Origin of the sequence: Bacteroides sp. RTP21281st1_H5_RTP21281_210402, assembly GCF_040918965.1 — a bacterium.
In the GTDB taxonomy this organism is placed as follows: Bacteria; Bacteroidota; Bacteroidia; order Bacteroidales; family Bacteroidaceae; genus Bacteroides; species Bacteroides congonensis.
Genome location: NZ_JBCOWR010000009.1, coordinates 122,861 through 180,531 on the forward strand (window position 1 = coordinate 122,861; position 57,671 = coordinate 180,531).

At 41.1% G+C, this 57,671-nt stretch carries 50 protein-coding genes and 1 pseudogene (1 of these 51 cut by a window edge); 26 read left to right on the forward strand and 25 right to left on the reverse strand.

What is annotated here, in order from left to right; genetic code table 11:
* The 9 genes from AB5443_RS14505 to AB5443_RS14545 form a co-directional block, all read left to right on the forward strand.
* Positions 1-1,353, forward strand: a 1,353-nt coding sequence (locus AB5443_RS14505; protein ID WP_368119614.1) for a VapE domain-containing protein, incomplete at its 5' end; no start/stop codon positions are given.
* 1,070 nt (positions 1,354-2,423) lie between these two features.
* On the forward strand, positions 2,424-3,287 hold the full coding sequence (locus AB5443_RS14510) for a helix-turn-helix transcriptional regulator (RefSeq protein WP_277134737.1): 864 nt from the start codon (positions 2,424-2,426) through the stop codon (positions 3,285-3,287).
* 39 nt (positions 3,288-3,326) lie between these two features.
* Positions 3,327-3,974 carry a hypothetical protein gene (locus AB5443_RS14515; protein WP_073344786.1) on the forward strand — a complete coding sequence of 216 codons (648 nt, stop codon included), beginning with the start codon at positions 3,327-3,329 and terminating at the stop codon, positions 3,972-3,974.
* A 130-nt stretch (positions 3,975-4,104) separates the two neighbouring features.
* Positions 4,105-4,719, forward strand: a complete 615-nt coding sequence (locus AB5443_RS14520; protein WP_277134738.1) for a DUF3575 domain-containing protein — start codon at positions 4,105-4,107, stop codon at positions 4,717-4,719.
* A gap of 59 nt (positions 4,720-4,778) precedes the next feature.
* Positions 4,779-6,257: a DUF3868 domain-containing protein gene (locus AB5443_RS14525; protein WP_022139087.1), complete on the forward strand. Its 1,479-nt coding sequence runs from the start codon at positions 4,779-4,781 to the stop codon at positions 6,255-6,257.
* 50 nt (positions 6,258-6,307) lie between these two features.
* Entirely contained in the window at positions 6,308-7,702 is a 1,395-nt protein-coding gene (locus AB5443_RS14530; protein WP_022139086.1) for a hypothetical protein, read from the forward strand.
* A 195-nt stretch (positions 7,703-7,897) separates the two neighbouring features.
* A complete protein-coding gene (locus AB5443_RS14535) occupies positions 7,898-8,815 on the forward strand; it encodes a FimB/Mfa2 family fimbrial subunit (RefSeq protein ID WP_277134739.1) in 918 nt (305 codons plus the stop codon).
* Between the two features lie 20 nt (positions 8,816-8,835).
* Positions 8,836-10,227 carry a DUF5042 domain-containing protein gene (locus AB5443_RS14540; protein ID WP_368113358.1) on the forward strand — a complete coding sequence of 464 codons (1,392 nt, stop codon included), beginning with the start codon at positions 8,836-8,838 and terminating at the stop codon, positions 10,225-10,227.
* A 37-nt stretch (positions 10,228-10,264) separates the two neighbouring features.
* A complete protein-coding gene (locus AB5443_RS14545) occupies positions 10,265-13,522 on the forward strand; it encodes a DUF4906 domain-containing protein (RefSeq protein WP_368113357.1) in 3,258 nt (1,085 codons plus the stop codon).
* Positions 13,523-13,662: 140 nt separating this feature from the next.
* On the opposite strand, the gene AB5443_RS14550 is transcribed toward AB5443_RS14545, so the two are convergent.
* The 6 genes and pseudogenes from AB5443_RS14550 to AB5443_RS14575 form a co-directional block, all read right to left on the reverse strand.
* Positions 13,663-14,226, reverse strand: a complete 564-nt coding sequence (locus AB5443_RS14550; protein WP_277134741.1) for a YdeI family protein — start codon at positions 14,224-14,226, stop codon at positions 13,663-13,665.
* A 61-nt stretch (positions 14,227-14,287) separates the two neighbouring features.
* A complete protein-coding gene (locus tag AB5443_RS14555) occupies positions 14,288-14,647 on the reverse strand; it encodes a DUF6463 family protein (protein ID WP_277134742.1) in 360 nt (119 codons plus the stop codon).
* A 34-nt stretch (positions 14,648-14,681) separates the two neighbouring features.
* Positions 14,682-15,137, reverse strand: a complete 456-nt coding sequence (locus AB5443_RS14560) for a GNAT family N-acetyltransferase (RefSeq protein ID WP_022139080.1) — start codon at positions 15,135-15,137, stop codon at positions 14,682-14,684.
* Between the two features lie 149 nt (positions 15,138-15,286).
* Positions 15,287-15,628: pseudogene (locus AB5443_RS14565) on the reverse strand (RagB/SusD family nutrient uptake outer membrane protein); the annotation flags it as partial.
* A 404-nt stretch (positions 15,629-16,032) separates the two neighbouring features.
* A complete protein-coding gene (locus tag AB5443_RS14570; RefSeq protein WP_237470316.1) occupies positions 16,033-16,326 on the reverse strand; it encodes a helix-turn-helix domain-containing protein in 294 nt (97 codons plus the stop codon).
* On the reverse strand, positions 16,323-16,604 hold the full coding sequence (locus tag AB5443_RS14575) for a helix-turn-helix domain-containing protein (RefSeq protein ID WP_237470315.1): 282 nt from the start codon (positions 16,602-16,604) through the stop codon (positions 16,323-16,325). The genes AB5443_RS14570 and AB5443_RS14575 overlap by 4 nt, the downstream gene beginning before the upstream one ends.
* Positions 16,605-16,922: 318 nt before the next feature.
* On the opposite strand from AB5443_RS14575, the gene AB5443_RS14580 reads away from it, so the two are divergent.
* Positions 16,923-17,216, forward strand: a complete 294-nt coding sequence (locus tag AB5443_RS14580) for a helix-turn-helix domain-containing protein (RefSeq protein ID WP_009127021.1) — start codon at positions 16,923-16,925, stop codon at positions 17,214-17,216.
* Positions 17,217-17,307: 91 nt separating this feature from the next.
* Here AB5443_RS14580 and AB5443_RS14585 read toward each other — a convergent pair whose 3' ends face one another.
* The 19 genes from AB5443_RS14585 to AB5443_RS14675 all read right to left on the reverse strand — a co-directional run bounded on the left by AB5443_RS14585 (position 17,308) and on the right by AB5443_RS14675 (position 36,808).
* Entirely contained in the window at positions 17,308-18,093 is a 786-nt protein-coding gene (locus AB5443_RS14585; protein WP_221647692.1) for a PRTRC system ThiF family protein, read from the reverse strand.
* Positions 18,090-18,791, reverse strand: a complete 702-nt coding sequence (locus AB5443_RS14590) for a PRTRC system protein B (protein WP_368113356.1) — start codon at positions 18,789-18,791, stop codon at positions 18,090-18,092. Before AB5443_RS14590 ends, AB5443_RS14585 begins: the two co-directional genes overlap by 4 nt.
* Positions 18,792-18,794: 3 nt before the next feature.
* Positions 18,795-19,907, reverse strand: coding sequence for a peptidase (locus AB5443_RS14595; RefSeq protein WP_368113355.1), 1,113 nt, complete (start codon positions 19,905-19,907; stop codon positions 18,795-18,797).
* 35 nt (positions 19,908-19,942) lie between these two features.
* On the reverse strand, positions 19,943-20,164 hold the full coding sequence (locus AB5443_RS14600) for a PRTRC system protein C (RefSeq protein ID WP_009127025.1): 222 nt from the start codon (positions 20,162-20,164) through the stop codon (positions 19,943-19,945).
* A 30-nt stretch (positions 20,165-20,194) separates the two neighbouring features.
* Positions 20,195-21,211 (reverse strand): PRTRC system protein E, encoded by a 1,017-nt coding sequence (locus AB5443_RS14605; protein WP_368113354.1) that lies wholly within the window; start codon positions 21,209-21,211, stop codon positions 20,195-20,197.
* A 20-nt stretch (positions 21,212-21,231) separates the two neighbouring features.
* Positions 21,232-21,441, reverse strand: coding sequence for a hypothetical protein (locus tag AB5443_RS14610; protein WP_270399456.1), 210 nt, complete (start codon positions 21,439-21,441; stop codon positions 21,232-21,234).
* An 18-nt stretch (positions 21,442-21,459) separates the two neighbouring features.
* Positions 21,460-21,675, reverse strand: a complete 216-nt coding sequence (locus tag AB5443_RS14615) for a hypothetical protein (protein ID WP_039969919.1) — start codon at positions 21,673-21,675, stop codon at positions 21,460-21,462.
* A gap of 280 nt (positions 21,676-21,955) precedes the next feature.
* Positions 21,956-23,722, reverse strand: coding sequence for a DNA topoisomerase (locus AB5443_RS14620; RefSeq protein WP_333493027.1), 1,767 nt, complete (start codon positions 23,720-23,722; stop codon positions 21,956-21,958).
* Positions 23,723-23,795: 73 nt separating this feature from the next.
* Positions 23,796-24,056, reverse strand: coding sequence for a DUF4099 domain-containing protein (locus AB5443_RS14625; protein ID WP_039969954.1), 261 nt, complete (start codon positions 24,054-24,056; stop codon positions 23,796-23,798).
* 51 nt (positions 24,057-24,107) lie between these two features.
* The gene (locus AB5443_RS14630) at positions 24,108-25,919 is read right to left on the reverse strand and encodes a DUF3945 domain-containing protein (RefSeq protein ID WP_270243325.1); all 1,812 of its coding nucleotides are present in this window, start codon (positions 25,917-25,919) and stop codon (positions 24,108-24,110) included.
* A 662-nt stretch (positions 25,920-26,581) separates the two neighbouring features.
* Positions 26,582-27,259, reverse strand: coding sequence for a hypothetical protein (locus AB5443_RS14635; RefSeq protein WP_118292337.1), 678 nt, complete (start codon positions 27,257-27,259; stop codon positions 26,582-26,584).
* Positions 27,260-27,279: 20 nt separating this feature from the next.
* Positions 27,280-29,757: a type VI secretion system protein TssR domain-containing protein gene (tssR, locus tag AB5443_RS14640; protein WP_368113353.1), complete on the reverse strand. Its 2,478-nt coding sequence runs from the start codon at positions 29,755-29,757 to the stop codon at positions 27,280-27,282.
* 10 nt (positions 29,758-29,767) lie between these two features.
* Positions 29,768-30,667 carry a PKD domain-containing protein gene (locus tag AB5443_RS14645; protein WP_270592064.1) on the reverse strand — a complete coding sequence of 300 codons (900 nt, stop codon included), beginning with the start codon at positions 30,665-30,667 and terminating at the stop codon, positions 29,768-29,770.
* A gap of 4 nt (positions 30,668-30,671) precedes the next feature.
* On the reverse strand, positions 30,672-31,205 hold the full coding sequence (locus AB5443_RS14650; RefSeq protein ID WP_368113352.1) for a type VI secretion system transmembrane protein TssO: 534 nt from the start codon (positions 31,203-31,205) through the stop codon (positions 30,672-30,674).
* Positions 31,192-31,698 carry a type VI secretion system transmembrane protein TssQ gene (locus AB5443_RS14655; protein WP_368113351.1) on the reverse strand — a complete coding sequence of 169 codons (507 nt, stop codon included), beginning with the start codon at positions 31,696-31,698 and terminating at the stop codon, positions 31,192-31,194. The genes AB5443_RS14650 and AB5443_RS14655 overlap by 14 nt, the downstream gene beginning before the upstream one ends.
* A gap of 16 nt (positions 31,699-31,714) precedes the next feature.
* A complete protein-coding gene (locus AB5443_RS14660) occupies positions 31,715-32,884 on the reverse strand; it encodes a hypothetical protein (RefSeq protein ID WP_118292332.1) in 1,170 nt (389 codons plus the stop codon).
* A gap of 11 nt (positions 32,885-32,895) precedes the next feature.
* Complete coding sequence (locus tag AB5443_RS14665; protein WP_270243322.1) at positions 32,896-33,786, reverse strand: TssN family type VI secretion system protein; 891 nt, start codon at positions 33,784-33,786, stop codon at positions 32,896-32,898.
* Positions 33,787-33,808: 22 nt separating this feature from the next.
* A complete protein-coding gene (locus tag AB5443_RS14670; protein ID WP_237470303.1) occupies positions 33,809-34,249 on the reverse strand; it encodes a GPW/gp25 family protein in 441 nt (146 codons plus the stop codon).
* A gap of 75 nt (positions 34,250-34,324) precedes the next feature.
* The gene (locus AB5443_RS14675) at positions 34,325-36,808 is read right to left on the reverse strand and encodes an ATP-dependent Clp protease ATP-binding subunit (protein ID WP_368113350.1); all 2,484 of its coding nucleotides are present in this window, start codon (positions 36,806-36,808) and stop codon (positions 34,325-34,327) included.
* A 351-nt stretch (positions 36,809-37,159) separates the two neighbouring features.
* On the opposite strand from AB5443_RS14675, the gene tssD (AB5443_RS14680) reads away from it, so the two are divergent.
* From tssD (AB5443_RS14680) to AB5443_RS14755, 16 genes are all read left to right on the forward strand, one after another.
* Complete coding sequence (tssD, locus tag AB5443_RS14680; RefSeq protein ID WP_368113349.1) at positions 37,160-37,558, forward strand: type VI secretion system tube protein TssD; 399 nt, start codon at positions 37,160-37,162, stop codon at positions 37,556-37,558.
* Between the two features lie 69 nt (positions 37,559-37,627).
* On the forward strand, positions 37,628-39,472 hold the full coding sequence (locus AB5443_RS14685) for a type VI secretion system Vgr family protein (protein WP_368113348.1): 1,845 nt from the start codon (positions 37,628-37,630) through the stop codon (positions 39,470-39,472).
* Between the two features lie 61 nt (positions 39,473-39,533).
* Complete coding sequence (locus tag AB5443_RS14690; protein ID WP_368113347.1) at positions 39,534-40,187, forward strand: PAAR domain-containing protein; 654 nt, start codon at positions 39,534-39,536, stop codon at positions 40,185-40,187.
* Positions 40,184-43,273: a toxin VasX gene (locus AB5443_RS14695; RefSeq protein ID WP_368113346.1), complete on the forward strand. Its 3,090-nt coding sequence runs from the start codon at positions 40,184-40,186 to the stop codon at positions 43,271-43,273. Before AB5443_RS14690 ends, AB5443_RS14695 begins: the two co-directional genes overlap by 4 nt.
* A 14-nt stretch (positions 43,274-43,287) precedes the next feature.
* Positions 43,288-44,475, forward strand: a complete 1,188-nt coding sequence (locus AB5443_RS14700) for a hypothetical protein (RefSeq protein WP_368113345.1) — start codon at positions 43,288-43,290, stop codon at positions 44,473-44,475.
* 327 nt (positions 44,476-44,802) lie between these two features.
* Positions 44,803-45,192: a type VI secretion system tube protein TssD gene (tssD, locus tag AB5443_RS14705; protein WP_118292604.1), complete on the forward strand. Its 390-nt coding sequence runs from the start codon at positions 44,803-44,805 to the stop codon at positions 45,190-45,192.
* Positions 45,193-45,344: 152 nt separating this feature from the next.
* A complete protein-coding gene (locus AB5443_RS14710) occupies positions 45,345-45,797 on the forward strand; it encodes a hypothetical protein (RefSeq protein ID WP_237470297.1) in 453 nt (150 codons plus the stop codon).
* A gap of 32 nt (positions 45,798-45,829) precedes the next feature.
* Positions 45,830-47,206: a type VI secretion system contractile sheath protein TssC gene (locus tag AB5443_RS14715; protein ID WP_368113344.1), complete on the forward strand. Its 1,377-nt coding sequence runs from the start codon at positions 45,830-45,832 to the stop codon at positions 47,204-47,206.
* 124 nt (positions 47,207-47,330) lie between these two features.
* Complete coding sequence (locus AB5443_RS14720) at positions 47,331-49,130, forward strand: type VI secretion system Vgr family protein (protein WP_368113343.1); 1,800 nt, start codon at positions 47,331-47,333, stop codon at positions 49,128-49,130.
* Positions 49,131-49,141: 11 nt separating this feature from the next.
* On the forward strand, positions 49,142-51,490 hold the full coding sequence (locus AB5443_RS14725) for a hypothetical protein (RefSeq protein ID WP_368113342.1): 2,349 nt from the start codon (positions 49,142-49,144) through the stop codon (positions 51,488-51,490).
* A 12-nt stretch (positions 51,491-51,502) separates the two neighbouring features.
* On the forward strand, positions 51,503-52,474 hold the full coding sequence (locus AB5443_RS14730) for a hypothetical protein (RefSeq protein WP_368113341.1): 972 nt from the start codon (positions 51,503-51,505) through the stop codon (positions 52,472-52,474).
* Between the two features lie 52 nt (positions 52,475-52,526).
* A complete protein-coding gene (locus AB5443_RS14735; RefSeq protein ID WP_368113340.1) occupies positions 52,527-53,468 on the forward strand; it encodes a hypothetical protein in 942 nt (313 codons plus the stop codon).
* A gap of 12 nt (positions 53,469-53,480) precedes the next feature.
* On the forward strand, positions 53,481-54,203 hold the full coding sequence (locus AB5443_RS14740; protein ID WP_368113339.1) for a DUF4280 domain-containing protein: 723 nt from the start codon (positions 53,481-53,483) through the stop codon (positions 54,201-54,203).
* A gap of 7 nt (positions 54,204-54,210) precedes the next feature.
* Positions 54,211-55,731: a hypothetical protein gene (locus AB5443_RS14745; RefSeq protein WP_368113338.1), complete on the forward strand. Its 1,521-nt coding sequence runs from the start codon at positions 54,211-54,213 to the stop codon at positions 55,729-55,731.
* Entirely contained in the window at positions 55,728-56,489 is a 762-nt protein-coding gene (locus tag AB5443_RS14750) for a tetratricopeptide repeat protein (RefSeq protein ID WP_368113337.1), read from the forward strand. Before AB5443_RS14745 ends, AB5443_RS14750 begins: the two co-directional genes overlap by 4 nt.
* Positions 56,490-56,609: 120 nt before the next feature.
* A protein-coding gene (locus AB5443_RS14755; RefSeq protein WP_368113336.1) for a hypothetical protein crosses the window boundary here: on the forward strand, positions 56,610-57,671 show its 5' portion. The gene runs 768 nt beyond the window's last position; the window shows 1,062 of its 1,830 coding nt (coding positions 1-1,062); its start codon is at positions 56,610-56,612; its stop codon lies off the right edge, out of view.

The following is a 57,671-nucleotide window of genomic DNA, read 5'->3' on the forward strand; positions in this document are numbered from 1 at the left end:
CAGGAAATGGAGGACTGGAAACGCGGGGATGACCTTCAACCCTTGCTCGTGCATCTTGCCGAACATTGTTTCAAAGCGGGTATCCCCGAAGAGGAAGCCGTGCGGCAGACACTTATCCACTATTATCGTGAGGAAGATGAGCAGGTCATCCGCCTCGAATTGCATAATCTCTATCAGGAATGTAAGGGTTTCGGCAAGAAGAGCAGTATCAGCAGGGAGCAGGAGACAGCTTTCCTGTTGGAAGAATTTATGAACCGGCGTTACGAACTTCGTTACAACACCGTGTTGGATGATTTGGAGTACCGTCAGCGTGATTCCATTCATTTTCATTTCAAGCCCGTGGACAAGCGTGTGCGCAACAGTATTTCTATCTGTGCGTTAAAAGAGGGTATCAGCGCATGGGATCGCGATGTAGACCGCTTCCTGAACTCGGAATATGTTCCTTTGTACAATCCAGTAGAGGAATATCTTTATGAAGTGGGGCGTTGGGACGGCAAAGACCGTATCCGTGCGTTGGCAGGTCTGGTTCCCTGTGACAATCCGCATTGGCAGGAGTTGTTCTACCGTTGGTTTCTTAGCATGGTGGCTCATTGGAGAGGGGTAGACCGGCAGCATGGAAACAATACTTCGCCTTTGCTTGTCGGCCCGCAAGGGTTTCGCAAGTCAACGTTCTGCCGCATTATCCTGCCGCCGGAACTGCGTTTCGGCTATACGGACAGCATCGACTTCAAAAGCAAGCAGGAAGCGGAGCGTTATCTGGGGCGTTTTTTCCTGATAAATATTGATGAGTTCGACCAGATAAATGTCAGTCAGCAGGGATTCCTGAAGCATCTGTTGCAGAAACCGGTCGCTAATCTGCGGAAACCTTACGGCAACACTATCCGCGAAATGCGTCGTTATGCTTCCTTTATCGGCACGAGCAATCAGAAGGATTTGCTGACCGATCCCAGCGGAAGCCGCCGTTTCATCTGTATAGAGGTGACAGGTCCTATCAACACGAATGTCACCATCAATTATAAACAGCTTTATGCACAGGCGATGGATGCTATTTATAAAGGTGAACGGTACTGGCTGAACGAGGACGATGAGCAGATTCTGAAAGAAACAAACCGTGAATTTGAACAGGTAAGTCCGTTGGAGCAGTTGTTTCATTGTTATTTTAGTCCGGTGGCGGAAGAAGAGGATGGCGAATGGCTGACGTCCATGCAAATTTTGAGTTATTTACAGACAAAGACACGTGATAAGTTGGCTATCAATAAGGTAGCGCAATTCGGTCGCACGCTCCAAAAATTGAATATACCTTGCCGGAAGTCTTATCGGGGGACGCTTTATCATTTGGTGAGGATGGAGTGATGGGGATGGCACATCTGTGATGTCGTTACAATATAAGTAGGTGTCCTGAGGGTAAAACTTACCCTCAGGGGGTAAATGTGTTTTGCTCTCATAGCTGAAAGGCCGATGAATAAGGGAATGTAGAAGAATTATGAGGGTATGAGGGTAAAGTATGCATGAAAAATATTTGTAGAGTAAATTAGGAATTACTCTATAAGTGTATGTGCAATTGTCTGTTTCTTAAAAATTAATGTCTGTTTAATATAATGTTTGTTTTGTCATATCAAACTAATTTTGCCCCCAAATAATAGTGGTAGCTTTTTGTGATATTGTTGTTATGAATAAAGGAGAGAATATGATAATATGTAATAGTCGGTTGGCAAAGATTTTATTAACCGGACAGGAGTCTTGTTTTATGATTTTCGGATGTGTGCTTACATTTATAAGTTATCATTTGTTTTATTGGTTGGAAAAATGGTTCGGTTTTGTTGTTTATATATAGTTATATGATATAGCTGCTGTGAAGCACCTTGTTTCCCTAAAAAAATCCATGCCCTTACCATTTTTTATTTGTGGTAATATAAGAAAATGGAGTAATGGAGTTTTGCTGCCTGGGAAGGTGGCTATTGTTTGTTTTGTTTGTATGATGCATCCTTTTTTCAGTGGAAAAAAGGATGCTTTTTTTTAATACAAATCTTGGCTTATATCTTGCTTATAAATAAACTACTGTCAATTTGTTAGAATGAGGAAATAGTCTTTCATGTATAAAAAATAGTCATTTATGTATAATCGAGAAAAAATGAATTGGTTTTTCTTTGTAGAACATTGTGTAGGATCAATTTGATTATGGAAGCTTTTGTGCCCTTATGCTCGATTCGAATATTTGCGATGCTAATTGGTTGGGGGAAAGTAAAAGGAAGACGAAATATTAATTGTTCCAGAATAGTGTTTTGTGTTGATTATATTTACTATTAAGTAGGCTTCTTGTATAATCATCGTTTTTTGTCTGTAATCTAAAAATAGATGTCTTTTTTGTGAAAAACAAATATGTAAAATGGATTGTTTTTTTTTAAAACTACTTGTATTATAACATGAAATTACTTTATTTATCAGAACATCATTCCTGTTTTAATTATCAGCTAAAATTTGACAGTGGGTTTGCTCGATACAAATTGGCGTCACAAGAATCCGGCCAAATTGATAATAGCAGTTGTTTTTGTATTTTGTTTCTTTTAGAAGGAGAGTTGTCTGTTAGTATAGGTCGAGAATGTCACATTCCCCTTCTTAAAAATAACATGCTGCTTATACCGCAGAATGAAAGAAACCGGATTGATAGTATTGTATCGGCAGAAGGTCTTTTATTGTTTTGGGATAAACAAATAACAGCTTGTGACAAAATGTTTCTTGAATCAATTTCGCATGACAAAATAGAAAATGAGAATTGTCGTGTTTTGCCAATCAGAAAACCGCTATTGTACGTTTTGAGGCAGTTGCTTTTTTATTTGGGAGAGGGGATGTTGTGCAGGCATATGCATATTCTTAAACAGCAGGAAATAAACCTTATATTAAGAGGCTTTTATACAAAGTCTGAGCTTGCTACTTTTTTTTCTGGAACAACCGAAATAGGACGGAAGTTTGAAAATTTTGTATTGGATAATTATCAGAAAGTGAGAACAGTGAAGGAGTTCGCGAGTTTATGTTGTGTTTCGGAACGTTCTTTTAACCGTAAGTTTCAAGAGTATTTTAACCAAAGCCCTTATCAATGGATGCAGGAGAGAAGGGCTGAACTGATCCGTGAGAAAATTAGCGAACCGGATATTGCTTTTCGGGAAATAGCTATGGATTTCGGGTTCAGTTCTCCTGCTCATCTGACTTGCTATTGCAAAAAGTTGTTTGGTGCAACGCCGACTGAACTACGAAGCAGCTGTGAAAAAGAAAATAAAACTAAACTATAATACGTTTTTTCTGATATGGTGAGTGGTGAATTGAATAATATGGAATTTGGAGACGGTAATGAGGGAGAGAACAAATACCTTTTATGTAGTTCAAGAGAGCATTGCTCCGACCTTTTTAAAGAGCTTGTCGGAAAGATGTCCATGTGTTTGAAAGACAAAATAATGCAGGATATCTTTTACTCCATGTTGGCAGGAGGAGGTATGGTTGAGCTGTCTGGTAAGTATAACCTTTCCAGGAAAGCGTTGATTTTTATGTATGAAAAAGCTATGAGGGAAGTGAGTGATAGTTGGGAGGATATAATCCAAGGAAAACAAAAACTTCAATTAGCCGATCTCCGGTATAGAAATTGTAAAACAGTCTTGTCTCGGAACAATTTTATTTGTGAAGAAACCAAAGTTGCTGTTCCTGTTAAAGAGTGTGATATACCGGTTGAGTATCTGGAAACACTGTCCACTCCTTTGTCTAATTTTGGAATATCTCCGAGGATATTACGAAACCTTAGAAAATATAATATCTATTTATTGGAAGACCTGTTGCGGTTTATTAAAAGGAATGGTTTTGACGGAATTGGCAGATTGCATGGTGTGGGGGCTAGATCTTGTGATCAGTTGTTTGTAATACTGAAAGATAAGAGTGTTTTGGAGGATAAAGATACCTGTTATTTGTTCCGTTATATTTTTGTATAGATAAGGACGTGTGCATTATTGATAAATAGGCGTATATTTATTAATTTATGTCTTTTTTGTATAACATCATTCCCGCGCTTCTGCACTAATTTTGCATCAATAAAAATTGATGTGAAAAGTTTTAATAAAAATGACAAAAATCTTTAGTGTGAAGAGATCGGTTTTTCTCTTATTTTTAATTGTTTGTACCCATTCTTTTGCTCAAAAGGTGGCGCTAAAAAACAATTTGGCATATGATGCCTTGAAGACTCCTAATCTTTCTGTTGAATTGTCAATGGGTAGAAAATGGACTCTGGACACGCAGGTGGGGATGAATTTCTTTTTATTCACGAAAAATGCTACCTCTCCCCGATACAAAAATAAGAAGTTTAGCCATTGGCTGGTGCAGCCGGAGCTTCGTTATTGGACTTGTGATGTGTTTAATGGTTGGTTTTTCGGGTTGCATGCCCATGGAGGACAGATGAATATCGGCGGGGTTGATGTGCCTTTTGTTCTTCAAAGAAAGGATGACAGTATGAAAGAACACCGCTACGAGGGCTACTTTTGGGGAGGCGGTTTGAGCGCTGGGTATCAGTGGGTTGTTTCCAATCGTTTTAATGTGGAGGTTTCTTTGGGAGTTGGTTATGTACATGCTGAGTATGATAAGTATAATTGTACTACATGTGGTAAAAAAATGGGTAAGGGAAATGCTGATTACATCGGCCCCACTAAAGCGGCAATTTCCCTTATCTATATGTTAAAGTAGACTTTTAATAAGTTGGGGTTCGTTTTATTGTTTTTCTATTTTGCTAAAAAAGTATATTAATGAAACTGTTACAATATTATAAGCAACTGTCTTTTATGGTGGGCTGGTGCGGATTACTACCGTTGTGTACTTATGCTCAGGATGCTGTGTTGCCTGCTGGCAACTTACGTTGGGATTATTCAGATAGCCGTGTGGCGAGGAGTGTGGATGGACGTGATTTGAATATCGAGTTTGCGATAAAACCTGTCGTAAAACTGAAAACTCAAGAAGTTGTGTGTATTTCTCCCCGTTACATTTCGGCAGACGGGAAAGAAAGCATAGAGTTGGAACAGGTGTGCATATCCGGAAAAAGAAGATATAAGGTGATTAAGCGCCGTAAGGCTTTACGTAATCAAAAGCCCGGACAAGCTGGTTTTGGTGAAGTGCATTCTGTTAAGGAGTTGAAAGATGCTCCTATGGTATTTAAGAGTACTTTTCCTTTTAAAAGTTGGATGGCAGATGGGCATATTATAGTGGAGGAAGTGTCGTATGGCTGTGCCGAGTGTGGAGTAAGTTTGAATGAGGGTATGGCACTGGAAGCTGGTATTCCATTTTTTGGAGCAAAAGATTATGTCTATGATTTTATCGAACCGGAAAAGGTTTTGGTTAAGTGTTACAAGGATTCTTTTGATTGTAAAGTGACTTTTCCTGTGGCACAGTATGGGCTTCGTGAGACCTTTGCCGATAATAGTCAGGAACTTGCCAAGCTTGGACAATTTGTTTCTGAAAGTTTGAAAATCAAAGGAGCGGAACTCAAGAGTGTATATATAAAAGGCTATGCCTCGCCCGAAGGAGATTTTGATTATAATAGGTCTCTTGCGCAAAGACGTACTAAAACCCTTTCGGACTATATCGCCAACCGATATCCTGCCTTGAAGAAAGCAGTGGTCTATAGTGCTGAAGGTATCGGGGAAGACTGGGAAGGTCTTAAGGCGGCAGTCAGTGGCTCCAATCTTGCCAATAAGGACGAAATCCTTTTTATTATCGAACATAACCAAAATGATATGGAACGCGAGTCTGCTATCCGTGAGTTGGATAATGGCAGAATCTATCACATTCTCCTGAAGGAGTTCTATCCAAAGCTACGGCGTACGACATTCAGTCTCAGTTTTGATGTAAGGCCTTATGAACTAGAGGAACTTTCGGGAGTTTTTGAGACGACCCCGGAATGTCTTAGCCAGTATGAAATGTACTTGTTGGCCGAATTATATGCTTCCCGAAGTGAGAATCCTTTTTCAGTGTACAAGAGGGCATATGAGCAGTTTCCGGGAGACATTGTGGCGACTTTGAATTATGCCAATGCCCTGCTGAAATACGGGAATGATCCGGATGGGGCTCTACAGGTGCTGGATGCTGTAAAAGAAGATTCTCGTTCTCTTTTTCCCATGGCAATTGCCTATAGTTTGAAAGGTGAGTGGAAGCGGGCTGAGAGTTTGTTGAAGGAGGCTGCTAAATATGGTAACATTCATGCCGCTACGTTTTTCAAAAATAGAAAATAATCAATATATAACTTAGATTTAATTTTAATATTTATTTAAACAATTAACTTATGAAAGTAGTAAAAAGTTTTACTGTTGCGGCCTTGGCATTGCTCGCGGCATGTAGTAATGAAGAAAATCAAGTTACATCAGACAATACAAGTTATCCGGTGGACGTTAGGGTGTCATTGAATACTAATAAAGTGGGGACACGTGCCGCTATGGGAGACTTACAGGAAACAGTAGCTGACCAGGCGGCGGCCACACTGTCTAAAGTACATGTGTATCTGGTAGATGGCAGTGGTAATATCACGGTTGCAGAAGAGTTTATAAAGGACGACGCGAAGTGGGGGCAACTGGTGAATGCCGTTCCCGCCTCTGCCGATAAAACCCCGGGAGGATATAAATTCCTCGATGTGACGGCTGCAACTAAAGAGGCAGTTGTAATCTGTAATCCTCAGGGAGCTATCGTTCAGAAAGGTGGTAAAATGGCCGATATTGTAGATTATGTGCTTAAATCAAAAATTGGAGAGGTTATTTACGCAGATGCCAAAGGCCTGACAACAATCGGTCAAGAATCTTATGGTGTTAATCCACAGGATGATAAGAGAGTGGTTAAAGCCGCTGAATTCACTCTTGCCGGTAATATGAACCGTTTCCAGATATTGGGAACCAAATTTGCGAAGATAGAATGGACTCAGTCAGGAAAGGCAGATGCTAAAAAATGGCAGGAAGACTGGATAAAAGCTAATGCCGGTAAAACACCTGAAGAAGCTCTGGCAGCTTTTGTTGCTCATGTCGGTAAGTATGACGTGAAGACAGGAGCGTCTCCAAATGATGCAGAATGGAAGAAATATTTCCAAGTTGTTGATGTAACAGCGGAGAATACAGGCATTGTGATGAATCGCTTCTATAACAAGTTCCATGTTGCAAACCATAGTTCCAATGAGTTGCTGGAAGCAAAAACTTATCAGGGTGATAGATATGACTTCGCTACAGGTACGTTTAAACCGGATGGAAAAAATGATTTGTCTGAAGCTGCTTCTTATTATAATGCTGTTGGTTTTGATTTTGAGACAGCTAAAAAAGCTGCTGCTTTCAATTTCTTCAGTGATAAAGTGACTAACTATGGGAAAGGTGGTGATGCTCCTACTCTGCATTTTATTTTTAAGACAGGAAAGGTTAGTGAAAACCGTCGTTTCCTGAATGTTACTGGATATACTGAAACTGAAGGACAGGATGCAGGCTTGGATGCTGCTGCAAACAAGGTCGGAAAACTGTTGAACATTGATCTGTCGAAAGTGAATGGCGGTAATGGTATTCTAGTAGATGCTGACCCGACTATTCCTGAAGGAGTAATACCTGAACCGGGTGGTAAGGAAGATTTCAATAACGAGAGTGCAAACGTGATTGTCAGAGTGCAGGTACAACCTTGGGTGGCAGTAAATGTATTTCCTATTCTTTAATATACAAGTAGGTATAGATTAATTGTCTGTTTGTTCTTTCCCGTTTTTTTCATGTTCGGAAAGAACGGGAAAGCCTGAAAGTTCTCGTAAGGAGGGTATTTCCTGCCCTTCTTTTTTTGTAAGACAAACTGATGGAAGCATAAGACTTTTCAGGGGGTTGTGAAATAGATATTTGATTATTATTATTTTAAAAATATGAGCATTAGATACGCATTTACATGGTTGCTACTGATGGTCACAGCGTTTGTCGTGACATCCTGCAACCAAGTCTACGATGACTTAGGCGCTTGTCTTGGCAATACCATTGTCTTTTCCTATCTGGCTGATGATAATAAAGAGCATCTACAAGAATATGTAGATGATATTGATGTCTTTATTTTTGATGCTGAAGATGAAAATCTGGTAGAAAAATATCATCTCAAAGGAGAGCAGTTATCCTCTCCATTGGAAGTCAGACTTCCTGAAGGAAAGTATAGGGTGGTAGCTGTAGGTAATGCCTTGAAAGAAACTTCCATTATAAAAAAAGATAGTTATAAAGAAGGACTGGTGTCCCGTCTTGAACTTACAGAAAATGATATCCCGGCTGTGGGTACGTTTGACAGGTTGTATTTAGGAGAAACTATGGTAACATCGAAGGTGCTGAATGAATCGCGTGATGTGGTACGCCTTTATTCTCAACATGTAAAAATACATGCGGAAGTGCTTCCCGATGGAGATGCGGATATACAGCCTTGGTTTGAACAGAATACTAAGAATGGATTCCGTCTGCAGGTGGAATCTTTGTCAGCCCGTTTCTCTTTTACCGGTACTCGTTCTGGAATTACCTCATTTGATCTTCCATTTACAGCCGGAGAGAAAAAAGATCGTTTTGTACTTGATTTCAATACTTTGCGCTTTGAGGACGAGGATCCGATATTGATTTATCTTGTACAGAATGAGGCAGTTCTTTGTACTGTAGATGTAGCGCAATATATCGCACAGTACTATGATAAAGTTCAGATAACAGGTCGGCAGGAAGCACTGCTTCCATTATATTTCCGTCAAAATCTGTTTTCTTTGAGTGTAAGTGTAAAACCATGGGAAGCAGTGGATGTGGTTCCCATAACTGATTGATGAAGATTATGTTGAAATATATGAAATATATCCATACGGTAAAAGCTATTGGTCTTTTTATGATTACAATGCCACTGCTCCTTTCTTTTGTTCTGCTGTCTTGCCAGGGAGAGGAAAATATTATGGAGCAGTTTTCAGATGAGGACAATGTGACTGTCAGATTGAATTTATCGACTAGAAGTGTTGAAGCAGGAGAGAGTGACATGTTGGATGAATATTCTTCCGATCCTGCTAACTGGTATAAAACCGGAACGTTATTTCCTAAACCACCTGCTTTGCCGAGAATCGCGCTTATGATTTTTAACAAGGATCTAGACCGGTATGTATATAACAGCTTGATATCCTTTAATCCCGATGGTACGAGTGGACGGTATCAGATCAAGGTACGTATCCCTAAAGGTGAAACAGAGTTTTATGCTTTTTATGCTCCCAATCAGACGGGACAGGATTTGCCTTATTATACTCCTGAAGGAGATTTTCGCAATAAGATTCCATGGGATTTTCTAAAGATGGATATAGAAGAAATAAACAGAGAAGCTATTGTAGGTGCAGCGTTCCCCGCTATTCTTAAGGAGCAGGAGAATGGTAGTATCGGACTTCCGTCAAATAGCCCCTATGATGGCGTAGACCCTTCGCCGGCAAATGAAAAAATTATAGATTGGACGGAGACTGTTGCAAAGCCTTGGGAGGATGTTCCCGGAATGTCTAACAGATTACATATGGGCATGCTTTCGGGAAAGGCAGAAGCAACTGTGCAACCTTCTACTGGGGAACAGGTACAGGAGGTTACAGTTCCCTTATTCCGTGATTTCTCCCGCATCCGGATATATATCGCAAGTGCGGCCGCTCATGACCGAATAAATTATATTTATAAGAGGATTGCTTTTCTTAATTTTCCGGTGATGATGTCTCCTTCTTTCAGAGAAAATGATTCGGATGAATCCCAACTGGCCGCTTCTAGCCCAAGTACAGAGAATATAATGGAACATACAGGTGTCTATTCTTACGGAATAAAGAACGGGGGAGCAATGAGCATATATGAGGCCCCTTTTACTACTGATGGAAAGATTGATCATACGCAGGTGGAAACTCGGAAATATGAACAGTTCTTTTTGCCACAGTATCTGGCTCCTTATATTCCGGAAAGCAATACTTGGCAAAAGGGGTACCCTCATCCAAAGATACAGTTGACTGTGGAGCATTCTGATGGAGGAAATAATTCACAGTTAAAGACAAAGACTTTCTTGTTTGATGTTGGTGAAGAAACCTCTCCTGGTGTATATTCCGGACCGATTTATCCAAATCGAGATTATAAAGTGTTCATTGTTTTACCGGAGTCTTCTGACAAGGAGATCATTTACCGGGTCGAACCGTGGGTAAGGAAAAATGTGGATTTTCCTCCATTCCAATGATATACACAAGAATTTATCATGATAAATTTTATTACTTATGAAACGATATAAACTGAAAACAACTTATTTCATTCTGTTATTGCTTCCATTGCTTGTATGTTGCACGGATGAAGACCTTATTCAAAGGAGTGGCGTGACGGAGGGAATACCTACCACGGTGGACATAAGTGTCGGTACGGCAGCCAATACCGCCAAGACCCGTTCTGCCTTATTAGAGAGTGAAGAGAGAAAAATCTATGATCTTTACTTGTGGGTTTTCAATGCTTCAGGTGGTGTGGAGTTCTCTCGTGAATATCCGAGGGACGAGCTTAATATGGCTGCAAGTGATTTGGAAGCGGCAACGGGCGAGAAAGACAACGATGCGCCTACTAGTATGGGGTTGCTGAAAAATATAGGTCTCACCACGGGAGAAAAGACACTGTTCCTGTTGGCAAACTATAAATCGGACGGTGACGGGCTGTTTCATGTCGAGCCGGATGTGCTGGAGGGGATAGAGAATCTGTCTGACTTGGAAAAAATAAAGGCGGCTATGACTATACATACTTTGTTCCGTCCGAATGGTAACCTGCTAATGTCAGTGACTCATAAGGTGACGATTTCCAATGCTACTAAACGGGTAGAGGTTTCTTTGAAGCGTTGTGAGGCTAAGGTTACGGTTAATGTGAAAACCGCTGACGGGCTTGTATTTGAGCCTGGAACATACAAACTCGGTAATGTTCCAAGTTCAACGTTCCTTACGGAACATACCAAAGGTTCTGATCAAACAGCTTCGTGGGACGCGAACGGGATGGACGGAAAATCATACTGGAACTCGGAAAAATTCCAGTTTGAGGGAGATGCCGACAACATAACTACTTCATTCTATATGCCTGAAAGCCGGAAGGCTGCGAAGAAGGCCATTCTTCCCACTTCTCCCGGATATAATGCGGATAGGAAAGGGTATGACCTGAGACAGAAGCAACTGAAGTCTCCCGTTGCAGGTGCAACTGACAAACCGAATCTACAAAACGGTGCAACGGAATATGCGCCGGATCTTGCTCCTTATATTGAATTTACAGGTGAATTGCGTCAAAGCATGATGACTGGAGATATTCCGACCGAACGTTTTGGAAGAGTGACTTACCGTATTTACTTGGGATATACGTCAATCGAGGATCCGGTTAATGATTATGATATAGAACGTAATGTGCATTATACTTATAATGTGACTATTAAGGGGATGAATGACTTGGTTATTGAAGCATTGTCAGACAAGGATAAGGAAGAGGAACCTTCTCCTGGTACGGAAGGTTTGGTATATGACGCACATAGGTCGTTTATCTTTGATTGCCATTATGAGCAGGGGTTAATGCGTTTTAAAAAGGACGAGCTTGCTATTTTTAACCCGGATGGCAGTTTGAAGGATGATGCTATGCTCTCTTTTGCTATTCGTACGCCGTTTTGTGACAAGATTATATCTTATACGAAAGCGGAATTGGAGCAACTGAAGAATAACAACTATATTCCCCTCAAAGAAAAAAAGGCTGATACAGACTGGCTCAAATTCTATATCCATCCAAGCACTTTGGCCGACAATGGAAACGAGGATATGCAATATTTCTCCGATACGGGTGCTAATCTGCTTTCGCTGGAACAGTTCCTTTACAGGCTGATGAATGAACCTGATTATGTATTCAATGCGGCTTCGGGACTTTGTAAAGTAACAGTTTATGCCAATGAATATTTCTACGAACAAAATCCTATGCAGGAAAACGCTCCTAAGGACAAGGATTTGTGGAAAATCTTTGCCAACTCTCCGGATCGGACGTTTGATTTGCTGGTAAATACGTCACATGAAATTTCTCCTGACGGACAGTCACGTTATCATCAAGCTATTGTGACCATTCGGCAGATGTCCATAAAAACAGTGTTTGTCAATAGTCCTGACGGTATGCGCGTTTGGGGAGTGGAGAATGTAAATGAGACGCCAGATTTGGATTACATGGTAAGAGCCGCTACTGAAGCAGATGCTTTTTATAATAAATATTATTCTAATGGTTGGGCAAACACGTGGTCTGTAATGAGCAGACGTACTGGAGGATTAACTGATAATGTAATGCCTGATCCTATGTTTAGAAGTAAAGAGAATACTTTATGGCAGGTTATGACAAAAGTAGCAAATGCAAAATTAACATTAAGTAAGGATCATACGAATTTGGCAATGTCTAATTATCATGCTACGTATGCTTGTTTTACCCCATTCTTAAGAAACAGGGATAACAATCGTGACGGACAGATGCAGGCAAATGAAATGCAATGGTATATTCCTTCCATTTGTGAAACGAATATGTTGTATGTGGCAGAACGAGCGTTACCGTTAAAGAGCAGGCTTGTCGGGCATGCTCCATCAGATAATGCTACGGCATTGTACACTTCAAGAGCTTTTATGGGAAGTACCAATTTGACTTTGGCCAGTTGTAATACCATTATGTTGGTGGAAGAGTCACATAGTATGACTCCTATATATAATTTTGATTATTATAGCAATAGTTCTGCTCCGGGAAAAAGAATGCCTTATTCGGATGTGAGATTGATCAGGGATTTGGGAATTTTGGAAACTTCGGAGGATCATAGTTACCATCTCGATGAAATAAGTAAGGAACTCAATAAAACATTAGTCAATAAATGGACGGAGAATGAGTACTTGATTTTCAGGGCTGAGAATTTACCTTCTAATGTTACCCGGGCTACAAGGGCTATTTATGAACTACCGGCACATAATGAAACCTCACAGATAAATACGGTTTATCAGAAAGGGTTTGAAGTTGCCAGATATATAGCCAATACAATAGACAAACCAAAGGATTTGAATAAGCCTAACAGGGAAAGTGAATATTATTATGAAATCTGGAGTACTTTGATAAGTGATATAGAGAAAGGAAAATCTCCGTGTGCTTATTATTATCAGAACCCGGATAAGAGCGATTTGGGGACATGGCGTTTACCCAATGAAGCTGAACTGATGATAATGGCTGGAGGTTTGTTTGATTGGGATGACAGAGAGAAGGATAAAGTCTATGATTTTGGTGGGAATTTACCTTCTTTCAACATGAAAAATGGACAAGTTATTCACTCTCGGACAGGATTTTCCAAACGCGATATGAACGGTGCAAGATCATTTAGTGCTGGTTATCAGATGTATTTTGATGGTTATCTCAGGTTTGTCACGACTGTTGACACACGATGGGGAGGAGATAAAGATAGGCTTGTGAATGCCGGAAAAGGATATGTACGTTGTGTAAGAGATCTTGAATAGGGATAACATTTGAAAACAGACATAATTACTTGATTGTTTTATAATTGACAGGTGCTATGGAGTCAATCTGTAGCACCTGTACATATTGAAGTGGGGGATGTATAAATTCGGATGATCAGTCGTTTGTTTCTGAATATTGATTAATAGTATTTATCAATCCCGCCAAATCCTGTTATTATTTTATTTTCTTTTGTCTTGTTGATAAAGTTGTTTAAGCGTTTCTCAAATTCTCCCGGTCGTTTCCTTGCAGCTTCAATATATGCTATCCGGATACGTTTATATGGTTCGGAAAAATGTTGGTAATTCTCCCATATCATTTTATCTTCTTTCAATCTGCCCATTATATCATCGGGAAAAACAAAAGGAGCAGACAAGACATCCCGTATCTTATCTTCAAATTTAGGGTGTATCATTTTATTTTCCAGTAGCCATTTTAGTCTTTCTTTATTGGCTTGCGAGTAGGTACTTTTAGGGTTTCTGGGCGTGAAATGCTGGATTTTATGTTCTTTGTCGAGAGCCTTTATTGTACTGTCAATCCACTCGAAACAAAGGGCTTCTTCAACAGCGTCATTGTACGTTATACTTTTTTTGCCCGAAGCCTTACTGGGAAATACAAACCAAATATCATTGGCAGTCTCAAAGTTGTCGGTCAGCCACTTTCGCCAGTCTTTCCTATTTTCAAAATATTTTATTTCTATTGGCATGACAAATTATTCCTCTTATTTTTTTGTATCCTTATCGGACGACCTATATATTGTTTCACGTTCAATTCCGCTTTGAACAAATAATGATTATTGCTTGCGGCAAGAAGAGCCAAAAGCCGGAAACTGGTTCAATAATGCAGCCGATTATGGTGAACAACAAAATAGCGTAACCTAAAAATACAGGTGCCGGTTTCTGTTCTTTGTTGATGTAATACTGAAGTGTTTCTCCCCAAAGGATGAGTATTATTCCGCAGATTAAGAACCAAAAAGCAAATCCCAGGTTGTAATTTTCCCCGACAGAGTTTACCAATCCCTTTCCGAACATTTCCGAAAATGCATCTTTCCCGATGAATAGTGCATAAATCGTATGAATAACTCCCGTTACTGTTAAAAAACGTCCACTGTATTTCCAAAGTTTCATATACTTGCTTCTTAGTTCTTGATTAATATATTGTTTATTTCAAATCAATTTCATATACTCGGGAATGTTCGCCCCATGGATGATAACATTCTCCTATATACGTAAAGCCAAAACGTTCATAATATGAAGTATGATGTGTGCTTAGATATAATTTTGAATACCCCATCGCCAGTGTATCTCTCTTTACCTGTTCTATTAAAAGGTTTGCATAATTATTTCCCCTATGTTTTTCTTCTATGAACAAAGCGACCAGCCAGGGGTATAAGTCCATGCGGGAATTGAAATCATTAGTGGTAAGTCCTACGCACCCGATGATTTCATCATCTTTCATTAAAAGATACCATTGAGGAATGGGGCTTTCCGTTGTGATGGAATGTCTGAAACAGTCGTCATAAACCATCTTAGAATCATTGTCCGCCCATTTGCTTTGAAAATAAGCAATAGTCCTTTCCAAATAGTGAGGTGACTTTCGTAGTGAAATGATATTCATATAATCTTTATCAGTTTTGTATATTAATAGTTAGTACAGTCATGATTTGTTGCAATATAGCAATATTTAGGGTGGGGGATAGAACTTAGCGTGAAGATTTAAGTGTTATTTAGAAAAACACTTAAATCTGACATTATGATAATGTCTACTTAATATCCCGGATTCTGGTACTCACTGCCATTGGTGATTGTAGCGGTAAAAGTGGTTGAGATAGGACGTAATGCATAATTCGGATGGAAGAATCGGGCTAAATCCGGATGAGTGTTTTCCAGATACCCGGAGTCCTTAAACATTCCTGTCCGTTTTAGGTCGTAAAAGCGGCAATATTCGCCACAAAGCTCACGGCCTCTTTCGTCCAAAATATCCCGCACCGTAATACTTCCTGTAAGCGGGTTTGCTCCGGCACGTTCACGAACCTTATTGATATAGCCGGCTGCATTCGCACCGCCATTCAGGTAGATATCAGCTTCCGCCGCAATCAGATAAACTTTGCCCCCCCCCCCCTAATCGTTTTTTGGGGAAGGGGGTACGATTTGGATACTAAAGTGTGTCTTTTCGTGCCCCTTTTTTGAAACGGCTGTTTTCTGCTACCTGCCAGAAAAAAGAAATCCCTGATAATGTCTGATTATCAGGGATTTGCTTGATTTTTCTTTTGTTTTCAGTGATCCGCCTGGGGCTCGAATTATAAGTTTTATCCAGCTAATAATCAAGTATTTATCAAACAGTTTTAATCTTAGTCCACCTATTTCGTCTGAAATTGGCTTCTATGTTTTACACAAATAGAACTCTTGTTTTTATATGCCAAAGATACGATTTTTCTTTGGAACTTCAACCATGATGAACCGAAAAATCGTATCCTTGAATCTTTCTTTCACTTCGTATTGCAATGGATTTTCTATTTAAAAGCTTCTTGCCTGTTTCTCTCCAGAAGCTCCTCTATGTCGGATTCCCGGTACAGAATCTTGCCTCCTATCTGATAGTAAGGCACAAGTCCATTGTTCCTGTACTCCTGTAAGGTTCTTCTTGACAGTTTCAGATATTGGCTTAATTCTGCATCAGTCATATACCGTTGTCCGTTCAACAGGGGTCGTTTCTCTTTAAGGGCTGATTCCAGTGCAACTAAAGTTTCTTTTAGCCTTTGGTAGAACTGAACGATGCGTTCATTGTCTCCGGTGATTAACTTGCTCATCTTTTTACGCAGTGTTTATCTATATACTTTTGGATATCTTCTCGCTTGTAATAAACTTTCCGTTCCAGCTGGGTATATGCGATTTGTCCGGTGTCTCTCAGATTTTGCAGTGTCCGGAGAGATACGTTCAATATCAGACATGCCTCTTGGTTATCAATCCATTCACCGATGGTTTTCGGGGACGTGTTTTCCAGCAGACGGTCAATCCTGTCCAGAAATTGATTCAATTCCCGGATACTCTTCTCGTAAGCATTTGCTTCCATACCTATGATTTCCATATAAAACGATTTTTTTGGTTTGATACAAATGTAACAATTCATTGCAGCTGATGCAAACCTGCGTCATCAGATGGCATCAGGTGTCTTCAGATGTCAGGCAGGCTGTAAACCGGTTTACAGAAAGTGTTTACAAGGTTTACACTTTTCCTTTACACCCGGATTCCTGTTCTAAATTGTATTTCATTGATTTTCAGTAATATGGTTTTAAAAGCGGATAATATCGTCCGTATTGGCACGAGATTTTCACATATAAGGGTATATACTCTTCAAGTGCGCACAACGAGGGTATCGATTTATTCACTTTTAAACGCATGGATTATGTCATACATTGATAATGAGATACTCGAAAGACTGATCGGGACAATGGTGGAAGGCTTTGCCCGTATTGAGAAAAAACTGGATCAGATGAACCGTCTGAAGGAATGCATGAACGGTGACAGACTGCTGGACAACGTGGATCTGGCTGAACTGCTGGGTGTGTCGCAGCGTACACTGGCCCGTTACCGGAAGGAGGGCAAGATCAAATATTATTCCGTGGAGAAGAACGGAAAATCCTTCTATCTGGCCTCTGAAATACAGGAATTCCTGCTCCTTCGCGGCAAGAGGACATAACTGAAGCATCCGAAAGTTTCAGACAGTTGCCCCGGACCAGGATGACTGACCATTCAACTAATTCAATGGAAAGCCAGTCCGGTCTGGGGCTTCATACCGGAATCCCTGTTGTCTTCATCGTGTCCAGATTCACATAGGCACCCCGATAGGCAGTTTTCCCTTCCTTGAACATCTTCCATAACAGATTGCAGCCGATGTGTGCCAGTGTAGAATTGATGAACAGGTCCTGCTTACCGAGTGCTTCCGCCAGGGAACAGCTGGGACCGGAATCCACCTCACGTACCTGTGAATAGTCCACCTCTTCCGTAATGACATTCATCCTGGGAACGGGTATGTATTCCTGGGAAGAAGGCTGGACAATCTTATCCCGCAGTGTGCCTACAAGCACCTGTCCCTTTGTCTGGCTGTTTCCGAAGTCCATCCAGTACAGGGGAGTCCGGTGATCGACAGGTCCCTTTCCGCTGAGGCCTTTCAGGAACTTCCACAGAGCCAGCCGGGAGCGTACATTGTCGGTGCAGGTGATGAACAGGTTGGCCGTTTCCATTTCCTCCTTCTGCCGGACATCCGGATAGCGTTTTGCTTCTGCCGACCAGCTATAGCCGAAGAAATGGTTGATGCGGGTGACCAGGGCCGTTGCCTTGTTCAGTCCCAGTTCCGTCTCGCTGAAAAGCTGGCGCCCGATGTTGGCTGTACTCACTGTATCCGGATCGAATACAGTCACATGCAGTCCCGGATGCCCCAATGCCCGGAGCGCCATGCTCATGCGTGCCAGGTTGGTGATGACCTGCGAGCCGGTCCCTCCCGCTCCGATGACGAAGACGGTGACCGGATGGTGGGGATTCAGCAGGTAGTTTTCTGTAAAATGTACTTTTTTCATGGCAGGATATCTTTTAGCTGTTTGTTGAACGGTCTCAGTTCGTTCATGTCAAAAGGTTGGTTTCTCGCATTTTCTGTCACCGTGACCAGATTCGACACGGTAGGATTTTGTCTGCCGCCCAGATGGACGAATTCCGTTAGCCAGAATCGCTTCTCCCAATATTCCATCAGGGAAAGAAAGGACGGGTTCTGCGGCTTTTCCAACGAACAGGAACCCAGACATACGCTGGAACCCGTCACATTGAAGAAAGGGGCCAGGTACAGAGGTGTCTTTCCGGTCGGCTTCTTTCCCTTGAAGGCATAGACGTCCATCCGCTCGCTGCGGATGTGGTAGATGATGCCCGGCACATGGAACACACCGTCCGGGATGTTCAGCTGCTTGTGGAAGAACATCTGCCTTTTGCCCGGCGGGTTGTACCAGATGTATTCCTCCTGTCCTTTTCTCGGATTGCAGGCCAGCAGGTTATCGGGAAGGACGCCTGCCGGTATTCCGCTCATTTCTTCCGTATAGGATTCCATCAGGGCGTTCATAAACTCATAGGTCACCGGCATCCCGGCTCCCATCTGTCCGTTTTTGTGGATGGGACGGAGTTCCAGGAAATATTCCGTACTGTTTGTTCTACATTCGTCACACCGATAGGCAATGAGAGCCGCTTTCGGTGTGAGGATGCGTTGTATCTTTTGAGTCAGTTCATTCATGATTCAGTCATTTAGTCGGTTGGCAATATAATCCATGAAACGGGAGAGCCACTTTGCGAAGCGCTCCGGAAAATCATCCGTTGGAAGCGGCTTTTCAGTTTGGGGTGTGATCAGCAGACCGGATACCGGAGTGAGACAGTAGGTCTCCTGGCTGTCCGAGGTGAAATAGCTTTCCAGCTCATCCGTCAGTTCGTCCTCATTGGAATAGGTCAGCAGAATCTGGTATCCCATCGGAATCGGCATGAAGTCCGGCTCTTCCTCACTGTGCCAGTCGTATTCATAATCCATGATGCACGGACTGGAAGCTGCGATGAAAGGCAGGCCTTCCCGGATCAGTTCCAGCAACCCGCCCTCTGCTTTCGTGACCGGGACATACTGCCGTACCTGTTCTTCGAGTTTGCGGCAGAAAGCACGGGACCGCATCCGCTTCAGGCACCGGCTGATCTTCCCTTCGCTGTAGGAACGGAAAATCCGGTTCTTTTCCCGCTGCCGTTTCAGCTCGTCCCGGTCCATTATCTCTTCCAGATAGCAGTCCAGACCACATTCGGCCATTTCAAAATAGGGTGTATCCGTAATGTCCTGCATCCGGTGGTGACGGATGAAGCGTCTGATGAATTCCAGCACAATCCTTTTCAATGTCCCGTGCAGCTTTTCCGTAAAGTTCACCGGCAGCCAGAACAAGGTATAGTCCGGCCAGGAATGGTACCGGTAGATGCAGAACTGAAGCTTTCCCTTCCGTACCTCCAGATTGACATGGTCGGTCAGGGAAGCATCCAGCACCTGGTACAGCCGGCAGATCTTTTCCCTCGGGGAAGCTTTCGACGGCGGAGTGTATGGCAGCTCCATTTCCAGGAGCTGCACATAGTTCAATGCTGAACGGTAGAGATAGTCAAAGCTCTCTTCCGTGGTCAGGTTCACTCTTCCGCGGTAGGTTTCCGTATACAGGTCCGGAGCAATGGGCTGCAGTGTCCTGTTCAGAAAACCGTAAGGCTTCCGGCGGGCGGGAGCTTTCTGCGTCCGGACTGTCTGATGCCCCGGCTTATGTCCGCCTTTCCCAGTTCCGACAGGATAAGGGAAGCGAGATTCTGCATGGCCTGCGCTGTAAGTGGTGTACATGGTCGTATGTTTTTGGATGGTTTCGTTTTCATGGCTTATCCCTTTACTCCGATGGTGGTCTTGAATTCATAGACCGCCCGGTCGTCCTCAATTTCCGGTCCGTGTACCGATGCGGTGGTCAGTTCCGGATAGTTCATGGAATAGAAATCCATCACTTCCGCCGGTGACAGGTTGCTGTCCGGATCATCCAGCAGCAGTTCGTTGCCGTTCTTTTTCATCTTGAACACTCTGTTCATTCCTTTAATTTCAAGTGCCATATCCTTTATCGTTTTATGTTAGACATTTGTTCAGCAATACACCATTTCAGCCTGCTGTGCCTGGTCTCTCATCCTGTATTCTTCCGGAAAATCCAGGTATTCCGCATAGGGGTCTTCCCTGAGCAGTTCCCGGTCATCCTCCTCTTCGGGGTCAAAACCGAAACTGTCAAAAGACTGCTGCCCGTTGGCATACGGGTAATTCTCTCCGGCGAAACCCGTTTCAGGCGTAACCGGTTGCAGGCCGTTTGTACGGGGCTGGCCGGTCATGCCCGGCTGCCGGTTCACGCCATGCTGTCCCGCTGCCGGATGGGGCTGTTGGGGAGGAAACATTGCAGGCTGAACCGTCGGTTGTCTGAAACCGCTCCTGTCCGTTGTCCTTACGGCCGGCTGGGACGGTTCCGGCTGGTTATAAACTGTAGAGGAAACAGCCGGTTGGGAAGCCGACTGTGGAACAGGTTGCGGAGCAGCCGGTTGTATTCCATTTTCCGGCTGGCTTGTCCGGGTTGCCGCCGGTTGCGCTTCCGGTGACATTCCCGCAAACAGGCTGCCTTCATCCGCCTTTTTCTGTACTTCTTTCATCCGGCTGTCGATTTCGCCCTGCTTCTCACCGGGAGCCAGTGCCCGGGCCTGCCGGAGCCAAGTAAGCGTTTCCTGGTATCTGGCGTTCTTGAAGGCATCGTCCGCCTTGGCCAGCAGTTTCTCCATCTTTTCCCGCTTTTCACGGGCTTCCTTGCTTTCCGCAGGCGCACTGCCCTTGCCGTTTTTACCGTTTGCCGCAGCCTGGGCTGCCTGCTTCTCGAAATTCTCTGCATTGACCAGCAGCCCCTGCACCTTCTGCAAGGGCTGCACGATGGCCTGCAGGAAAGCGCTGTCCAGCTCGTACGGATTCCCGCTCAGCACCAGCGGTACCATTTTCTGCTGGACCTCCTCTTTCAGGCTGTTCCGTCTCGGCATGACAGCCACACTCAGTTTATCCTCCACTTTGCGGATGTGGATGCTCAGGTCTGTACCCGGAGTCATCATCTGGTAAATCGTTTGAAAAAACATACTGTAAAATTGTTTAGAAATTATACATAGGTTTCCTTGAAGAACTCTCTCAGAACGGCTTCCCGGTCCGGACGGCTGGCGATGTCGCGCAGTCCTTCCAGGTAATAGCCGATGCTTTTGGGTTCGTCCACTGAACGTGGAACACGTCTTTTGACCGGTCTGCTGCTGTCATTTTGGGGCCAGAGAGCCGGAGCGGCCGGAGCCTGCGGGGTGAATCGGATCGTTTCCATACTTGCATAGATTGAATGTTAATGAAAAAGCAGCCCGAGCACAGCCAGGACTGCCATGATTTTAACCACCAGGAACAGGAGGCTGAACAGCAGGTCCATGAGACCTCCCGTCAGCAACAGCAAGGCGATCAGTCCGATAGGGACAATCCCCTTGTTGGCCAGCAGGCAGATCCCGGTTATCAGGAACAGCGTCACGGCCTGTTTGCCTGTCTTTTCAATACGTGCTACTTTCATCGTTTTTCTTTTAAAATGAATAATCCCATCGGGATGTGTTTTCCCGATTTTATAGGCCCCAGCCTTTTGGATTGCCGTTTTGCGCAAGGCCCGGACGGAAAAAATACCGGAGCAGAGCGAGGATGATTTTTTCCGTCCGGCCAGCCCGCAGGGCCGCCTTGCAGCAAAAGATCCGGCAATCCAATACCTTTGCCGCCTAAAAGCGGAAAAACAGCGCTGCTTTCAGACACAAAAAAATGCAGACCCTTTCAGGCCTGCATTCCCGTTCCTTTTCGGAGCTTCATTCTCCGGAAGGCGCATAGGTTTGGAAGATGTCGTCCACCAGCAGGGTGGCCAGGTTTCTTACCCGTTCCAGGAAGCCGGATTTTTCCTCCTGCCCCGTTTCCACTCCTGCCAGCAGGGCTTCCCAGTCCCTTGTCAGTTCCGTATCCGCAATCTTTTTGCCGCGGATGGTCTCGTAGGTGAACATGCCCTTTGGGGTCGGTACAATGTATTTCCCCGCATAGCGGATGTAGTTGCGGTTCTGTAAGGTCCGGATGATGGAAGTACGGGATGCCACCGTGCCCAGCCCCTTGTCTTCCATGTACTCCACCAGTTCGGCATCGGTGAACGGATGGACCGGAAGGTCTTTTTTCCGGAGCAGGTTGCAGCTGCAGACATCCGGTGTATCACCTTCTTCCAGCATCGGCAATCCGTCGGGGTTTTCCGGTACGGACAGGACACCGGGGCGCTGGAATAGGGCGTGCCAGCCTTCTTCCAGAATACGTACACCGGTGGTCTGGAAGACCTGTGCGGCACATACTGCCTTGACGAAGGTTGTCTCTGTCCGGCAGGACGGCAGGAAAGCCTCCAGCATTCGGCCTGCAATCAGCCGGTACACCTCCTGTTCCTTGGGAGTGAGACCTTCCGGACGGATGCCGGTAACGGTGATGGCCGGATGGATGTTGACCTGCTTCTCATCGACCACGCTTCGTGACAGACCGGACAGCATCCCTTCCGACAGGTCGGTATCCAGTTCGAACAGGTTCCACGAAACCAGTCTCCGGAGGATGGCAGGAAGCGTGCGGTACACATCCTCCGTGAGGTATCTGCTGGACGTGCGCGGATAGGAAATCAGCTTTTTCTCATAAAGCGTCTGCGCGATGTCGTACACTTCCGACAGGGTAAGCCCCAGGTACCGGCTTGCTTCTTTCTGCAGCTGTGTCAGGTTGAACAGGGCGGGCGGATGGATTTCCTGCACGCTGCGGCTCACTTCCGTAATCTGTGCCTTGGAAGCCAGCTTGCAGTCCTGGTAGAACAGTTCGGCCGATTCCGGGTCTGTGAGCGTATCCCTGCGTTTCAGCTTGAAGATCTGTCCGTTCTTGTGCAGGCTGATGTAGATCGGCCATGAATCCGTCGGGATATGGTTCTCCTTCTCGCGGTACCGTCTGGCGATGGCCGCCAGGATGGGTGTCTGCACCCTGCCCAGGGAATTGTTGCCGAGCCCCATGGCCATGCACATGGCATAGCTGGCATTGATGCCCAGAATCCAGTCCGCCTTGTTCCGGCAATCCGCCGAAGCGAAGAGACTGTCGTAGCAGCTGTCCGGTTTCAGGTTTTCCATCCCTTTGCGGATGGCTTCATCCGTCAGGGAGGCTGTCCAGAGGCGGAGGCAGGGCTGTGTACATTTCAGGTAGGCGTACACATAGCGGAAGGTCATTTCCCCCTCACGGCTGGCATCCGTGGCCGCAATGATGGTGTCACAGCTGCGGAGCACCTTTTCCACGACCTTCAGCTGCAGGACCGCCTGGATGTCCGGAATCCATCCGTTTTCGGTGCGGACATGCTGTACCGTCAGCTGGAAGTCCGAAGGAATGAAGGGAAAGTCCTCGCGGCTCAGCTTCCGGACTCCGTAATCCTTGGGCATGGCCAGCGAAAGCATGTTACCGAATGTCCAGGTGACGAGATATCCGTTTCCTTCCAGGTATCCGTTTCTTGTTCGGGTGGCACCTACCACTTTTCCTATTACTTTTCCTACGTTGGGTCTGTCTGTCAATATGGCAATCATAATCTGTTGAGTTTTATAGCTGTCCATACGGCTTTTTACCGTATGGACAGCCGGTGATACATTGTAATAAAGGTTATTCTTCCGTCGGTCGGATGCCGTTGATGCCGATGACCGGCCGGCCGTCCGGTTCCACCTCCAGCTTGAGGGTGGCATCCATGGTGAGTGAGAAGACCGGGGTCTTCAGGTTCAGCGTGGTCACTCCGGTCTCTGCCCCTTGGAGAAGCAGGTCCAGGTTGCCGTCCTTTTCGAGTTCCTTCCGGCGGATGCCGACAGCTTCCAGCTTTTCCCAGTCAAGCTGTTCGGCCTTGAAAATGATGGGTTTGTTCGGATTCATATACATATCGGTTGAGGTGAGTAAGATTTCTTTGTACATTCACGGACAGTCTCAGACAGCCTGGCGGGCATTTCTTTTCTGCTCCTGCTGCTGGCCGTTGTCCGTCTGTGCGGCTTGGCGGGCCGTGTTTCTCCGGATATCGGGATTCTCCTGAAAATACTGGAGCTGGCCGGTATTGGCGTTCACTTTCAGGTAGGAATCGAATGGTTTGCCGTTCGGACCCTTCATGCCGGTGACCAGAATGGCTTTTCCGTCCTGCAGGTTGGCCCTTTCCTGTGCCGAAAGCAGGTGTCCGTATACTTCAGCCGGAATGGCCGGGGCCTGCCGTTCGTTGAAGCCGTCCGGTGTCCGCGAGTATAGCGGTCTTCCGCTGGCCATGTCCAGCCTGACGAAGGAGGAGAATTCCTCCCCTTTGCGGTTGATCATGTTTTCCAGAAAGACAGGCTGTCCCTTGCGGAGCGCCTCCTTGTCTTCCGGTGTCAGCTGGACCGAGCAGATTTCCTTCGGAATGTAGATTTCGCCCGTTTCCGGGTTGTGGCGGGTGTACTGCAGGCCGCCCGTCACCTTGTCCATGGTGACAAAGGAAGAGAACACCTCACCGTTCTTGCGTTTCATGTCCTCCACCAGGATGGTATGCCCTTCGTTCAGTGCCTTGAGCTGCATGGGGGAAAGCGGCACGCCGCCCAGCGTCTGCTGGTTGAAGGCCTGGTCCTTGGAAAAGATGAACTCGATGCCCCTTCTTTCCGCGCTGTACTGCAGATGGGCGTTGAATTCCTTTCCCTGGTTGGACTTCATGCCATCCACGAAAATCTGTTCGCCGTTTTTCAGCTTCTGGATTTCATCCGGAGTCAGGGTCACTCCCTTGATTTCATTCGGGATGTAGACATGTTCCTGTCGGACGGCCACCAGTTCGTTGGTGTTCTTGTCGATGGAAATGAGGCACGGCTCGGTCGAGTTGCCGCGCAGGTTCAGATCTGCCACCCGACCCATGTTTCCGCTTTCGCGCAGGTTCTTCTTGTCCTCTTCGGTAAAGATGTGCCCGAAGTACGGACGGTCCAGTTCCGGCTCCTTTCTTACTCCGTGGATGCCCAGCATCACCTGTCCGCCGTTGGACATGAACGACAGCCTTGCATCCAGTTTGGCGGTCAGTACGCCGGGAATGTTGAGCGTCAGCGGGATGGTCTTGTTGGTCTTGTAGCCTTTCAGCATACTGTCCAGCTGTCCGGACTGCTCCAGCATTTCCTTGGATACTCCGAACTTGCCCAGTTCTTCCCAGTTGATCATGTTCTCGTTGTACCGGTAGGTTGGAGTCTGCTGCTGGGGAACCTGCTGTTCTCGTCCCTGCGCAGCCGCTTCCACCTGTGTCACCTGTTCCGGTTGCACCTGAGGTGCCTGTTCTTGTTTTTTTGCCATTGCTTTTTCCTCCTCTTTGGTTTGGACATTGCTTTGTTGGTTGTTCTTCGGCACGATTTCGTACCGTTTCAGGAACTCTTTCACCGCATCGGTTTCTTTTCCCGAAGCCAGGTCCTTGAGAGCCTGCCTGTTCTGCTTGTAGTCATGGAAAGTCATGCGGATCAGCCGGAAATGGGTAGGTTCCTTCAGCTGGCTCCAGAAGTTTTTGATGAAGTTTTCGAGGATGCTCGAATTCTTGTCGAACTTCAGAAACGAGTTTTCGTTCTTTTCCTCCGGTGGAACTGTCCGATAGTTGCCTTTCTCGTCCGCCTGGCTGACCACACCGATTCCCTCTTTCGGGTCGTTCTTGTTGTGGACCAGCAGCAGCTCGTCAATCTGTTCCACATAAGGCTTTTCCGGTTTCTTGTTCCGGCTTTGCTTTCCTTTGTCTGGACGGTTGTTCTGTGCCATAATTTTCTGTTTTGAGTGACTGTTTGATTGGTTTCACAGTCCAAATGTAAGGGCTTTCTGTTTACAATCAGCTGATTTTCAAAAAGCTGGCATCAGATGTCGTCAGATGGCATCAAATGGCAACCTATAGATGGTCTGGCACGAAGGAAAAGAGGAATTGGAAGTATAATGTGTGAGAGAGGTGAAGGGGAAAATAGAGAAGGCAAAGACGCAGACAGCAGGATGTGCAGAACACATGAAGCAGCGGAACTATGCAGAACAGAGGGAGCTGAAATCCCTGTCTTATCTCGGGATAGGATGAAATAGGCACAGCTTACTGGTGGGGAACGGATGCTTTCACGGTTCTTTTGAGGTATCGGGAAATATAAGGACAGCCGCCTGTACTGAAACGGCTATGCGTCACGTCGGTCGCAGTTTATCCCTGTAATCAGACAACAATCCCTCCAGACGTTTGACGCCGCATTCTTTTTCGGAAGAATTTTCATGGCGAAGCCATAAGAGAAAAATCTCCCGAAAAAAAGTACAAATGCGGCTGGCAAACGAGGGAGGGATTACCTTTGATGGAAGGGAAAAACGTTTTATGAGTAACTAAAACAGGTGTCATCAATCCTCAGAAATAGGATATGACACCTGCTTTAAGTTGGAAGAGGTATTCAGGTTGGTTAGAAGCGCAATGCTGCTTCCAAAGAATCCCTTAAAATGAAAGATATTGGTACCGTATCATCTTTCATTACTAACGGAATATAAATACTCTCAAAAATATGCTTAGGCTCATTTATTGATACATACAGCAATTTTTTTTCTTCAATAATTTTTCCGCACAGTTTTATTTCACGATTTAAATTCAGCAAATCACAGCCTTGCCAAGTTATTAGATTTCTGTCCATAATAATTAGAGTGACTGTCATTTCCATGGACTTGGAATCATATTCAACTTTTTGCACTATTGAATTTAAATATATCTTTGCTATATTCATAACCGTTTCATCCGAAAAGAATTGAATACTTATATCAGTTTTCATTCTTTGGGCTTTCATATGTTCTCCAAGACCTAATCTAAACAGGTTATAAATATTATCCAAATTTTGGACATATATCTTTTTGTATGCAGACGAGAACTTTGAAGACAAGAATTCTTTAAACAACAGCATCTTGTTTGTTTTGAAAAAGCCGTTTTTACTAAGCTCGATAAAAGATGCTATTTCCGTGCACATTTCATTTAACATCCGTTGTTCTTGATCTAATTTATCAGCTATCAGTGCGGAAATTCTTTCTCTTTCCTCTTTATTCAAAATAGAAGAAGACAAAAGACCTTCTAATTCAATATAAGTTTCTGTCATAATATGATTTGTTTAAAAATTTAAGGAAGCATATCCCGACTTATCCAATAATAAGTCTGCCCGTTTGACTTGAAAGTATTACCGGCTGCTTGTTCCAGCTTTTTCTTCTTTTCCTTAAAATAATCAATCAGCATGTCTAATGTTTCATCAGACAGTTCCTTCCTTCTTTTTAATTCAGCAATCTTATAAGATTTTAGAAATTGATTATCTGTTGGACAAGTTATTATCAAGTGATGAGCATCAGCCAAAGATAGTTGTTTCATTTCTCTTCTCTTTAGCCGATGTACTTTCCCTGTATTGATATTTTTATAATACAGCTTGCGTAATTTACGTCGTACAGATCGAGTAGAAGCATATTCATTATTAAAAATAGAATCCATTCTCTCTGTAGTAGTTACATTTTTCAGCAGCCAAACATCATCAGGGCAACCGCAAATCTGATTTTTATGACCTTTCTGTTGATTTTTGTCATATTTATAGTCAACATAAAAGCCAGCCAGCTGGGAAATAAAATTTTTGAGTTTTTTAAATTCAGCATCTGACAAAAGTAATTTATAATCTACGGAAGAAGATAAAGAATCTGGTATCTGAACGGTTTGAGCTGGTATAAAATATAGAGGAGAAACAGATTTCAAAGAATGTGTAATCAATTCTGTAGAAGGTTTATTCATCCTATGAAATTGAATAAATGTAGAGTCAATCCTGTTTCTGAAATTTCCTGTTTCAGTAAACGCCTTGCGCAAACTTGAAGCAACCGATCTGTTATCGTTCTCAACCTGTTTTATAAGGCTATCTACAGAAGAAGTAAGTCCTTCGAATGGCATACTTTCATCTTTAGATGGGAAAACCACCCAACCTTGTGTCATACTTCTGTTGGGGAAGTCCAGACAATATATATTTCTTTTTACTTCATTGTACTCGTTCATAGTCCTTAGCTGATCTGCATACACAATCTTTTCACGTTTTGACACAGCGATTTGTTTGGCGTAACTGTCAATCATGTTTTCGACTTGAAGAACAAAATTTGTATATTTATCAGGTCGTCCACTATGCAGCTGGAAGCCTAACAGACGGCAATTATAATCAGCCAGTTTATTGACTAAAGCTGTTTCAGCCCATTCACTTCCACTTCCGGTCTCTCCTATCAGAATTATAACATTTGTTTCTTTTTTATGATTCTCAAGCATATTGATAGCTTTACGTAGAGACTTCCAGTTATGATTTGTGCTGTTTCTACTTAATTTATTTGCAGTGTCAACCCTATCGGAAAGGGCATTTAGAAGTTCCATGTAGTCGGATGTCAACGCTATGGTTTCAACATGGTTCCCGACATGCCCTTTGGTGGGAAGAACCGCTCCAAATTTATATGTGAATTCACTCTGTGGGTGAGAGAATCTTGATTGTAACCCTTGTATAACATTGATAATTCCAGGATATTGTCTGGCAACCTCGTTGTCATCTTCCATAACGAAAAGGATGTTGATTTGTTTCAATTGTTTTTCGATACCCTTAAACTGTTTATAGGTTATAGGATTTCCGTCAACATTCAATATATAGCTATTATGGCAATCTGTTAAAGGGAAAAAGGCTCCAGTTCTAAAACTGGAGAAAGAGTTAGAGCGTTTAAAAGATACAATGGGGCTATAGAGTAGAGCTTTTTCATTATGCTCCAGTACTTCCGATTTTTGTAGGCTTTCTTTTCCATAAGTCACAGTATCCATTTCATATCTGTCCTTGAAGAGAATCCTGTCAGAGGGTAAGGTGTTTATATCCACATGTAATTGTTGTCCTATATTTCTTATCAATGCGTTGTCTATCCAACCCAGGGTTTCAGTTGCGACACTGTCTGGGGAAATATAACTTTTTATGGCGATTAAAGTTTTGTCTCCGTTGTCAGATTCCTTTAGCGGATAGACGATAGTATGCATTGCTACTTTTTTATAGTCCTGCATAAAATCCGTATCTTGGAACACCCGTACGGAATCATTCTTGAAATATTTATCCGGCACAGCTATAACAGTAGAATCAGCCAGTACTGTAACCATTTTATTTTTAAGACCAGTAGCCAAGTCCGTAATAGAAGACTGTGTCAGCAGCAGGTCGGATTTGTTAATCCAGCCATAATATTGCGCTTGTTTACGATTTACCAGCTTTCCGTCCTTTATAATGTCCGGACAATATTTGACAACCTTCAGCCAGTCACCTTTTTCCTTTATGACCAGATAGGGCTCCATAAATTTCAGTTCTTTATATACATTCTTGCCAGTGGGTTTTCTGTAGCTGAAATTATCCAATTGATCAGAAAACACAACCCATGGAGCTTTGCCTGACCATATAGATCGGGATGCTTTGATATCTGTACCGCAATAATTCATTGCATATTCTCTTGGGATGCGTTTGACTCTGGTAAATCGGTTCACCGGTCCACAGGCAGTAAAAGCCAATGAAAAAGATAGTGCCAGTATATATAATCCCCAAATGCTTGTAGTTCGTTCCATATTTATTCAGTCATTTAGTTAACGGCTTGTCATATTGGGTGACAAGCAATTGCTTAACACACTCATCGGATTCGTCATCTTTGACATCAACAACGACATTTTCTATTACAAGCCTTTTGCGACCTATTATTTTCAGTCCTTGACAATAGGAATAAAAATCGTTATGTTTTTCACCGTTTACGGTAACAACGACATCCGGATTATTGCAGAGATAAGATGAAAGAATGTAGTTGTAGTTTTGGTTGAAAGGTTTGCCGTCAACAATAGCTTGAAGCCTTTCCCTGATGTCATTACCAATCAATGTCTGTACATCTGCAGAATCATTTCTCTGGAAATTGGGTTCGATTCGGATTGTATGTCTTACAGGATATTGTGTCGTTTCTGTAGATAAAAGAATTTCGTATGTTCCCGCTTCGGAATAAGAATATAAGGTATTCTTTTCACGTGAATCAATCATGCCTGTTTCTCCAAACTCCCATCGCCATTCTTTGGCATTCCCCAGACCTCGTACTGATATAATTTCGTTTTGTAGTGCAAATCCTGGCGCATCAATCTTTATCAATTCACCATACGGGTCCTTGTCTACTTTAGGGCGTACATTAACCAGAAATTTTTCCTCGAATTGACCATCTACGGTCAATCTGATTTGATATTTCCCTTCCTTACTGTAGGAGTAGTTCCCTGTTCTTGCTTCTGATGTTTCGCCATTGCCGAATTCCCATAACCAGGAATGTGCCCTGGATGTACTGTCGCCAAACGAAATGGCTTGCCCGACTTCAGCATCCATCGGAGTGACAAAAGCTTGTACCGTTTTTCCCTGTGCAAGTAGACTTAACCAGTACGCAAGTGATATGCATACAGCCGCTGCACCAAAAATAATAAATGCTTTCTTGTTATTCAATTTTCCCATAGCTTCATTTTTTTAGATTGGAACGCCAGTCCTGCTTTTTGCTTTCAAGCCCAATTTCACATTCCTCCAGATTTTTTCTGAAATTAATGATGTTCTGTTGTCTTCCCCATAATTCTTTTTTATCTATCATCCACATTTGATAAAAGTCAGCAATTTGGAGAAACACTTTGTATCTATTGTCCCATCCGTTGCTTTGATAGACATTCTTGAGATCATTCAACAAATATTTTATATCATCCTCCTCATATTGGGCATGAATTCCAGGTTGCAAAGCATTGATTTTGAAATACAGTGTATCTATAATGGACACATATTCTTTCTGGATGTTTCTAAATGAATAAATCTTTTCCATTTTGTTCATTATGACCCCTTTCTGCTTGGACGCGCTGAAATCAGTACCGGCAATATACATCAGAAAGCAGCAGCATCCGGCAGTTGTAAGTAATAATAAACAGACGTAAAGAAAAGACATCACTCTCTCCCGATAGCTGATATTCATTCTACGGGAGCAACGATTCTGTCGGTTATTTTCTTTCATAAACAAGACCTCCTATTTTTAGTTTTCGTGAAACATCCTTATATTCTTTTACTGAACGCATCAAGTCTTCACGTACCACGTTTTCTTCTTTCTCTGCCAAGCGTATCGAATCTTTCACGGCAAGAAAGTCATTGACAGCATTAAGCAATCTTTGATGTAGAATATAGTCCTGCGCATCAAACTTGCCCATATGCCTTTGGAGCTGCATTTTTCTGGAACTGACCATGTCCTGCAGAAGAATATCATTGATTCTTGGAGAACTATTCATCAAATTCATGTATTGATAGATAGAGTCAAATGCAACAACAAGATTCAATTCATCCGTGTATATTCTATCATATTCAGCGGTTTTATTGACGATGGCTTTTACTTCAACAGATGAAGTCTTCATGAATGAATAGAATGTAAACACGGCAATACCTACACATATCATCAGATAACCGGAAAATTTCAGGTATGCTTTTTTGACAGCTCTATTGTTTATCGGTTTCATAATTGCGATTTAAATTTTACATGCGATCAAACGGAGTCCATTCCGTTGATTTTCCTCTGTTATCAGAATATTTTCTTTCACCTATGACAATATTGTCTTTATGCCTTCCAATGTAGTCAAGAGAAACCAGCATTTGCCATAATTCAGACAAGGCTTTCAGAAATTTTTCGATGATAAAGAATGCTGATTGCAAGTCTGTATGTTCGTATTCGATATCAATGGCTTCATTCATCAAGCTCTCAAATGCGACCGGACTGATATCACTCCATTCGTAAAAATATTGCATCAAGTCCTCTTTTTCTGTCTTTTCCAGGAAATTCAAGGAATTAAAGCAAATATGAGCCAATGATGAATAACAGTCAATCATTTTGGCCGGATGCCAGAACATACCCAAGTTGCGATATTCGAAGAAGCACATGGCTGTATAGTGTAGAATGCTTTTACATATACAGGCTGTATTGATAGCGATAGGCGATGAATCTGATCTGTTAATGACTTTGGCTACAATATCTTTGGATGATTTTTCAATGGAATTGAACATTTGTCCGAAATAACGGTAGTATCTTATCAATTCCGCGTGAGCTGTCAGACTTGTACATGGTGGAATATAAGTATAATCCAGCAGAAAACGTTCACCTTCCATACGTAAACGTCCTAGTATCAATACATTTGCGGATATAATGGTTCTTTCAATTGGTGATAAAGATAATGTATAGGATGGTTTAACATAAGGGAATCTCGGCGGAAGTGTAGCATTGTCAGGTGTTCCGCTCAGTACTCTTTCGTAAGGAGAAACAGTAAGGAGAATGTTCCAGCGATTTGCTTTTCCCGTTATCTCTCTCCTGATTGTTTCTGCTGGTATTGTGATTTTAAGGCTCATGTTGTCCTCAACACCTGCTTTGTAATCAACGATAAACCCGCTGCGGGTTACACCTAGACATCGGTTTACACGGATTTCCACCTTATCTGTAACTGTATGATAAACCTCCATGTCTGTCCCCTGATCCTGTGTATCAAGGTTTTTATCCGGTAACAATCCGTAGCCGAATGCAGGCAGTGAGGTTTGCTTCATCTTATACATGCTATTCAGGAAAAAGTTTTCGGTCATGATCAAGTCATTCGCATCAATATCCATGCCATTTTCCCAATTAATTCTTTCAAAAATATCGTTTTCGCTTCTGTTCATAGGTATACATTTTATTTGTTTACAAGCTCTTGTCTAACTCTTTTTGCAACAATCAAACTGCCACTAGCTATTCTATTTTCCCCAAACGATTCATCCGGGTCGATATACCTCCGTGAATGGAAAAAAGAAGGTTTTACATAGAATATCCATCCGTAAGTAGTTTGGTCGTCATTACAGGCTATGTGCTTGGCCGGAAATTTTTTATTATAATCCTGCACAAAAATCTGGAACCACTCTCCGAAAATCATGGTTTCCACAGCTTGCGCAGAAATGCGGACTGTTTCCGAATCAGTTTCTGGGTTTCTGGTAAGCTCTACTTCAACTACCATAAGATCAGATTCATTTATCTTGTTGTATCCATGAAGCGTCCTATCTTCTGAATAATTCCAAACCTTGTAGATTTCCAATGGAATATCCAAAAAACTGTAGTATGTTCTGCGAAAGACAGAGACAAAAAGAAATGGCAGCATGGCTGTAGATGCCCATAACCCATACTGCAAATCATTACACAGGTCAAAAACAAACGAATACAATACCATTCCTATTATCATCAGCAGCAGAGTGAGTGTCAATTCATAAGTATATGAATTGTCTTCTCCTCCTTCAAGCCATTTTTGTGATTCCGGAATAAAATGCATCATCGTTTTGAGATGTATAGTTCCCAAAAGAAAATAAAACAGTAATGAAAGCATGTAAAAATATGGCATGAAACTGTATTTAACCAAAGCTGCTGTTGCCGGTGCAACTAACAGGATTACCATTATTATGCAATATCCTATCAGTTTTCTATTACGCAGCAGTTGGTTCTTTTTGGCAATGAAAAACATGACGCTTCCTAACAATACTGCTATTAATGGCATCAGCAAGTATGACATCACAAATTTTCCTAGTAACTCTTCCATATATATGTATTATAAATCGTTTTTATTCATTGGTCAGCGGACCCAGCAAAAGTTTAAATTTAAAACGGCAACGCTCCTGATTTCGATTGATGACAGCTGTCACAGAAACTATTACACGTTTTTTGATGGAAATTGTATCGAATGGCATATTGTGAAAATTAACATCTGAAATATCCGTGTTAATTTCTACTTGACTCAGTCGGGGTTCATACTTCGCTATGGCATCAGTAAGATACTCATAAAAAGTTTCCTCCCACTTTTTTAGAGAAACCATCCTGTCAAAATCCAAGAGCCATATTTTACATCCAAAAGCCCTGTCGAATTTATGTTCGCCGGGATATGTTGTGAAAATCAGTTCCAGATTCTGATCAATTGATTCCTTCTCTGTACATGTCTCAAAATGAGAAGGCTCCTCTGCAAAAAGATTTTCAATCTGTAGCGGTATTTTGTAATAAGTATCCATTCGTCAAAACATTATAGTTTACATGATGCTTTACTTTCTGACTCTTCCAAAACAAGAGATGTTTTGAAAGCCTAGTCAGGATTCGATACTCCATGTCAATTGTTCATTATTTCCAAGTCCTACCGATAAGGTTTTACCGGAGTCCAGTTTCCCCTCGATTATTAATCTGGAAATGGGACGACGTAAGTAGGTGCGTATCATTCCGGACACTTGACGTGCTCCATAGCGCGGATCAAATCCTTTGTGAGCTAACATGTAACGAGCATCATCAGTTAGTACAATTCTTATATTTTGCTTTTCAAGCAGTTTTGAAAAATTTCGAAATTGAATATCAAATATTTGTAAAAGTATATTTTCATTAATGGGTGAAAAAGGAACAATTTCTGATAAACGTGCCAAAAATTCCGGTCTGAAGTAGCGTGCCATAACTTCCATTAACTGTGCCGTGTCAGGGAAATGTCCCAGTTTAAACTGTTCTGCCAGCCATTCGCTACCGACATTGGATGTAAACAGGATGATGGCATTGGAAAAATCCCCCTCTTTACCAAGCCGGTCATGCAGTTTTCCCTCATCCATGATTTGCAGGAAAATATCGTATACAGATGAGTGGGCTTTTTCTATTTCATCAAATAAAACAACAGAGTAAGGAGATTGCCTGATTTTGTTTACCAAAAGCCCGCCTTCTTCATATCCGACATATCCAGGAGGGGCACCATACAATAGAGCAGCTGAGTGTTCTTCCTTGAATTCAGACATATCAAAGCGAATCATAGCCTTTTCATCATTGAACAAGGCTTCAGCTAAAGCCTTTGCAAGTTCTGTTTTACCGGTCCCTGTCGGTCCAAGGAAAAAGAATGACCCGATAGGCTGTCCCGGCTTATTTAAGCCTGAGCGGGATTCCAAAATGGCATCTGTCAGTGATTTCAAGGCATGGTCTTGACCGACAACTCTTTTCCGAAGCATGTTTTCCATGTTCAACAGACGTTCTTTTTCTTTCGATTGCAATTTGCCAAGTGGAATACCTGTTTTATCGGAAATGACGGCAGCTATTTCCTGTATACCTATTTCTTTTGTGGGATTTTTCAGGAATTCGAGGAGTCCGCTAAACTCACGTTCCAAATAATCATAAATGATTTTTATGTCAGTTTCGCTTTCCACATCCAACTCATGTGAAACTTTGTCTGCTAAAGCCGGATATAAAGCATCCCGCATTTTGCAAAAAATTCTCCTCAGTATAGACAATTGGTGCATTTCTTCTTCTGAATCGTCATTCAAATGGACTTTTCCCAGTTCCTTATGCAATGACGACAACTCTCCAATCACTGTTTCATTCATCAGTTTCACAGCCGAGAAAGTCCTGTCTATTAAATCCAGAGATGAGTCAGGCAAACATCTGTCCTGCACGTAGCGTTTGGCCAAACGCACACTTTCGGCTACAGCCTGATTGGAAATGCCCAGTCCGTGGAATTGTATATATGTATCCATCTGGGACAAAACCATGTTCAGAGCAGATTCTTCATCTGGTTCTGTAAGTTTCAACTCTTCGAAACAGCGGTTGAAAGTTTGGTCCGGTTCAATAACCTTACGGTATTCATCCGAAGTCGTAACACCTATCATGCTTATGTTACCTTTGACCAATTCCGGTTTTAATACACTTGCTGCACCGTTATTCCCTTGTTTAGAATCAATCAACGTGTGCAAATCGTCTATAAATAAGATAGCCTTATCCATCTTCCGTAAATCCCGAATGATATTCTTTAGGCGATCTTCTATTTCTCCCTTATAGCTGGCTCCGGCTATAAGCGTTCCTGTATTTAATTCGAAAATCGTGATTCCCTGAAGGAATGAAGGGACTTTCCCATTACTGATTATCCATGCAAGCCCCTCCACCAATGCAGTTTTCCCGACACCTGATTCTCCGGTAATCATGACATTGGATTTTCCGTGACGTCCCAAGATTTGCATTATCAAGCGCAACTCATTATCTCTGCACACAATCGGTCTAATCCTACCCTCTGAAGCTTCGAGAGTTAGATTTATACAATAGTTATTGAGGAAAGAGTCGTGTTTTGCAGTTAGTGAAGCATTGCCGTAACCTGTTTGCTCTTTCAAGTCTTCTTCTATGGAATTGCCAAGGAGTTCGTCTAATATTTCATGCTCCTTGACCGGAAAACTTTTTAACTGGTTTACTGAATATGCTATACCAGGTTTTGACAAGGCTGTAAGCAAACATAGAGGGGTTATTTGACTCCAGCCAATTTTTGCCCGGATGCGGTCTGACTCATCAAAAACTTTTTCTATTTCAGAAGAGCATGACACATCCATTACCTTACCAGCTACGGGAATTTCTTCTATACGTATGTCAGCCCACTCTTCAAGATAAGCAATATCTTTGTTTTTTGATTTAAGAAACTCTCTAATCCCCACATCACGATGAAGCAGGCCCTTGATTAAATGAGCCGGAAAGAATTGCCCATGTGCATTGTCACGTGCAACAGACTTTGCCATTTGTATGGCAGTTGTAGCAGAATCGTCAAAAATCCAATTGTCGCTTTTCATATTGTCCGTTTATTAGGTTTACATACTGAAAGAGTCAATTCTATATACATTCAATACGGCATTGCTAATAGAAAACACTCTTTCATACGCAAAAATAGAAAAAAAACAATAAGTGTACGTATCAATCACGCTTTATTTTTGGAAAAAACATTGGAGATTACATTTTGAATGGTTATATTTACGGCCTAACGTATTTGACAACAAGTGCTGTCGTTGGCAGCAATAGGCTTGTCTGAACAGGTATATTTTCAGGCAATGTGGTGTGCTCTGAAGTCGGAAGTTTCAACCATTGAACACCTTAATTAATTGTGTCCACGACAGTCCTGTACGGATATTAGTGTTAATTAAAAAATGAAAGCCATGTTTAGTGCAACATTGAAGTTCAAAGGAAGGGAATATGATGTCCGTTATGTGGACTACCTTATTAAACGTGATATCGATGCAAAAGGAAGGCCATCATCACATTTGTATGGAGGTTTAATCCGCTTGATTGTAGAATCAAGCGAGGACACAACCATATTGGAAAGTATGGTAACTCAATTTATTCCCCATGCTGGAACTATTGAATTAAAAAAAGGAGATGAAGAAGCAACAATGAAGGTTCTGAACTGGGAACAGGGATACATTATAAAATTCAAGGAAATAGCAAGTGTGGAAGGCAAAAAAGGAATGGTTGTTGATTTTACCATATCTGCACGGATCATAAAAGTTGGTGATACTGTTTTTGAACAAAACTGGCCTGACAAATAAAGAATTCAGGTTATTACCTTTATGCCTTAGTAAAAACTACAGTCTAAATTATTTAATGAAAGCAATATTATGGAAGACTGGAACCAAGTTCACGCAACAGTGAGCATCGACGGCGAGAACCGCAACTACACCCATATCAGTCTGGTTCAGAAGTTTGGTCAGCATCATTATTTTGACATCGAAGTGCTTTGCAGTCCGCTTGTCAAAGAAAATGTGTGGCACCATGAACGCGAGGAAATGATAGCACTGCAGGGAAAAACGGTCGTCATACGCATGAAACATGAATTCAGCGGTGACGAAAGCATATTCAAGGGCATCATTACCTCAATCGGAATGGACGGGGACAAAGGTGTATCCGGGACCTTACACTACAGGGGATACAGCACGACCATACTGCTTGAATCCGGGCGAACCATGGATTCATTCACGGATGCCACACTCGGAGAAATCGTGAGTGAAGTGGTGGAAAAATACGGAAACGGTATCAGTATAGTGAACAATCCGGCGTTCAAAAGCAGGATACCTTACGTACAGATGCAGGAGGAAAGCGCATACGAGTTTCTGCACCGTTTGGCATGGCAATATGGAGAATGGTTTTATTATAACGGACAGGTGCTTTATTTTGGCAACCCGTACAAGGAGAAGGACGAGAATCTTATCTATGACATTGACATGGACTCCATGCATTTCTCATCGTGTGTTGCTCCATTCCATTTCTCAAGACATGATTATCTGTCCGACAGCCACATGGATATGTTCGGGGACGATTCGGAAGCCGTCAGGGGAATCAACACCTATTTGGCCAATGCCATGAAGACTTCAGAGGGAATGTACCGTTCGCAGACCACCATGTACAGCCACACAGCCACCGGTCACCCGCTGGATATTGAACACTTCACAGCAGTGGAAAAAGGGCGTAAAGTCGCCTCACTTGTCTGGATGACAGGAAATACGAAAACATGCCGTGTACGTATCGGTGAACCAGTCGTAGTGCAGATTCCGCCAAACATGTGCAAGCGTCGGGATATGGGACGTTACCGCATTGTGGAATTAACACATAGAATTGAAGTAAGTGGAGGTTATGCCAACTCGTTCAAAGGCATACCTGCAAGCATGGAATACATCCCGACGGAGAACGTGCGGATGCCGGTCGCACATGCCATGCTGGCGGAAGTGACAGACAATGCCGACCCGGAAAACTTAGGTCGTGTACAGGTGCAATTTGCATGGCAGAAAAGCCGAAACAAGACCACAAACTGGATAAGGGTACGGAGCCTTGATGCAGGAAGCAGCGAAACGGTATCCAAAAACCGGGGATTCGTATTTGTTCCTGAGATCGGAGACCAGGTAATGGTCGATTTTGAACTTGGAGACCCGTGCAGACCTTATGTCAGTGGAAGTATGTTCCACAAGAACAACGGCGAAGGAGGTAATGCGGACAACCACATTAAAACCATTGTTACACGCAGTGGGCATACGCTAGAGTTCAATGATGACGAAAACGGACAATGGGGTATCACAATCAAAGACCGTAACGGTTGTGCACTACATTTAGACACGAAAGGCAAAAACATTGAAATCACAGCTCCGGAAACCATGTCCTTTACCGCAAAGAATGTAAGCATCAACGCTCAGGAAAATGTTCAGATTGCAGCCAAACAGAATGTGGATATAACAGCGGAAAGTGATATCAATCTTGCTGCCAAAGGAAATCTGACCGAACAGGCGGACGGTGATATGTCTGTTGCTGTAAAAGGAAATATCAATGCCGAAGCAAAAACGGATGTCAATCTCTCCGGACAAAATGCAAGAGTGGACGCAAAGAGCAAGATGACAATAAACGGTACAGAGACACTGGCATCGGGTAAAGTAACAACCATACAGGGAGCAGCACACAAGGTGGATGTAATGTAAAAACACATATAGTAAGCCTATGAAACAGATTGTGACACTGAATTTAAACCATATATGCCCAATGGTAACAGGGGTAACTCCACATGTGGGAGGTCCGATTGTAGGTCCCGGCTGTCCCGGAGTCTTGGTTGACGGGGTTCCGGTATCCGTAATGGGAGATACTTGTGTATGCTGCGGACCACCTGACATGATAGTACAGGGATACCCGGGAGTAATGGTTGACGGTACTCCTGTCGTCGTACAAAACTGTATGACAGCTCACGGAGGTATAATCCCGATGGGAGTGGCAGGGGTTGTAATCGGCACGGCAAAACCGATAAAACCGATTACGATGAACATTCGGAAAATACCGTTTCCTAAAATCCGAACAATAGACAATATAGGAGCCATATTGACTGGCAATTCAAAGAAAATGAAAGAAGCCAAAAACAATATTTCAGAATTAAAGAAAGGTACATCCGATACGACTCCCATGATTTATAATCTCAGATGGGAGAAAGAAGGTGTACGTATCTACTCCGATAGAATTGACGAAGGTGTAAAAATGATGGCTGACGTAATAAATATTCCTGATGGAGATACTGTGAAAATCAGTGTTTTGGTTGATGAAAGCAATCGTATTGTCAAGGAAATAGAAGGAACCGTAAAAAATGGAATGATAGAAATAAGCTGGGATATACTATCCAAGCATTTTAGAATGGAGGATAAACCATGAATGATGTTAAAATAGGTAGCTATAGATTCATAGCTGAATATAAAGATACAAAGTCAGAGTCTCCAAAGCTTGACATCATTGACGGCATCAGACTCTTCCCCTTGAGATTTGGGATATATCGCTTCTCCGAGAAAGCAAAGGCAAGCACTTATCCGGTCGGTAAATTCACATATATTGATGGACGAGGTGGTGCCATTCCTGTGGTAAAGGATTATGGCTATCAGCTAAGCCCGATGATTTTACGGAATGGCTGGATCTATGTATATAGCCATAATACGCAATCTGTGTATATATACGAATGCCTGAATAACAAATATACATTGAAAGGGATAAAGAAGAAAGACAACGCATCCACCAAAAAGGATATAATGTATAAACATATAAACCACAAAAATGACTTCATTTCTTTACTCTCAGAAGATGAGGTCCGGTTGTTTTATACCTCCATTGAATTATCCGATTCTTTTATCAATGAAACATATTTTGAAAAAGGTCCTATAGGTTCACGCTTCAATTGCAAGGAGTGGAGTGACGGTCAAACTAAAAGTGATATTGAAAGAAGGCATGTCGATGCTGACTCCATCTGGTTCATGCCTGACAATACAATGACGTCAAAAGACGAATATGCAAATGCAATCACTTGTGACTACAAACATATAATTGACTCGGCTAAAATACAGTATCAGACAAAAAGGACAAAATTCCGGGATGTATTTTTCGTCTTAGACGATCCTCTCGGATGTGTAGAGCAACTCATCCATGACTTGAACGATGCTCGCATCAATCATGAAGCCCTTATTCGCTCTGTCAGAACAGGAGTTTCACCGAAAGACATCAAAAAATTGCTTATGAAAAGTGCCGGAATGAGAGTCTCAAAAAGCGAGGAGAATGGCTGTCTTTTGTCAGATATGGACTTGTTCAATTGGGGCAATTCCACTCCACAGAAAGAAAAAATTGAACAGGCACAGTATATACATACTTTGGCACTTTATTTATATAATTTTGTCTACTCCAAAGAAGAGAACCATTTAAAAGCAGGGGCAAAAGCTCTTGACCGCAACTCTATCGAAAAACTATTAGCTGTTAATGAGAGAAGAGAAAGCAGAGAAAGGATTGAAAATCTGCGCAAACTGATTGCTTTGTATATCAATAGCCCTATTTTCACCCGATTCTGTGAGTGGTTTACTGTAAATACGGTAAACATTGCATCTGACGAAAAGGATGTAATGCATTCTGAAATGAAATTTAAAGTCCAAAGCTCCATCATGACCATATTGTTGGCACTGTCACCTGTACCACATATAAACGATAAAGCTATGGATTTACCGGATGCGTATAAAGACTACAGCGACCCATGTTCTTCTACACTAAAGTCCATATTTGACGCCTTTGTTGGTGAAGGCGACAATAAAGTAGGTCTATTGTTAAAGGATATTCCTACCCTTGCCTCACTGAATCTTGATATAGCAAGAGATACCAATCCTGCATATAAAGAAAAGGACAGTGCAGGTCTGGACATAAGTATCAATGGCTTTTTACAGCTGATTGATAATGCTATAAATACTTTTTGGAGAATAGCATACGAAACAAGAAAAACGAGATTGGTAATAGATAAATTCCTTATTGACTGGGATAATCTATTTATTCAGTTTGACAAAGGTGAGGTTACTAAATACCTTAATAAAAATGGTCGTACCCGATTGGACGATACAATAATAGAAGGCAAAAGCTATATTAGAATAAAAGTAAAAAAAGCTGAAGATTTAACAAAGCCCGTTTATATTAAAACCATTAAAAAGAATCCGCATAAATATCAAAAAAGTCTCAAACGTATATCATGTCAAAAGTCTTATTTGGCTATTCTCTCCTTTATACAAATTTCAGCTTTTATAGAGGGATACAGTAAGGAAAATGATGGAATCAAAACAACAGCTCAAATTTTCAGTTTCATATCTGCGGCAGCAGCTATACAACGCCGTTTTATTGAAGCAGGAATAGATTTGAGAGCTTCTGTCTCAACCCAACAGGCACTAATCTATCAAAAACCTTTAGAACGAATCAGAACGCAAATAGCTGTACTTGGTGTTATTGGTATGTTTGCGGATGCTATTACAGCAATAAAGGATATAATTGATCGTTTACAAAAAAATGATAATGATGCTGCCGCTTTTTATACAATCTCTGCGACATTTTATTTAGTAGGAGGAGGATTAACTATATTAAGTCTACCTTCTGAATATATTTGGATTAATCCTTGGATAATTTTTGCTCTTGTAGCTATCGGTTTTTTGAGTAGTAGCCTCGCCACTTTTTTTACAGATAGTGACATTGAGACATTTATAAAACAAACGGTCTTATATGAAGATATAACAAATAAGCTATCAGGAGAGCCTTACGAACAAATTCAAAAATTATCTTCCATAGAAATCAGAAGCAAGGTTTTTGATAAAGAAGAGAATAAACATATTAAGGCTTTGATTGATTACAGATATCAGGTTGAAGCTTTCCTATATACCCAGGCTATGATGCCATTCTTCAGTGCAAACATAACATACAGACAGTACGATCGTGTTTCATCTGCAGACTCATTTGTATATATCCCACCATACGATGAAATAGAGATAGACATATATAGTGACATTACGCAAATGGCTATGAATCTTTCCGGGATAAAAATGCATGTAAGACTCGTAAAAAAGCAAAAGTTCGGTAAGAACCGTTATTTTGATATAGACCTAAAAGAAGTCCAAAGTCAGGATTATACCCATAATTGGGTTCCACAAAATAGCCCAACCCCTATAATGACTCACAATTATTATCGTTATACATTTCGGGATAGAGATACTTCTAATAGTTTCTATGCCAGCAAAGATTTGTATATATTATTATATGTGAGTTTCAGGCATAATGATGGAAGCATCACTCCAATGCCCCGGAACGGACAAGAAACATATCTTATCTACAAATATAAAGTAGATATACCACATGCTCCGTTGGATACACAAAAACGATACTACCCAGAAGCCAAAACAATACTTGAACAGGTGTCTATATCTCCGGATAGTGAAGAAATATGGAATTTTTAAAAACAGCAATAATTATGGAACCAAAAACAGACATTAACAGACCCTCTACAATCAGAATAATAGCCGGAATCGTTGTGTTATTATGCTTATGTCCAATTTCTGGAATATATTTTTCCGGAATAGTGTATCTTATCGAACATTACCCTGCCCGGAAATTCCTGCTTTTTGAATATTTATGGGGAAAACTATTAATAGTGTTTATATCAGGAACAATTTTTTTGGCACTATTAGGAGTTATAACTATATTCTTATTAATAGCAATGAGAATATGGAGTGGGAAAAGAGAAAAAGTAAAACATATCATATATCCGTTCCCTGCCGTATTAACAACTGAAATTGCCGATTTATACAAGATTGAAAGGGCTGATGACCAATTTCTTATTTTCACTACATCTTCTGAAATACGCGGATTTCTGATAGGTATCGGAGCTGCTATTTTATGCACTGGGATATTCTTGTTCTGCAAAGAAATAGACAACCCGTACAGTGAAATTTACTGGCCTCCATTCAGTGGAGCATTTATTTTAGCTCCATTTATTCTGCTGATCAGCCAAGTATTTGCACATAAACGTAGGTTTGTACTGGACAGGATGAACGGTACTGTAACATTTCCACGCCATTTGTTCTTTCCTCGTTGTACTGTTCCTTTCTCGGAGGTCATTCCGGGATATTCAAAAGGTACTATGAACCTTGCATTTAGGTTTTGTTTTTTACATCCGCGAACTAAAGCAGCCATACCTGTTCTTGCAGAATATGATTCCGATTGGTGGCCATTCTATGTACTCTATATGGACAAGAATCGCCCGCTACCGCAAGGCGAAGTGTTCGCCCCCTACCGCGAGAAAGACTTCCTGCGCAGAAAGGCGGCAGGTTTCCCAAAACCGATATATCCCAGTATATCCCTTGTAACAGACGCTTATATGGGATATATATACGGTACGGATGAATTTAAGCAAAGACTGACAAAAATGAAGCACGGCATAATACATTGTTACACAAGAGTATCATGGTATTGTCAGAAGAATGAAATAAAATATGAAAATCCAAACGATTTAGTATTAGTCGGTCTTTGGAAAAAACAGTTTGTGTTCAAACTCTTCGCTCCGGAAAACGTAGAATACATCGTAATCCCGGACGATGCGGTATTGACCGACTGTTTCCTATGCGACAGTGAAACGGATGAAGTAAAATTTGTGAAATGACCGATTTCGGACACAAAAGCCCCAATAAATCCTGTAACTCCCGCTAAAAGTAGAAGAACGTTAAAATTTAAATTTATTCTTGCTGTAGAATTGCGAATTAAAATCTCATTGCTTATATTTACGGCGGAACAAGTTAGTAGACCAATCCGGTTAATGTGTCACGCAAGCATTGCTTTGGTGGCTTTGTATAAGCTATGCCATAACAGGCAACAGGTGAACATTTAAAATAAAATGCAGGGGTGACCTTAACGATTGAAGATACGAAGAAATTCCAAATAATGATAAGTGAGATAACTAACATATTATCAACATTTAAATTTGTAATTTATGTTTAATGCAACTCTAAAATTCAAAGGAAAGGAATTCGATGTACGTTATGTTGATTACCTTATTGAACGTGATGTAGATGCAAAAGGCAGACCTGCGTCTCATTTGTATGGTGGTTTGGTTCGTATGATTATCGAATCGACTGAAGATACAACAATTCTGGAAAATATGGTTACCCAATTCAACCCTCATAGTGGGATTGTTGAATACAAGAAAGGTGATGAGGAAGCCGTAATGAAAGAATTGAGTTGGGAACAAGGGTATATCGTTAAGTTTAAAGAAACAGCAGATGTGGAAGGCAAGAAAGCAATGGTTATCGACTTCACAGTATCTGCAAAGATTCTTAAAGTAGGTAATGCTGTCTTTGAACAGAATTGGCCTGCCAAATGATTAAGTTTCAATCGTGAAGGAGGAGATTGATTTGTGCTATTAGGTAGAAATGAGCATAAAACAATCTCCTTTTTTGATAATCCTTCATAGTTAGCTATCTCAAAAATCCTTTGTATAACAGCATTTTAGAAAATATTTAATACATTGAATATATGGCAATAGATAATATACAACTTGGTGGAAACATCATACGAGAAGATTCAGAACAGGGTATCACCAGGATTCCTGAGAATCGCACTTTAATGGCCAATCAATTTACAGATGATGAGCCTATCCTGCCAGAAGTGGTGGAAGGGCTCAAAACATCGGAAGAAGTGTTCAACTATTTTCGACCGAATGTTGACGTCACATTTCAAAATAAGGAAGGCCAGCCCGTAATGGAACATTTTGATTTCAAAAATGTAGCAGATTTTGCAGTCAAGGCTATGACGGAAAAAAGTCCTTTCCTAAGTCAGCTGAGCGAAGATAAAGAATTCTTTGAAAAAGCAATGAAATCGCTGAGATCAAACAAGCCTCTACTTCGTGCTATAACAAATGCAGATACAAAAGCGGCAATGCTTATTATACTGAAACATTTCAGAGATGAACTGGAGAAATCCTTGTAACCATCATTGTACCACGCTAACATTATAGAAAAATGCCAGAAGAAAAGATACAGATTGCACAGGGACAACATGATACCCCGGCAAAAAAAGAACAGCAGCCACAACAGCAATTCGAGCAAGCTTTGAACACGCTAATGAAATTTGGCGGTATTCCTTTCTTTGAATCATTCATTAGTGAGATTGCAAATATCAGTCCGATTCGAAAAGCCAGAAGAGACCGCTTTTTTGAAGATGACAAGATAGAGGAACGCAAAAAGCTGTTGCGCAAAATTGACAATTGGATAGAATTGCTGGAAGAAAACTCTTCTATGGACAACATGATAGACAAATGCAGCCGTGAAATTGAAGAAACGGGTATCCTGCTTAGAAGTAACCAGCATGAAGCCATTGACAGGGTAAGAAATTTGGAGCGTGCCTATAGAGAAATGAAATCCTTCTATGACAATACGGGATTAGATAAGGTAAAGAACATTTCAATCATCAATGTTTCGCACGAGCAGTTAACAGATCTGGATAACCCTGTTTTTATAGATCATGTGGCTAATGAGTTAAAACAGAATTTTGACCGTCTGGATTTGAGAGATAATTACTCTCTACTTGTATTGCCAGGCTATCTTGGATCGAAAAAGGTGGTTGACAAGTGGGCACGTATTGCAGATGAATATATGGTTCAGCTTTATTCAGATTTTGCAGATGTAGACAATCCGGATGACCTGATGGAAATGTTCTATGACTCTAAGTTGACAGGCTCAGATACGTATCTGCAAAGCACGTCTCTTTGTTGTAATTGGATTACAGCACGTGCCAAGTATGATGAACTTGGAGAAGAGGACGACATGAGAATATCTCCGGCATCAGCACTTGCCGGTCGTATTTATTCAACACTGATGTCTCAGGTTACAGCCGGATCGACTTATGGTACGATATATGATGCGGATGCTGTCCGGTTCAGACTGTTGAAAAGTGAATTGACCAAATTGGAACAAATGGGACTTGTTCCGTTAGTCAAAGAGTTTGGTAAAGTTATGGCCTTCTCAGGAAAAACTTTATTTGACGGACCTAATGAAGGACGTCAAACTTATTCTGTTGTTCGTGTGTTCAACCATGTAGGCAAGACCTCAATGGACTTTTTCAACCGGATTGCATTCGAGACATGGGATCCCAAACGACAGCAGCAGACACGCAAGGAGTTGGTACGCTATCTCGACAGCATCAAAGGTTCGGGAAAATTGATAAAACGATATGAAATTCTTCGTTTGGAACGCAATGATAAGGATTTGGAAAAACATATCTATTTTGATGTGTTTTTGGAGCCTTTCTTCCCAGGAAAAAGCTATATCATGAAGATGCATGGTATGAAAGGAGAAGACGGTCCTATCAACTGGAATACCGAAACCGATGAAGGATAATTGCATGTTCAACGAATGACAGACAATTTCAAGAAAAAGGTCTTATGCACATGGGCAAGAATCCTGAGCGGATATGACTAGTGGTGACATAAGACCTTTTTTTTAAAAAAAAACAAGCAATATTATGGAAGACTGGAACCAAGTTCACGCAACAGTGAGCATCGACGGCGAGAACCGCAACTACACCCGTATCAGTCTGGTTCAGAAGTTTGGTCAACATCATTATTTTGACATCGAAGTGCTTTGCAGTCCGCTTGTCAAAGAAAATGTGTGGCACCATGAACGCGAGGAAATGATAGCACTACAGGGAAAAACGGTCGTCATACGCATGAAACATGAATTCAGTGGGGACGAAAGCATATTCAAGGGCATCATTACCTCAATCGGAATGGACGGTGACAAAGGTGTATCCGGGACCTTACACTACAGGGGATACAGCACGACCATACTGCTTGAATCCGGGCGAACCATGGATTCATTCACGGATGCCACACTCGGAGAAATCGTGAGTGAAGTGGTGGAAAAATACGGAAATGGTATCAGTATAGTGAACAATCCGGCATTCAAAAGCAGGATACCTTACGTACAGATGCAGGAGGAAAGCGCATACGAGTTTCTGCGCCGTTTGGCATGGCAATATGGAGAATGGTTTTATTATAACGGACAGGTGCTTTATTTTGGCAACCCGTACAAGGAGAAGGACGAGAATCTTGTCTATGACATTGACATGGACTCCATGCATTTCTCATCGTGTGTTGCTCCATTCCATTTCTCAAGACATGATTATCTGTCCGACAGCCACATGGATATGTTCGGGGACGATTCGGAAGCCGTCAGGGGAATCAACACCTATTTGGCCAATGCCATGAAGACTTCAGAGGGAATGTACCGTTCGCAGACCACCATGTACAGCCACACAGCCACCGGTCACCCGCTGGATATTGAACACTTTACAGCAGTGGAAAAAGGGCGTAAAGTCTCCTCACTTGTCTGGATGACAGGAAATACGAAAACATGCCGTGTACGTATCGGTGAACCAGTCGTAGTGCAGATTCCGCCAAACATGTGCAAGCGTCGGGATATGGGACGTTACCGCATTGTGGAATTAACACATAGAATTGAAGTAAGTGGAGGTTATGCCAACTCGTTCAAAGGCATTCCTGCAAGTATGGAATACATCCCGACGGAGGACATGCGGATGCCGGTCGCACATGCCATGCTGGCGGAAGTGACAGACAATGCCGACCCGGAAAACTTAGGTCGTGTACAGGTGCAATTTGCATGGCAGAAAAACAGAAACAAGACCACAAACTGGATAAGGGTACGGAGCCTTGATGCAGGAAGCAGCGAAACGGTATCCAAGAACCGGGGATTCGTATTTGTTCCTGAGATTGGAGACCAGGTAATGGTAGATTTTGAACTGGGAGATCCTTGCAGACCTTATGTCAGTGGAAGCATGTTCCACAAAAACAACGGCGAAGGAGGTAATGCGGACAACCACATTAAAACGATTGTCACGCGCAGCGGACATACACTGGAGTTCAATGATGATGAAGACGGACAATGGGGGATTACTATAACTGATAAGGAAAATAATATCATAAGATTAGATACAAAAAATAAAGCAATCTCCATTTCTTCCCAAGAAAAGATAATAATAGAGTCTAAAGACATTGTTGTTTCTGCAAACAATAATCTTGAACTTCTCGCATCCAAGGTTACCACCATTCAAGGTGATGAACTTCTTGTATGTCGTACTAAAGAAATGCAAACTGAGGTAGAAAATGAATACCAACTGAATGCTAAAACGATGACTGAAATCACAGAAAAAACTGAAATTCAGAGTACAAAAGAAAATTTACTTTTAAGTTCAGGTAAAGAAGTCGTTGCTAATAGTAAATCAAAAAAAATTCGTTTATCTTAATCCGATATTGAATGAAATTAAATGAAGACATTTCTATAAATTTAGTCTTGAAAAATAATAATTTATATTTCAAGGCAGGTGAACCTATAAATATACCTATCCAGGCCGAATGCAAAAACATTGAATATCTAAAAGATATAAAATACAATTGGACTCTATACATGGATGGTCAAGAAAAATGTGTAAAAATCACATCAACTGGAGCTGTATTGATAACCATCCACCCTATGTATGCAGGACACAGATTTCAGTTGGTATTAAACTTGACAGCCAATGAGCAAATTTCTTGTACAGAGAGCGATGAAGTATATATAAAATGGAATAATAATGAATTTGCTCCATTTTCTGCAAATGGAAATATTGAATTTACCCCTACTTGTGAAAAGGAAATTATAGCTATCGAATGGTGCGACAAATATATGACTCCATTTTATAATAAACAATTAGAAAAAAATAAAAAAACAGATATTGTAGAACAATCATTCCATTTATATGGAGAAAAGTTTGGAGCCGTTTTTTGTTTTGTTGAGCTTTGGGGGTATAACGGAAATAAAGTCGTAGTTTATAGAAAGATTTTAGGCCCGGATAAACAATACGAAGAAATAGTAAACAAAAGAGAAATAGTAACCGTCACTGATGGAAACATTGGTATTTCTTTTGGACGTAATCTACTTAGAATTGGATTGAAATCCGGAGAAAGTCGTGAGGTGACTGCTATAATGATAATACAAGACTATAAAACCTCGGATATAATCGGTGATTTCAGGTATAAATTTAAAGTAGATGGGAATGATAAAATAGAAAGGATGGAGTCTTACCCTTCACAACCTGTTATTGTAGGGAATTACAATATAACAGAGAATAACTATATGCCATGCAAGTATACGCAAATTGATGTAGAATATACTAAAGATAAAGAAGCCGAGGAGAAACAAAAGGTTACAGTTTTCAAGGAAGGAAGTTATTCAAAAAATTTCGTAAACATTATTGGAGGAAAGCGTAAAGCAAGCATCACTTTATCTGAATATACTCCCAATAAATGTCGGCTGAAGGAAAAATCTCATAAAGAGAAAAAAGTTCCTTTTATGCTATATGGAGAACGTAAAAAAGAACTTCCTATTAACGTATCCGAGAAAAAAGGTACTATAGAAAATATTGAACTAAAATATAAATATGAAGATGATTTTTTTAATATGATATCATTGCCTACGGAGGGTATTATGCAAACAAGTGTACTCTACACGGGTAATGCAAATTGCAGACACTCCAATAACGTGGCATTGAATATGTATCCTGATATAAAGTGGGAAGCATTTATTGAACTCTGTTCTGCTAATACGTCCATGTATATCCATCAGGGAATGCCGAAAGCATATTCTATCTTCAAGAGACATCAGGAAAAAGTCCTGGAAGCATGTAAAGGTTTTACAGATATTGAAATATCACTCGGTTTATTGGCAACATACAATGACGGAGAAAAAGTAGATCTCTCAGCCAACATAGCGCAATCTGTCAAAACGGTATTTCAAGCATTAAAGACAATCAGAGATGCTTTGGATGCATTGTCATTCAGAAAAACGGCAAATGAAAATAAAGAACTAGAGGGAAGAGATAAAACACCAAAAAATTCCAAAGTCCCTCTCTTTCTTGAAATTTCCAGTCCCGTCCTTAAAGTCGGAGGAGGTTGGCAATATGATTTAAATTCCCGGAATCAACTTGTGCGCAAGGGAGAAATCGCAATATCAGCCTCACCTCTTATCGAAGCTAAGGGAGGAATAGATCTTATAGCTTGTGCTATAGCCATTCCCGGAGCCGGTGATATAATAAAAGCTATTCTAAAAATAAATGATTTGGCAGAATGGACTACTAAAGTGTTATCTAATGGCAAAGCAAAATATGAAGGACTGATTTGGTTTAATTTAATCCTTCAAGGAAGTATTGGCATAGAAGGTGTCTTTGAATTTTCAAATGAAGAAAAAGAAATAGACATAAGTACTCCGATGAATATTAAGTTTATCGTTGAACTTGGACTTAGTGCAGAAGTAAAGGTAGAAACCGTTACTATCTCCGGGGAAGAAAGCCGCACAGTGAAAGTGGGAGCTAATGGAAGCGCAAGTACCGGACTTACATTCAAGCCAAGTATGGGTTACAATACGGAAGAAGGGATGTTTCTTGGATTTGATGTAGATTTTGACGGCATAACAATAACAATTAATGGAGAGGCAATATATGAGCAAGAAAGAGATGATATAGAAAAAGAATCTCATGATTTTAAAATAGGAAAAGATCCAATGCCACTTATAGGCGAAAAATCTTTATTTAAGGGAAAGGTTTATCCTTTTAATGCAAAAAAATTATAAACAACAATAAATATGAGAACTTTATTATTAATAATAATACTTATGGCATTTACCGGTTGTGGAAATGCACAAGTAAAAACAGAAAAAGACATGAAACAGGAAATAAAGAAAATGGAAGAACTGATACAGGAGTATTTAGGAATGGTGAAGACATACCCGGAGAAACCTGCCTACTATCTGCAGGTAAACAAGACAGGATGCAGACTGCTTGTCAGGGTAAATGACATTCCGGTGGGGCATCATTTTGTCAAAAATGAAGGTCAGTCTATGCTATATCCTATCAATGATTTGCTATTAGGAAGCGGTAAACATACCGTAAGTATACAGGTCTATCCTCGAACGGGAGAAACGGAAGTCACCAAAGATGCCGGTGTAAATATTAAGGTTGTGCATTATAAAGAAAAATTGGTTGGTATGCCTGAAACATTGGTGGAATTAGACACTCCGACAGATATTGGGTTGAAAAAAATCCCGTTCTACACTGATTCCATAAGTTTCAATGCTACACTCCCCTTTAACCATAAAAGAATACTTGCAGAAGCAACGGATTTGCAGACAATACCCGATTTGGAAGAGAAGGTTCTTGCCCATTACAATAGGGTGCGTCAAATGATGATTGATGGAAATTGTTATGAATATCGTAAAATGCGCCTTGCCAGTACATGGGTTTTGACGGAAATGAATTATTTGGGAAAAGAAGCTTTGGAGAAAACATATATCGATTCAAACTATTTATTCCGTTTTTTCTGCAATCCTATAGATTGGATTGCAGAACCAATACAAAATTATGAGATGGTCGTTTGTGGAAATGGGAAATTAGTTTATCTAAGAAGAAGACTTGAGCTCGATAATATCTTACGGGTTCGTTTCTATGACACAGAGGAGGAGAAAAGACTATCACCTGAAAAGCGTACTGTTACAGCATCAAAGTTCATCCTCCTTTATATGCCAAAAGGCAGTGATGAATTAGTGGAGCTATATTAATCCATAAGCCTCTATTTGACAATGCATTATATTTTATTCTACAAGAAACAAAATGTCTTCCATAAAACAAAATAGAGATTTAGAATTTCCCCCGGAATCCATACATGGTATATATGGAGTGAATTATTATTTTCAAGCTGAAAACAATACAATGCAACGTTTGCAGTTTGAGGTAGCTATAGTTTTTTGCGGTCAATATATGGAGAATTATTACAAATATCGTATCAGTAAAAACCAATTTATTGTCAATCGAAATGAATCTGACGAATATTTGTATGATATAGCAAAAAAATGTGCAAACACTATATATCCTATTACGGTATTAATAGATAGAAATAGAATCCCGGTCTATATAAAAATAGAAAATATAGCGAATAAATGGAAAGCAACCAAAGCAGAACTGACTCGATATTACAAGGGCGAAACAGCTATGCAGTATATGGATAATGTGGAATATTTTCTGAATAACAAGGCAGAATGGAGCCGTATCATTACCGATGACCTATTTCTGTCAAACTTATTTTCCATACTTACCCACAAAGAGGAAAACCATAGTTTTGATTGTGAAATAACTGTGGCTCCATTCCGAACGCAATTATCCTTCGATTGCGTACAATATACCGATAATGAAAGTATAGAAACAAAAGAATCGGATATTATTAATATTATTCGAGAAGGAATAACTAATAGACCCTATACATCTGACTTGCTTAATCAGCAAGCCCCCAAACATATAGGAGGATATATAGGAAAATTGTCCTCAAAATTCAAACTCAATTATACCTTGGAAAAAGCAAGTATGAGTATAGAATCTATTGAGGGAAATTTAGATATATTAGTTGATGATAAGTGCATTTCCAATACAAAGTTCACCGCATTTCGGCTGTATGAAAAATCTTTGCCTTATGGTCAAGATTTCAATCCGGTAGAAACGGAAGAACAACAGCCTGCAAGCAGTAATACATTATGGAGTAAAATTAAGAGTTTATTTTAAAAAATATAGAATATGAGCGAGAAACATCTGGTATGCAAAGGAGCTACAGTTTATTGCACCAAGTCAATAACTAATAATAATCCAGGAACGGCAATCCCTCTTACAATAACAAGCAATATGGTTGTAGAGCTGAATGGCGGTAAAGTTGCAGCAACAGATAAGGATTGTACCCCGGCAAACATGTGTTTCGGCAACTGCAATACGGGTACCAATCCACCACCTCCTTGTATTGCCAATGTACAATGGAGCAAATGTTATGAAAATGCAGAGGTAACGGAAGCTGGCATGAAATTTCTAACTGAAGAATCAGAAGCAACCTGTATGACTTTCGGCGGTAAAGTGAAAATTGCTTTTCATGGTCAATCTGCAAATCCACAACCGGAAGAACTAAAAAACGTGTCGCCCCAAATAATGGCAAGTATTTTACCGGTCAATCCAATATCTGAGAATACATTCATCATTAATGAAGGTGATGAAAAAAGAGAAAAACAAATTACGGATGCATATTGGATTGATGAAAGAACTCAAGAAATAATACGGGCTGCATATCCTGGAAAAACAGTAACTCTTCACTTAAAGACCAAAGGATACATAGCCGGTGAACAGGCCTCCATTAAAATCAAGTCTGAAGAAGGAAAAACCTTTGCAGATGGAAGCGAAGAAATGACAGTCTCTGGAGAAGTAAAACCAGATGGTATTGTTAAAGTAAAAAATTTTAAAATCAATTACAAATGATAGTTATATGATAAATTTTATTGATTCAAACAATAATAAAGTCGTTTCTCAATGGCCCGAAATATCCCGAAAAGCATATTATATCCATGGTACCACTTCGGATAGAGACAGATGGAATAAGTATACTACTACTATACAGCAGCTTAATAGGATTGCTTTTGGGATAGGGCTAAGAAAAGAAGAAACAGATAAAATTAGTTATTTAGGAAGTCAAGAGTTCAGGAAAGAATATTGTGACTTCTCTTTTCAATGGGGAAATAAGGGGTGGTTTACTCCCGGAAATAACTGGTTTCTCAATTCAGTTGAAGACAGACGTATTGCAAGCGAAAAACTCATAGAACATATTAAAAGCAATATAGGATCTTATAAAGAAGTCGTCTTAATAGGACACAGTCATGGAGGAAATGTTGCCATTCAAGCTGCTGATAAGATTATTGATAGAATTCCAACAGTAGAGCAAGTATTTGTTCTTACTATTGGTACACCGGCATATAATGAAGAATACATAACAACAAACCATATAAACAAAAATCTAACAAAATTCAACAAGGACATTTCCATTTATATTCCATATCTTGGGAAATATAATATCTCATCCTCACAATTATCCTATTTAGAGACAACCTTGGGACTTTATTTTTATGTTAATTGTGAAAATCCAAAAAATTGGAAGCACAATGATAAAATTACCCACATAGCTTTATGGAATAGAAAGGATTATATAGACAATTTTGCATGGGTATTAGATAGAGTTTATGACATAGTCAATAAATCATATCATACATTTATTGGCATAAAGCCATTCTCATTAAATGTGATTCACAGCTACCATGCTATGACAATAGACAACAGTGGTTCTTTTACAAATCCATCAACAACAAATATAGAATTTGATTTTAATCCCCAAATAAGCAAAGAGGCATATCAAATAAGCATAAAGCCTATTGCTGAATGGATTAATAACTTGGATTATTTAAGAGCTTGCTTTACCGATTTGAGGCTGAGAGGATATTCCATACCTTCTATGCCAAAGCTACGAAAATACAGTGAATACAATAAGTATAAAAATAAAAGAAATACATTTGCCGGATATGTGTGTGAACCTGATAATTTGAGGATAGAAAAAGTAAATACAACAATATCATCAAACTTAGTTTCATCCAAATTGAGAATATATGAAAAAAAACTTCAGGAATTATTCATAAAAGAATATGATTTTATTCGATTTTTAGATGAAATAGATAAAACACCTAAAAAGAAAGACAAACAATCTCCAATGGATATAATAGATGTATATCAATATAAATATCCAGAAATGAAAGCCATACAGGATATTAAACAGGATATGTATAATACTACTGGGTATTTGGATAAGGTAAAAGCTATCTATTTATTAGAAAATACGTCTTTTAGCGAACATGGATTTGACTTAGCTAATCCTAAGTTGATTGAAGAGGCTATTAATGATGGCAGAATTAAACCATTTGAAAGAGAACATCAGATATCAGATAAAACAAAAGATTTATGAAGCACTATATAATAAATATAATAATAATTATTATTACAGGTTGTACGGAAATATCAAAGTCCCAACAACAATTTGTTACAAAAACTAAGGATATAGATTCTTTAGCTCTTTTATATAAAGAAAAAGCTGATGTTAAGGATGATGCAGGAGATAAAAATGGAGCAATTGAAGATTACAGTAAAGCAATTAGTATTAATCCAAACTATGTTGCAGCTTATTACAATAGAGCTATTGTAAAATCCTCTATGGGAGACAAGAAGGGAGCTATTGAGGATTATAGTAAAGCCATTGAATTAGACCCTCAAAAAAGTGGAGCATATTATGGAAGGGGTAATGCTAAATCTTTTTTAGGTGATAAAAAAGGTGGTATTATTGACCTCACCAAAGCAATAGAGTTAACTCCCCAAGATATAGATGCATACATTAACCGCGCTGTAATGAAATATGAGATTGGTGATATTGAAGGTGAACTTTCTGATTATCGTATAGCCATAAAAAAATGTGAACCCAATGCAAACTTATATAATAACTTAGGCCGTGCTTTATACGATCTGGAGCGTTTTAAAGAATCGGCTGAAGCCTATGGTGAAGGAATAAAGCATTTTCCCAAAGACTACAGATTGTATTATGGGCGTGGGCTGGCACGTAAAAGAATAGGAGACAAAAAAGGAGCCTGCGAGGACTGGATAAAAAGTAGCGAGTTAGGGTGTATACAAGCAAATATTTTACTACCTTTATGCGAAGAGTACATAAAATAAAGAGAAGACTCGCTGAAACAACAAAAGATACACTCAGAAATTCAAAATAAAAAGTTTAAATAAAAAAATAATACTATTGTAAAATTCAATAATTTTACCTCTATTAAAAATGGAATAAAGATGAATACCCAGAATTACAGCAAAGAAGCCATCAAGACCCGTATGTATCGGCATGCGATGAACTACTGGGGTGTAAAGAAGGTGGAGAATCTCGATCCGCTGGTAAAGCTGCTGCTCGAAGCACTCTCCAGCGAGCTGTTCGGCCTGTCGCACGAAATAGAAGACAGCCACAACCGTATGCTGGATAAGATAGCCAATATGCTGACACCAGACACACTGGTACATGTGCATCCTGCGCATGGGATATGCCATGCCCTTCCCAATGATATAGCAAAGGCGGAAATCACACGGGATACAGGCTTCTTTGCCAACCTACCGTTCGGTAAAGACAGACAGAAGGGGAAACTCAGCCTTTATCCGGTGAAGAATACTGTATTATATAATGGTGACGTACGCAGACTGATATGTAGTGGAGATATATACAAACTGGATGCAACCATGACTAAAGAGTTGGTTTATCGTGCCCCTTTGAACATGGCTGGACTATATAACCATACAATCTGGATTGGCGTAAAAATGGACGAAAGAATACAGAAGCTGGAAAATATTCCGTTCTATTTTGAAATGCCTTTCCGAGAAAACAGGCAAAGTCTATATTCACTGCTTGCTTACTCCAAATGGAGCTTTTGCGGAATGCCATTGAGCATTCAGCATGGGCTGCCAGAAGAAGAGGAATCGGACAATCCTGAAACCTTGTTCTCGATGTGCAATATAGAACAGGAAATAGAACATGATATTCTGACTTCATACAGCAATCAGTTTGTAAGGATTGCAAGTCCTTTGCAAATGGATGTAAAATTAAAATCCGTATTGCCGGAAGAAATAAAGGAACATTACCCCGCAAGTCTGTTCGAAGACAGCGAACCATTGTTTTGGTTCAGGGTAAAGTTTCCTTCCAACTTCACCCCGGACTGTCTGGATGAGCTAAAAGTATGTATGAACGCCATAATTGTTCAAAATAAGCGTTTAAAGCACTTCATCTCGAAGGTTAATGACCTGACAGCCGTGATTCCCCTACCCACTGGAGAAGAAGAACACTTTTATTCGGTAGCCTCGGTATCA

Bases quoted from the DNA above. Each gene is read 5' to 3' on its own strand.
- AB5443_RS14510 (WP_277134737.1), top strand. From the start codon at position 2,424: ATGAAATTACTTTATTTATCAGAACATCATTCCTGTTTTAATTATCAG.
- AB5443_RS14515 (WP_073344786.1), top strand. From the start codon at position 3,327: ATGGAATTTGGAGACGGTAATGAGGGAGAGAACAAATACCTTTTATGT.
- AB5443_RS14520 (WP_277134738.1), top strand. From the start codon at position 4,105: ATGACAAAAATCTTTAGTGTGAAGAGATCGGTTTTTCTCTTATTTTTA.
- AB5443_RS14525 (WP_022139087.1), top strand. From the start codon at position 4,779: ATGAAACTGTTACAATATTATAAGCAACTGTCTTTTATGGTGGGCTGG.
- AB5443_RS14530 (WP_022139086.1), top strand. From the start codon at position 6,308: ATGAAAGTAGTAAAAAGTTTTACTGTTGCGGCCTTGGCATTGCTCGCG.
- AB5443_RS14535 (WP_277134739.1), top strand. From the start codon at position 7,898: ATGAGCATTAGATACGCATTTACATGGTTGCTACTGATGGTCACAGCG.
- AB5443_RS14540 (WP_368113358.1), top strand. From the start codon at position 8,836: ATGAAATATATCCATACGGTAAAAGCTATTGGTCTTTTTATGATTACA.
- AB5443_RS14545 (WP_368113357.1), top strand. From the start codon at position 10,265: ATGAAACGATATAAACTGAAAACAACTTATTTCATTCTGTTATTGCTT.
- AB5443_RS14550 (WP_277134741.1), bottom strand. From the start codon at position 14,226: ATGCCAATAGAAATAAAATATTTTGAAAATAGGAAAGACTGGCGAAAG.
- AB5443_RS14555 (WP_277134742.1), bottom strand. From the start codon at position 14,647: ATGAAACTTTGGAAATACAGTGGACGTTTTTTAACAGTAACGGGAGTT.
- AB5443_RS14560 (WP_022139080.1), bottom strand. From the start codon at position 15,137: ATGAATATCATTTCACTACGAAAGTCACCTCACTATTTGGAAAGGACT.
- AB5443_RS14570 (WP_237470316.1), bottom strand. From the start codon at position 16,326: ATGAGCAAGTTAATCACCGGAGACAATGAACGCATCGTTCAGTTCTAC.
- AB5443_RS14575 (WP_237470315.1), bottom strand. From the start codon at position 16,604: ATGGAAATCATAGGTATGGAAGCAAATGCTTACGAGAAGAGTATCCGG.
- AB5443_RS14580 (WP_009127021.1), top strand. From the start codon at position 16,923: ATGTCATACATTGATAATGAGATACTCGAAAGACTGATCGGGACAATG.
- AB5443_RS14585 (WP_221647692.1), bottom strand. From the start codon at position 18,093: ATGAAAAAAGTACATTTTACAGAAAACTACCTGCTGAATCCCCACCAT.
- AB5443_RS14590 (WP_368113356.1), bottom strand. From the start codon at position 18,791: ATGAATGAACTGACTCAAAAGATACAACGCATCCTCACACCGAAAGCG.
- AB5443_RS14595 (WP_368113355.1), bottom strand. From the start codon at position 19,907: ATGTACACCACTTACAGCGCAGGCCATGCAGAATCTCGCTTCCCTTAT.
- AB5443_RS14600 (WP_009127025.1), bottom strand. From the start codon at position 20,164: ATGGCACTTGAAATTAAAGGAATGAACAGAGTGTTCAAGATGAAAAAG.
- AB5443_RS14605 (WP_368113354.1), bottom strand. From the start codon at position 21,211: ATGTTTTTTCAAACGATTTACCAGATGATGACTCCGGGTACAGACCTG.
- AB5443_RS14610 (WP_270399456.1), bottom strand. From the start codon at position 21,441: ATGGAAACGATCCGATTCACCCCGCAGGCTCCGGCCGCTCCGGCTCTC.
- AB5443_RS14615 (WP_039969919.1), bottom strand. From the start codon at position 21,675: ATGAAAGTAGCACGTATTGAAAAGACAGGCAAACAGGCCGTGACGCTG.
- AB5443_RS14620 (WP_333493027.1), bottom strand. From the start codon at position 23,722: ATGATTGCCATATTGACAGACAGACCCAACGTAGGAAAAGTAATAGGA.
- AB5443_RS14625 (WP_039969954.1), bottom strand. From the start codon at position 24,056: ATGAATCCGAACAAACCCATCATTTTCAAGGCCGAACAGCTTGACTGG.
- AB5443_RS14630 (WP_270243325.1), bottom strand. From the start codon at position 25,919: ATGGCACAGAACAACCGTCCAGACAAAGGAAAGCAAAGCCGGAACAAG.
- AB5443_RS14635 (WP_118292337.1), bottom strand. From the start codon at position 27,259: ATGACAGAAACTTATATTGAATTAGAAGGTCTTTTGTCTTCTTCTATT.
- tssR (WP_368113353.1), bottom strand. From the start codon at position 29,757: ATGGAACGAACTACAAGCATTTGGGGATTATATATACTGGCACTATCT.
- AB5443_RS14645 (WP_270592064.1), bottom strand. From the start codon at position 30,667: ATGGGAAAATTGAATAACAAGAAAGCATTTATTATTTTTGGTGCAGCG.
- AB5443_RS14650 (WP_368113352.1), bottom strand. From the start codon at position 31,205: ATGAAAGAAAATAACCGACAGAATCGTTGCTCCCGTAGAATGAATATC.
- AB5443_RS14655 (WP_368113351.1), bottom strand. From the start codon at position 31,698: ATGAAACCGATAAACAATAGAGCTGTCAAAAAAGCATACCTGAAATTT.
- AB5443_RS14660 (WP_118292332.1), bottom strand. From the start codon at position 32,884: ATGAACAGAAGCGAAAACGATATTTTTGAAAGAATTAATTGGGAAAAT.
- AB5443_RS14665 (WP_270243322.1), bottom strand. From the start codon at position 33,786: ATGGAAGAGTTACTAGGAAAATTTGTGATGTCATACTTGCTGATGCCA.
- AB5443_RS14670 (WP_237470303.1), bottom strand. From the start codon at position 34,249: ATGGATACTTATTACAAAATACCGCTACAGATTGAAAATCTTTTTGCA.
- AB5443_RS14675 (WP_368113350.1), bottom strand. From the start codon at position 36,808: ATGAAAAGCGACAATTGGATTTTTGACGATTCTGCTACAACTGCCATA.
- tssD (WP_368113349.1), top strand. From the start codon at position 37,160: ATGAAAGCCATGTTTAGTGCAACATTGAAGTTCAAAGGAAGGGAATAT.
- AB5443_RS14685 (WP_368113348.1), top strand. From the start codon at position 37,628: ATGGAAGACTGGAACCAAGTTCACGCAACAGTGAGCATCGACGGCGAG.
- AB5443_RS14690 (WP_368113347.1), top strand. From the start codon at position 39,534: ATGGTAACAGGGGTAACTCCACATGTGGGAGGTCCGATTGTAGGTCCC.
- AB5443_RS14695 (WP_368113346.1), top strand. From the start codon at position 40,184: ATGAATGATGTTAAAATAGGTAGCTATAGATTCATAGCTGAATATAAA.
- AB5443_RS14700 (WP_368113345.1), top strand. From the start codon at position 43,288: ATGGAACCAAAAACAGACATTAACAGACCCTCTACAATCAGAATAATA.
- tssD (WP_118292604.1), top strand. From the start codon at position 44,803: ATGTTTAATGCAACTCTAAAATTCAAAGGAAAGGAATTCGATGTACGT.
- AB5443_RS14710 (WP_237470297.1), top strand. From the start codon at position 45,345: ATGGCAATAGATAATATACAACTTGGTGGAAACATCATACGAGAAGAT.
- AB5443_RS14715 (WP_368113344.1), top strand. From the start codon at position 45,830: ATGCCAGAAGAAAAGATACAGATTGCACAGGGACAACATGATACCCCG.
- AB5443_RS14720 (WP_368113343.1), top strand. From the start codon at position 47,331: ATGGAAGACTGGAACCAAGTTCACGCAACAGTGAGCATCGACGGCGAG.
- AB5443_RS14725 (WP_368113342.1), top strand. From the start codon at position 49,142: ATGAAATTAAATGAAGACATTTCTATAAATTTAGTCTTGAAAAATAAT.
- AB5443_RS14730 (WP_368113341.1), top strand. From the start codon at position 51,503: ATGAGAACTTTATTATTAATAATAATACTTATGGCATTTACCGGTTGT.
- AB5443_RS14735 (WP_368113340.1), top strand. From the start codon at position 52,527: ATGTCTTCCATAAAACAAAATAGAGATTTAGAATTTCCCCCGGAATCC.
- AB5443_RS14740 (WP_368113339.1), top strand. From the start codon at position 53,481: ATGAGCGAGAAACATCTGGTATGCAAAGGAGCTACAGTTTATTGCACC.
- AB5443_RS14745 (WP_368113338.1), top strand. From the start codon at position 54,211: ATGATAAATTTTATTGATTCAAACAATAATAAAGTCGTTTCTCAATGG.
- AB5443_RS14750 (WP_368113337.1), top strand. From the start codon at position 55,728: ATGAAGCACTATATAATAAATATAATAATAATTATTATTACAGGTTGT.